Source organism: Streptomyces sp. S6 (genome assembly GCF_054880855.1).
Map to the genome: position 1 here is coordinate 1 of NZ_JBTYMC010000003.1, position 57,671 is coordinate 57,671.

Genomic DNA, 57,671 nt, shown 5'->3' on the forward strand with positions numbered 1-57,671 from the left:
CTGTGGCCCGCGCTCCCGAAACGGCGCCGCAGACCGGCCCCGCGCCTCGGCGGACGACGCCGTGCCTCGCGGCGTCTCGTGCTCGCCCTGGCCACCGGGGCCGTCGGCCTGTCGGTCTTCATGTGGGCGGCGAACGCGGACAACTCCGTTTCCTCCGACGGCGAGTTCAGCGAGTCCTCTCCTCAAGCGGCCCTGCCCGACGGCTGGTTGCCCTGGCGTGCGGATCTCACCCGGGCCGTGACCGCCGCCGAGGAGACGAGGATGTTCACGCTCGACCGGCCCGGCTGCGTCGCCGACAAGGCGGCCGTCTACTGCACTGGCACCGGTTTCACGGTCGCCCGGCTGGACGCCGCGACCGGGCGGGTGATGTGGCGCTCCGGCGTGACCCCGCAGGCCGCGCGGCCGATCGGGGTGCGGGACGGGCTCGTGTACGTCTACGAGAGCCCGAACACCGGAAAGGTCGCGACCGGGACGGACACCCCTCAGTGGCAGCTGATCGCGCTGGACGCCGCGACCGGTGAGCGACGCTGGTCGCGGTCCGCCGAGGCGACCGAACCGGCGGTCCTGTTCGACGGCGGCGGACTCCTCGCGCTGTCCGCCGGCCACCGGGAGCTGATCGGGATCGACTCCAGGACGGGCAAGGACCTGTGGCGGGCGTCCACGAAGTCGACGGCGGGGTCGCGGTGTACCCCGCTGGTGCTAGGGGGTGCCCCCTACGGGCTCTGCCAGGACGAGGACGACCCGGCCAAGCGCCGGTGGAGTCTGCTGCACGTCGGCGAGAAGGGCTCGCGCGAACTGACGACGCTGCCCCCAGGGGCCGTCCCCCTGGGGGTGCTCGGCGGACAGGCGCTGTTCGCCGAGCCGAAGGAAGCGGGGTCACCGACGCCGGGCGGGCTCGACGAGGCGTACACCGCGCTCCTGCGGGTCGACCCGGTGAACGGGACGACCCTCGGGCGCACGGCCTTCGACCAGACCGTGCGCGGTACGGCGACGCTCGTCGGCTCCACGGTGTACTTCGTCCGCCCGGACGGCACCGCGACGGCGGTCGCCGAGGCCGACGGGACGACTCAGTGGCAGGCGGACACGCAGGTCGAGAACCTGTCGAAGCCGGTGTGGTCCCGGACGTACGACGCCCTGCTCCTCGTCAACCGGTACGGGCGGCTGGTCTCGCTCGACCTCTCGTCGGGGACGGTGGGGTGGACGACGGACAAGCTCCAGGACCCGGCGGGGGCGCCGGAGAACATCGTGCCGAGCCTGGTGCTGGTGGGGGACGCGATCGTCGCGGTGGCCGGGGACACGGCGTTCTCGGTCAGCCCGGACAGCCCGGACCTGACGGCCGAAGTCACCGGCGAACCCTCCCCCACCGAGCCGTCCCTCACCGACCCCTCCCCCACCGAGCCCTCGCTCACCGACGCCTCCTCCACCGACCCCTACCCCTCCAGCGCTAGCTCCTGAGAGTGACGCGGCTCGGCCCGTTGAAGGGGGCCAGGCACAGGACCGTGTCCGGGGTGCGCAGCAGGTCGTCCTCGGTGAAGAGGGCGCGGGCCTCGGTGTAGGGGACCTCGTCGGGGGAGATGACGGCCGCCGCACGGTCGTACACCGCGCGGGCCTCGTCGTCGAGGGTCTGGTCCTGGCGGGTGACGTCCGAATAGCCGACGTCCCCGTGGCCCGTGTCCGTGTGGCCCGTGTCCGTGTGGCCCGTGTCCGTGTGGTCCGCGCCCCAGACGTCCCACAGCAGGGTCTCGACCTTGTTCAGGGCGGCGAGGTCGAGGCGGACGTTGCCGGCGACGAAGCGTTCGCCCCAGAGGGGGCCCTCGGCCGGGCGGTGGAGGCCGAACGTGCGGTGGTCGGCGCCCTGTTCGCGGATCATGCGCCAGGCCTGTCCCGCTGTGCGGAAGCGGGTGCGGGGGACGTCCATGGGGTCGAAGTCGGCGTTCCAGTGGCGGGTGACGGCGGGGTCGGTGAGCTGCGCGTCGGCCAGCCGCCAGGCCCTCCGGGAGCCGTCCCAGTACTCGGTGACGACGTGGTCGCCGTGGAAGCCGTCGGTGGAGAAGTAGTCGGCGAAGCCGGAGCGGATGCGGGCGGGGGTGCCGGTGTGGCGCAGGAGTGAGCAGTGCAGGAGGGCGAAGTCCCGGCAGACGCCGACGAATCGGGCGGCCGGGGGGCGGGGTTCGGCGAGCGGGGATTCCGAGCGGGCGGCGAGGATTTCCAGGATGCCGTCCACGTAACGGGTTTCGGCGTCGTCGTGGAGGCGGGGTTCGGGAATTCCGTAGGAGAACAAGGGGCCTTCACCGCGGTGGATGAGCAAGTCCCGGACGATACGGGCGAGTCGGGCCGGGTCTCGGGGGAGCTTCTCGTAGAGGTGGGCCCGGTCGCCCGGGGTGCTGTACGGGCTCTGGGCGGTGTAGGCGAGGGGCATGCGGGCTCCAACTCTCGGTCGGCGTGCGGGAATTGCGCGACGGGATGAAATCCACCGTGTCAAAATTCGCCGGAAATTGTCCAGAGCGGGAAGCATTCTTCCGTCCGGCGCGCAAAATTCGAACTCTCCGCCGTCCAGGGGAAATTCAGGCGTACGGTCCGAGGTGACGGGTGGGACGGGTGAGATCCGCAGGAGGGCGGCCATGGGGCTGGACCTGAGCAGCGTTTGGGACGACGAGGACTGGAGCGCCGAGGACGAGGCGGACTCCGTGCGGCTCATGGAGATCCTCCCCGAGGTCTCGCGGGTCACCCTCGAACTGCTCCGGCACACGGTGGGGACCTTCCCCGAGGAGAAGGTCGCCTCCCGGGCCACCCGCGTCACCGAGCTGGTCCTCAAGAAGTACGGGACCGACGGACTGCGCCTCCTCTCCGTCCACCTCGCGACCCTCGCGACGGTCCACATCGAGCACAACGCGGTCCTGACACACCGCCCCCTCCAGTCCCTCCTGGACGAGCTGGACCCGATCGGCTGAGGAAACCCCGGACACCCCGGCCCCCCTCCCCTTACCGGACGCCCCGCCCCCCTTAGGTGAACCCCCGTAGCCCCCAGGTGCAACACGCACCCCACCCTCTTAACAAAGCCGTACGTATCCTTTTCTTGAATCGTTCGCCTTTATAGGGTTACCTTGGGGGCATGACCGCATCCGGAACCCCCACCCCCGCCGAGGAGCTGCGCGGCGTCGGCCTGCGCGTCACGGCCGCCAGGGTGGCGCTGCTGGACACCGTCCGGGCCGGGGACCATCTCGGTGCGGACGCCATCGCGTCGGGTGTACGTGAGCGCGTGGGTCATGTCTCCGTCCAGGCGGTGTACGAGGCGCTGCACGCGCTGACCGCCGCCGGGCTCATCAGACGTATCGAGCCGGCCGGCAGCCCCGCCCGGTTCGAGGGCCGCGTCGGCGACAACCACCACCACCTGATATGCAGGACGTGCGGGAAAGTCGTCGACGTGGACTGCGCAGTGGGCCACGCCCCCTGCCTGACCGCCTCGGACGACCACGGCTTCACGATCGACGAGGCCGAGGTCGTCTACTGGGGCCTGTGCCCCGCCTGTTCCACCCCCTCCGCTCCCCCCTCCACCCTTCCTCCTTCCTCCACCGCTGCCTGAGCGCGGACCGTTCGCTCAGCCTCGAAAGGAACCCCCATGTCCGAGAACGCCGAAGAAGCAAAGTGCCCGGTCGCGCACGGCGGTCGCGCCCTGCACCCGACTCAGGGCGGCGGCAACCGCCAGTGGTGGCCGGAGCGGCTCAACCTGAAGATCCTGGCCAAGAACCCGGCCGTGGCGAACCCGCTCGGTGAGGAGTTCGACTACGCCGAGGCGTTCAGCGCGCTGGACCTGCCCGCCGTGAAGGCGGACATCGAGGCGGTCCTCACCACCTCGCAGGACTGGTGGCCCGCCGACTTCGGCCACTACGGCCCGTTCATGATCCGGATGGCCTGGCACTCCGCCGGCACCTACCGCATCAGCGACGGCCGCGGCGGCGCCGGCGCCGGCCAGCAGCGCTTCGCCCCCCTCAACTCCTGGCCGGACAACGGCAACCTGGACAAGGCCCGCCGTCTGCTGTGGCCGGTGAAGAAGAAGTACGGCCAGAGCCTGTCCTGGGCCGACCTGATGATCCTCGCCGGCAACGTCGCCCTGGAGTCCATGGGCTTCACGACGTTCGGCTTCTCCGGTGGCCGCGAGGACGTCTGGGAGTCGGAGGAGGACGTCTACTGGGGTCCCGAGACGACGTGGCTCGACGACCAGCGCTACACCGGTGACCGCGAGCTCGAAGAGCCCCTGGGCGCCGTCCAGATGGGCCTCATCTACGTCAACCCCGAGGGCCCGAACGGCAACCCGGACCCGATCGCGGCGGCCCGCGACATCCGTGAGACGTTCCGCCGCATGGCGATGAACGACGAGGAGACAGTCGCCCTCATCGCCGGTGGCCACACCTTCGGCAAGACCCACGGCGCGGGCCCGGCCGACCACGTCGGCGCCGACCCCGAGGGCGCGTCGATGGAGGAGCAGGGCCTCGGCTGGCGCAACAGCTTCGGCACCGGCAAGGGCGCGGACACCATCACGTCGGGCCTGGAGGTCACTTGGACCTCGACGCCGACCAAGTGGTCGAACAATTTCTTCTGGAACCTCTTCAGCTTCGAGTGGGAGCTGACGGAGTCCCCGGCCGGCGCCAAGCAGTGGAAGCCGAAGGGCGGCGCGGGCGAGGGCACGGTTCCCTCGGCGCACGACCCGAACAAGAAGATCGCGCCGGCCATGCTCACCACCGACCTGTCGCTGCGCTTCGACCCGGTCTACGAGCAGATCTCCCGTCGCTTCCTGGAGAACCCGGACCAGTTCGCGGACGCGTTCGCCCGCGCCTGGTACAAGCTGACGCACCGTGACATGGGCCCGAAGTCCCTGCACTTGGGCTCCGAGGTCCCGGCGGAGACGCTGATCTGGCAGGACCCGCTGCCGTCCGCCGAGGGCGAGGCGATCGACGCCGCCGACGTCACCGCGCTCAAGGCGAAGATCCTCGCCTCGGACCTGACGGTCTCTCAGCTCGCCTCCGTGGCCTGGGCGTCCGCGTCCACGTTCCGCGGCAGCGACAAGCGCGGCGGTGCCAACGGCGCCCGGATCCGCCTGGAGCCGCAGCGCAGCTGGGAGGCCAACGAGCCCGACCAGCTCGCCCAGGTGCTGCGTGTCCTGGAGGGCGTGAAGGCCGACTTCGACGCCCAGGGCGCCAAGAAGGTCTCCCTCGCCGACCTGATCGTCCTCGGTGGCGTCGCCGCGGTGGAGAAGGCCGCGAAGGACGGAGGCTACGACGTCGAGGTGCCGTTCACCCCGGGCCGCGTGGACGCGGGCGAGGAGCACACGGACGCCGAGTCGTTCGCGGCCCTTGAGCCGGTCGCCGACGGTTTCCGCAACTACTACGGCAAGAGCAACCGCCTCCCCGCCGAGTACCTGCTGCTGGACCGCGCGAACCTGCTCACCGTGAGCGCCCCCGAACTGACCGTCCTGGTCGGCGGGTTGCGCGCGCTGGGCGTCTCGCACGGCGAGACCAAGGCGGGCGTCCTCACGGACCGGCCGGGTGTCCTGTCGAACGACTTCTTCGTGAACCTGCTCGACCTGGGCACGGAGTGGAAGGGCACCGACGCCTCCCAGACCGCGTTCGAGGGCCGCGTCGACGGCGCGGTCAAGTGGACCGGCACCCGTGCCGACCTGGTCTTCGGCTCCAACTCCGAGCTGCGCGCCCTCGCCGAGGTGTACGCGGGTGACGACGCGAAGGAGAAGTTCGTCAAGGACTTCGTCGCCGCGTGGGTGAAGGTCGCCGAGCTGGACCGCTTCGACCTGGCGTAAGTCTCAAGGCCGACTGAGCCCGGGGTCCGTCTGTTTGGACGGGCCCCGGGTTTCTTGTGGGCGACGTTTCCATGCGCGACGTTTCTTTTGTGCGACGTTGTCGCCGAAGTCTGTTCCGCACCTCCCTCCCGTCCTTACCCTTGCGTCCAGGACCACCGCTCTGGGGGGAGGCGTGGTGCACGGACAACTGCATGGACGGGGCGCCCTGTTCGACGGGGAGCCACCCGGGCTGCTGCCCCGGCTGATCGGACTGCGGCCGCACGAACACCTCGCCGCCAAGTCCGAACACCCGGGCAGTCAGCCCGTGTTGGTGCTGAGCGGCGGCCGGGGCCTCGGCAAGACGGCAGTGCTGGACGAGATCGAGACGGCGTACACCGAGCGCACCCGCAAGGGCGAGCCCCGGGGACGCACCCCGCTCGCCCGGATCGACTGCGAGGAGCCCCAGTTCACGGTGCCACCGCACGCGGAGAGCACCGAGTCCTGGTCCCCGCTCTGGCAGGCCCTGCTGGTCCTGGCCGAGCAGCTCACCGAACCGGTGCGCGCGGCGGGCCAGTTGACGTTCCCGAGGCTCACGGCGGGGCTGGTCGCGGTGCGGGCCGGCGAGTGGAGCGGCGGCTTTGACTCGGAGCGCATCCGGCGTGAACTGACCCGCATCCTGCTCCTGAACGAACACCGCTCACGTTTCTCGATGGCCGGCCGCTGGGCCGCCCGGGTCGCCGCGAAGGTGATCGCCGCCGCGACCGGCCAGGGCCCCTATCTGGCGGCGGCCGTCGAGGCGACGCTGGAAGCCCTGTCGGAGGGGGTGAGTTCGCGCAAGGAGCAGCGCCCGTCGACGTGGTACCGGGCCTATCCGAACGCGGGCGGCAACGCCAAGCGGGGCCTGCTCCTGCTGTCGGGGAACTTCCGGGCGGGCGGCACCTCCCGCGAACACGCCGAACGCTGGCTGGTGCGCGCCCTGTTGGCCGACCTCGCCGAGGGCTACACCGGCATCGGCTCCCATCTGACGCGGCTCGGCCGCCCGGTCGTCCTCCTCGACAACGCGGGCGACGGCCCCGGACCGGGGCTGCTGGACGCGGTGCTGCGGGACCGGGCGGAGGGTTCCGCCGACCCGGCGGTGGTGGTCGCGGCCGTGCGCGGGACGGGGGTCCCGCAGGGGGCGGTACGGCGTGAACTGGCCGAGGTCGCCCGCCCTTTACCACCGCCGCAGGGGCCGTCGCAGGGCGCGCTGCTGGTCCCGCTGCCCCCGCTCTCACCGGACGACACGCTCCACATCGTCGGCGCGGTGTGCGACGACTTCGCCTACCCGCCCCAACTACCGCACGCCGTGCACCGCTTGACCGGCGGAAACCCGCTCGGGATCGTCCTGACGGCCACGGCCGCCCGCCAACACCCCGCGGAGTCCGAGGCGTTGGAGCGGCTGCTCGCCGAACGCGTCCAACTCGACGACCAGGAGGACCAGTACCCCGTGTACGGCGAACTCCTGCGCAGGCTGGTCCCGGCCGACCGGCTCGACGAGCTGACGGTCCTCGCGGCGGCCCACGACCACGACTCCGCCGCCGCCCTGGCCGCAGCTCAACTCCCTGACGACTTCGGCTCGTCCGGCGTCCGGACGCTGCGCATCCGGCTCACGGCGGAGGGGCTCGCGCAGGAGCCGGGGCACTTCGTGGGCGACCGGTTCGTCCGTACCCTCCTGCTGCTGCGGCTGCATCACCGCGCCAAGTGGCGTGACGTGCACGAGGAGTTGATCCGCCACTACACCGGCACGCACACCGGCACACACTCCGATACGCACGCCGCCTACCGCCTCCACCACGAACTCGCCCTCGGCGACACGGCCGGCGCGGTCGCCGAACTCCGGGACACCTTCCGCACGTCGCCGGTCCGAAAGTGGCTGGACACCCTGCGGTTCGTCGCCTCGGCGCCCTGTTTCGGCGCCGAGGACCGGGACCGGCGGGCGGCGGTCGCGCTGGGCCACCGGGACACGGCGGACCAACTCCCTTCGGGGAACACCGCGTTGCACCTTCGGGTGCGGCGGCTGCTGCACGCCGTCTGGCAGGTGAGCGATCCGCTGGCGCTGCCCGACCCACGGGTCTGCGACCGGCTCAGATTCGAACTGGAACAACTCTCCGACCTGCGCCCCGACGGGGGCGCGCTGCTCTTCGCGGTGTCCCGGGCCTGGCCCGCGGACGCGCTGGCCGGGCGGCCGCTGAGCCTCCCGAACGACGACGAGGGGGACGTCTGATGCCGAGATGGCTGCGTGAGGTGTGGGAGATACGGCTCTACCGGTACGTCACGATCCTGGTGTCGGCCGCGCTGGTGGCCGGGGTGGTGATCGGCACCCGGGTGCTGCTGAAGGAGGACCGCTCCTGCGCGCCGGGGATCGCCCGGCCCGCGGACAGCGACGAGTGCGTGGGGGTGACGGCGACGGCGTACGACTTCGGGAATCACGAACTCCGGGACGCCGTAGGGGCGATCGCACGGGAGAACGCACGGCTGAAGGAGGGGTCGTACGTCACCGTCGCGCTGATGCTGCCGTTCTCCGCGACGGCGCCGTCCACCCTGCGGGACGTCCAACACGAGTTGCAGGGTGCCTACTTGGCGCAGTGGCAGGCCAACCACGCGGCCAACGGGCAGACCCCGGCGATCCGGCTCGCGCTGGCCAACCCCGGTGCCACCAGCGGGCATTGGGAGCCGCTGGTGGACCGGCTCGCGGCGATGGCGGAGTCCGAGGACCGGCTGCGGGCCGTCACCGGGGTGGGGACGAGCACCGAGGCCAACAAGAAGGCCGTCGCCGAGCTGACCCGGCGGGGCATCCCCGTCATCGGCACGTCCATCACCGCCGACGACCTCGCCAACGGGCAGGGCGGGCGGGACCCGTTCCCCGGACTGGCCCGGGTCTCCCCGACCAACACCGACGAGGCCCGCGCACTCACCTCGTTCGCGAAGGTCGGGGCGGGCAAGGCGCTCCTCGTCTACGACAAGCCCGGTGACCCGTACACCAGGACCCTCCAGGCCTCGTTCGCCGCGCTGCTCAAGGGTTCGCCCTACGGAGCCCAGCCGTTCACGCCGCCCGCCGACCACAGTCTGGAGGGGACCACCGCGAACACCTTCCGGCAGATCACCGACATCGTCTGCGACACCCCGCCGGGCACCGACACGATCCTGTTCGCCGGGCGGCACATCCAACTCCGGCAGTTCATCAACGCGTTGGGAGGACGGGGGTGCCAGGAGCGCCGCTTCACGGTCCTCACCGGCGACGAAGGGTCCTACCTGGAGGGCGACAAGGGCCTCGACCGCACGGCCCTGTCCCGCAACCTCTCCGTCCGCTACTCGGCGCTGGCCCACCCCGACACGTGGACGTCGACTCCCCCGGGAACGCCGGGTGGTTCGGCCGCCGACATGAAGACCCTCACCGGCCTGATCGCCCGCGCGTCCCACGCACCCGACGGACCGATCGGCGAAGTCGCCCTCGACGACGGCCAGTTGATCATCGGGTACGACGCGATGACGCTGGCGGTCAAGGGCATCCGCGAGGCCACGCCCGAGGGCGGCACCCTCCCGCCCCTCTCCGACGTCGGCCTCCAATGGCCCCAGGTGAAAGGGTCGTTGCGGGTCAGCGGCGCCAGCGGCTGGATCTGCCTCGACGCCCACGGCAACCCGTACGACAAGGCCGTCCCGATCGTGGAACTCACCCCGACCGGCGGCAACCGCTTCGTGCGGGTCGCCTGGCCGGAGGGAAAGCCTCCGGCCAGGGAGTGTCTGCCGCCGTCGTGAGGGTCGGGAGCGAAGAAGCCCTCACACCCCGGCGTACGAGTGCTTCCCGCTCACGAAGATGTTGACGCCGTAGTAGTTGAACAGCCAGCACCCGAACGCCAGCAGCGCGAGGTACGCCGCCTTGCGCCCCTTCCACCCGGCGGTGGCACGCGCGTGCAGGTAACAGGCGTAGCCGACCCACGTGATGAAGGACCAGGTCTCCTTCGGGTCCCACCCCCAGTACCGGCCCCACGCGTCGCCCGCCCAGATCGCGCCCGCGATGATCGTGAACGTCCACAGCGGGAAGACGGCCGCGTTCACGCGGTAGGCGAACTTGTCGAGGGACGCGGACGCGGGCAGCCGGTCCAGCACCGAGTTCGCGAACCTGCCGGGCGTACCGCCGCCGGCCAGCTTGGTCTCGTACGCGTCCTTGAAGAGGTACAGGATCGTGGCGACCGCGCCCACGTAGAAGACGGCACCGCAGAAGATCGCCGTCGAGACGTGGATGTAGAGCCAGTACGAGTGCAGCGCCGGGACGAGCTGGTCGCTGGCCGTGTAGAGAACGGTCACCGCGAGACCGAGGTCCAGCAGCACCGTCGTGATCAGGAACAGCCCGAGCCAGCGGACGTTCTTCTTCAGCGCCAGCAGCGCCAGGTACACGCCGACCGCGACGGTCGAGAACGTGATGTTGAACTCGTACATGTTGCCCCACGGCGCCCGCTCCACCGAGGCCGCGCGGGTGGCGACGCCGCCCAGCTCGACGAGGAACGCGAGGATCGTGAGGGAGATCGCGACCCGGCCGTAGAGGTCACCCTGCTCGTCCCCGCCGTGCGCACCGGGCCCGTCCGGCACATCGCGCGCGCCGGAGGCGGACCGGACGACGACCTGCGGCCGTTCGAGGACGGCGGTCCCGCCGGCCTTGTTGACGGTCACGGCGGGCGCCTTCTTGGCGGCTGCGGCCGGGGTGAGCGCGGCGGCGGTGCGGCCGACCTTGCTGCGGCTGCCGAAGAGCCATTCGGCGATGTACGCGAAGAACGCCAGGGTGTAGACGGCCATCGCGGAGTAGATCAGCGTGTTGCTGATGCCGGCGAGGTGTTCGTTGGTGGCGGCGGCGAGAGTCACTTCTCAGACCCTTCGGATGGGACAGCTTGGGGGGTGTCGGCGTCGGGGGGTGTGAGGGAGCCGGAGTCAGGGGTGGAGTCGGGGGTGGAGTCGGGGTCGGTCTCGGGGGCGGAGCCTGCCTCGGAGGTAGTCCCTGGGAGGGACCCTGAGACGGACTCGGGGTCAGCCTCAGGGTCGTCCCCGTCGGCGTCGTCGGCGTCCGCCAACCCCGGCGCCCGCTCGTACAACCCGTCCGCGAGCACCCCCAGCTCCTCCGGCACCTTCGCGGACTCGCTGCGGCCGAGTCCGGCCATCTCGACGACCGTCACCCCGTCCGGACCGGTCACCGCGCGGATCCAGACGCGGCGGCGCTGGACGAAGAGGGACGCGGCGAGCCCGAAGATCGCGGCGACGGCCCCGGCCAGCGCCCAGCCACCGCCCGGATCCTGGACGACCTGGAAGTTCGCCCACTCCTTGGTGCCCTCGTAGGTGAGCGTCCCGGCGCCGTTCGGGAGCGTCATCGACTCGCCCGGCGTCAGGTTCTTGCGGAGCTGGGCGCCCTTGGCGTCCTTGAACTCCTTCAGGTGGGTCTTGTCGAGCTGGTACACGCTCCGCGGGATCCCGGCGTTGACGCCGAGGTCGCCGTGGTAGCCGACGACGTTCATGATCGGGTTGATCAACGCCGGGAACGTGGAGGCGAGTTCGTTGCCCTTGGTGTACGTCGGCAGGAAGAACAGCTGGAAACCGAGCTGCTCGTAGGCGCCCTTGGCGTTCGTGTAGCCGTCCATGACCTTGACGACACCGGAGGAGGTGACGTTGTTGTCCAGCGGCAGCAGCGGGACCGCGTCGCGGTAGACGACCTTGCCCCGGCCGTCGCGGACGCTGACGACCGGAGCGTATCCGTGAGCCGTCAGGTAGACCTTCGCGTCGCCGATCTCCAGCGGGTGGTTGACCTTGACGACGGTCGGCTTGTCCTTGCCGTACGCGCCCTCGCTGTACGTGACGGCGGCCTCGTACGTGCGCGGGGTGCCCCGGTTGGGGCCGGTCAGCTCGTAGGTCCCCGTGAACTTCTTGAGCCGGAAGCTGAACGGGACCAGGTCCTCGCCGGTGTCGAAGAGGTTGCCGGACTTGAAGTCGTCGTACTGCGGAAGGACGTTGGAGAAGCCGTCGCCCTCGACGATCAGCTTGTTGCCCTCGGACTTGAAGAGCTGGCCCCAGGCGAACGCGACGAGCAGGACGATCAGCGCGATGTGGAAGGCGAGGTTGCCGACCTCCCGGAAGTAGCCCTTCTCGGCGGAGACGGCGTCCCCGACGACGTGCGCCCGGAACCGGCGCTTCTTCAGCAGGGCGAGCGCGGTCTCCCGTACCTCTTCGGGGGTGCTCCCCGTACGCCACGAGGTGTACGCCGGAAGTCTGGTCAGCCTCTTGGGGGCACCCGGCGGACGGGAGCGGAGCTGGCCGACGAACTGCCAGGTGCGCGGGACGATGCAGCCGATCAGGGAGACGAACAGCAGGATGTAGATCGCCGAGAACCACACCGAGCTGTAGACGTGGAAGAGGCCGACCTTGTCGTAGACCGGCGCGAGCGTGGGGTGCGCCTTGCTGAAGTCGGCGACCTTCGTGGCGTCGCTGCCGGTCTGCGGGATCAGCGAGCCGGGGATCGCGGCGAGCGCCAGCAGCAGCAGGAGGAGCAGCGCGACCCGCATCGAGGTGAGCTGCCGCCAGAACCAGCGGGCCCAGCCGACGACGCCGAGCGCGGGGAGGCTGAGGGAGTCCTCGGGGGCGGTGGAGAGCTTGGTGCTCCGCCCGGCGCCGGGTTCCTCGGTGTCGTCCGGGACGACAGTGGCGTCCGCGTCCGGGGGGGTGCCGGCGTCCGCGTCGGTACTACGGGTCGTAGGGGTCGTCGGGGTGGTCTTGCTCATGGATCAGATCCCCACAGTGAAGCCGTTGGACCAGGACTGCATGTCCTGCACCATGCCGTCCCAGACGCCGGTCAGCAGCAGCAGGCCGGTCACGATCATCATCGTGCCGCCGGCCCGCATCACCCAGACGTAGTGCCGCTTGACCCAGGAGAAGGCCCCCAGCGCCTTGCGGAAGGCGACCGCCGCGAGCACGAACGGTACGCCCAGCCCGAGGCAGTAGGCGACGGTCAGGATCGCACCGCGCCCGGCGCTGGACTGCTGCGAGGAGAGGGCCAGCACGGAGGCGAGGGTCGGACCGATGCAGGGGGTCCAGCCGATGCCGAACAGGGCGCCCAGCAGGGGGGCACCGACCAGACCGGTGACCGGCCGCTTGTGCAGGCGGAACTCGCGCTGCGTCATCCACGGCATGAGGCCCATGAAGAACACGCCCATGAGGATCATGAGCGTGCCGAGGACCTTCGACAGGACCTCTTTGTTGGCCTGGAGGGTGTCGCCGAAGTACCCGAACAGGGCACCGCTGGAGACGAAGACGACCGTGAAGCCGAGGACGAACAGGGAGGCGCCGGCGACCATCCGACCCCTACGGGCCTCCGCGAGGTCGGTGCCGCTGATACCGGTGACGTACGAGAGGTACCCGGGTACCAGGGGTAGCACGCAGGGCGAGAAGAAGGAGATGAGTCCGCCGAGCAGTGCGATCGGGAGGGCCAGTATCAGGGCGCCGTTGAGGACGGTGCCGTTCAGCTCGCCCAACGCGATCGTGTTCACGCCTTCTCCGCGAGCACCGGGTCGATCATCTCCCGCAGCCGGTCCTCGCTCAGCGGTGACAGCGAGCGGGCGGCGATCTTGCCGTCACGGTCGACGACGATCGTCGAGGGGACCGTCTGGAGGTTCAGCGTCCCCTTCTTGAACCGCAGGAGGAGTTTCCCGGTGGGGTCGGAGAAGCTCGGGTAGGTGACGCCCATCTGCTTCTCGAAGGCGAGGGCGTTGTCGTTGTTGGTGTCCCGGGTGTTGATCCCGATGAACTGGACGCCCTTGCTCTTCAGGCTCTCGGACACCTTCTGGAACCCCGGCGCCTCGGCCCGGCAGGGCGAACACCAGGAGCCCCACACGTTCAGGACGACGATCTTGCCCTTGAACGACGTGATGTCGAGGTCCGGCCCTTCGACCGCCTTCCCCGACAAGTCCGGCGCCGGGTCCCGCTGCCCCGCCTTCACCCGGGCGATCCCGTCGGTCCCCATCACGAAGTGCGTGTCCCCGCCCCCGCCGGAGGTCCCGCCCGACGAGCAGGCGGACAGCACCAGCGCACCCGCCGCCGCACCGCCCGCCATCATCAGGACAGCCCGGCGCGACCGGGGCCGGTTCGCGGAGACGCTGGCCTCGGACACGCTGTTCGAACGCCGGGATGCACGGCTGTCGGCACTCATGTGAAAAGTTTCGCATGCCCGTTCTGAGGATCTTGCGCACCCCCCTCCCCACCGAAAAACCCCACTTCAGCCCGCGAATAGGCGTCCCGCGCAGAATTTCGCGATCCGGAGCAACCTTTCCGCGAGCGGTGACCACTAGGGGTCGTCCGGACAGGCGGTCCGGGCAGAGCAATGGCTGAAAGAGAGCACGACATGTCCCCTCGCCCCTCCACGTCGCCGGAGGAGTCGCCCGGCGGTGGCACCCACCGCGGTGGCTCCCGCCGTGGTCGCGCGTCGCTCCGCTCGGCCACCGCGGGACGGCCGCAGTCGCACCGTGGCCGCCGGCTGCACCAGCGCCGGAGTTTCTGGGCGGCCGTCACCCTGGCGGTCGTGGGCGGCTCCGCGGTCGTGGTCAGCACGGCCTCGGCGGACACCGTGGACACGGACACCTGGTACGTGCTGGTCAACCGGGGCAGCGGCAAGGTGCTGGACGCTCCCGCGTACGCCGCGAACGACGGTGCCGCGCTGACGCAGTGGAGCCGTAACGGCGGGGCCAACCAGCAGTGGAAGTTCATCGCCTCGGGTGACGGCAACTTCCGTATACAGAACCGGAGTTCCGGCAAGGTGCTGGACGACCAGAACTGGTCGAAGACCGAGGGTTCCGCGCTGGTGCAGTGGCGCGACCTGAACGGCGCCAACCAGCAGTTCCACATGGAGAAGTCGGCGGACGGCTACGTACGCCTGATCAACCGCTTCAGCGGCCTGGCCGTCGATGTCGCCGGCCTCTCCAAGGCCGACGGCGGTCGCATCGCCCAGTACCACGACTGGAACGGCGCCAACCAGCAGTGGAAGCTCGTCCCGGCCGGCAGCGCCGACGGCGCCACCCCCACGCAGGGCGGCACCGGCCCGGCGTCGCCCTCCCCGGCCCCCGCCGGCGGCAGCTCGGCGAAGCGCTTCATGGGCAGCGACAAGGTCCTCATCGGCGGCATGATGAACGACACCTCGGCCAACGCCGCCCCGTTCGACGTGCGTTACGCCTACGTGCACAGCCGGCCCGCGGCCTCCTCGGACTACTACACGGCGTCGCGCTGCAAGAAGGAGTGGTCGAGCTGGTGGGGCTGCTGGAGCGGCGAGACCACCGCGCCCGGCTTCTACGTGACCTGGAACGACGACCACGTGTCCAAGGCGACGTACCAGGGCAAGTCGCGTCCGCAGAAGATGTTCTGGACCTGGTACTCGCTGCGCGACCTCGGTGACGCGGCGGGCGAGGCGGACGGCCCCGGCGAGGTCAAGGCCATCAACAGGACCGACCTGCTCACCCGTTACATGAACGACTACCGCTTCTTCCTCCAGAAGATCGGCAGTTCGCAGGACATGCTCGACATCGAGCCCGACTTCTGGGGTTACGTCCGCTCGCTCGGCAACCCCCACCAGGTCGCCGCGCAGGTCAAGGCCTCGAACCCGACGGACTGCGGCTCGCAGGAGAACAGCGCCGCCGGCCTGGCCCAGTGCCTGATCACGATGGCCCACAAGTACGCGCCGAACGCGGGCGCCGGCTTCCACCTCACCTGCTGGGACTGGCAGAGCAACACGCAGAAGTGCGTCAAGGACTACGCGGACCTCGGCGCCAAGAACGCCGACTTCCTGGTCGCCGACGTCGTGGACCGCGACGCGGGCTGGTACGCGCAGCCGGCCAACGGCGGCCGTGACACCTTCTGGACCGACCAGAAGGCCGCCGACATGCTGGGCTGGTACAAGACGATGGCCGAGTCGGTCGGCAAGCCGGTCGTCCTGTGGCAGATCCCCCTCGGCAACAAGTCCCAGAACAACACCTTCGCCCACTACAAGGACGACAAGGTCGACTGGCTCCTCTCCCACATGAACCAGGTGGCCGACGCCCACATCTCCGCCCTCCTCTTCGGCCCCGGCCAGCAGGAACAGACCACGGTCGAGTCCGACGGCGGAAACCTGATCAACAAGACGATCACGTACCGCAATTCGGGCGGCACACCGCTCAAGTAGCGGTACACGTCCGATACTTCAAAGGGGCGGGGTCCCAAGACCCCGCCCCTTCACGTGCGCAACCCTGAGTCAGGGCCACACCAGGCAGTACGGCTGATGCCCCGCCTCATGCAACCGATGACTGAAGTCCTGCCACTCATGCAGCAGTTGATACACATTGAACGCATCCCGAGGCCCCCCACGATCCGGCACCGTCGACCAGATGAAGGCCGCGGCCCCGACCGCCTCCTCGCCTATGTCGCGGAGGGGGTCGACGACGGTCATGGGGAGTTTGACGACGGCGTAGTCGGGGTGGAGGACGACGAGTTCGAGGGGCGGGACCTTGTGGAGGGGGACGCCCTCGATGCCCGTGAGGACCATCGCGGCCATCGTCTCCGGCTTGATCTTCGTGAACATGCCGTTCATGCCGAGCTCGTCGCCGCCGAGTTCCTCGGGGCGCATCGAGATGGGGACGCGGGCCGCCGTCGCGCCGTCGGGGGCACCGAAATACTTGTACGTCACGCCCACCCGACCACCGTTCCCGCTCCCCGCCCGAAGGCGGTCGGTCCGGGGGCCGATCAGCCGGCCGACCGCCTCGGACTCGCCCTGTGCCTGAAATGTCTGCTGCGCTTCGTCTGTTTCCTCCGCGTCGCGCCGGTGCCTTCCCCGCCGGGCACGACGAGGACCCAGGTCATCGGTCCCCTCGCCCAGTCCGCCACCGCGATGCATATCTCCACCCGACTGCTTTTCTAGGACGCGCGGTACCGCCCGCGCAACCCGATCATCGTGTCAGTGACCTCCCCCACGGCCGCCCGCCGAAACGTGCGGTGAAACATCCTGTCCGCGGGATCTTCCCGGTCCCCGTTCAGTACGGCCCGTGTGAGCTGTATGTATCAGATCCCAGTTTCTCAGATCCCGACAGCTGCCCCACCTGGCTCCCGGCGCGCGCCTCACGCCCCCTCCACAAGCCCCGCACCCCGATACCCGTAGTACCCCTGACCTACCCTGAGAAGGCCCTACCCGTCACCAGCAAGCCGGAGAAGCCGCAGGCCATGAGCGAACAGCCTTACTCGTACGACGCCCCCGCCTCCCAGGCCCTGTTCGACCGCGCCGCGGCCGTCACCCCCGGCGGCGTGAACTCCCCGGTCCGCGCGTTCCGGGCGGTCGGCGGAACCCCCCGCTTCATGGTCTCCGGGACCGGCCCCTACCTCACGGACGCGGACGGCCGCGAGTACGTCGACCTGGTCTGCTCCTGGGGCCCGATGATCCTCGGCCACTCCCACCCGGAGGTCATCGCCGCCGTCCAGGACGCTGTTTCACGTGGAACATCCTTCGGCACCCCCGGCGAGGGAGAGGTCGCCCTCGCCGAGGAGATGGTCGCCCGGATCGCCCCGCTGGAGCAGGTCCGCCTGGTCTCCAGCGGCACCGAGGCGACGATGTCCGCGATCCGCCTCGCCCGCGGCTTCACCCGGCGCTCCAAGATCGTGAAGTTCGCCGGGTGTTACCACGGCCACGTCGACGCGCTGCTCGCCGCCGCCGGCTCCGGCCTCGCCACCTTCGCACTGCCCGACACCCCGGGTGTCACGGGCGCGCAGGCCGGCGACACGATCGTCCTCCCCTACAACGACCTCGACGCCGTCCGCGAGGCGTTCCGGCTGCACAACGGTGAGATCGCGTGTGTGATCACCGAGGCGTCGCCGGGCAACATGGGCGTCGTCCCGCCACTGCCGGGTTTCAACCAGGGCCTGAAGGACCTGTGCGCGGCCGGCGGCGCGCTGTACATCTCGGACGAGGTGATGACGGGGTTCCGGACGAGCCGCGCGGGCTGGTTCGGGATCGACGGCGTCGTCCCGGATCTCATGACGTTCGGGAAGGTGATGGGCGGTGGCTTCCCGGCCGCCGCGTTCGGCGGGCGGGCCGATGTGATGGCGCACCTCGCGCCGGCCGGGCCGGTCTACCAGGCGGGCACCCTCTCCGGGAACCCGGTCGCGACGGCCGCGGGCCTCGCCCAGCTGAAGCTGCTGGACGACGCCGCGTACGCGAAGCTCGGCGCCGTCTCCGAGCAGATCCAGGCGCTGGTCTCGCAGGCGCTGACCAAGGAAAGCGTCGCGCACACCGTGCAGAGCGCCTCCAACATGTTCTCCGTCTTCTTCACCGACCGTCCGGTGCGGACGTACGACGACGCGAAGGCGCAGGAGTCGTACCGTTTCACCGCGTTCTTCCACTCCCTTCTGGCGAACGGCGTCTACCTGCCGCCGTCGTCGTTCGAGTCGTGGTTCGTGTCCACGGCGCATGACGAGCGTGCCGTCCAGAAAATCGCCGACGCCCTCCCGGCGGCGGCCAGAGCAGCCGCGGAGGCCACGGCAGCATGAGCAGCAGCAATGAACTCACCGTCGTCCACCTGATGCGGCACGGCGAGGTGCACAACCCGGAGGGCATCCTGTACGGACGGCTGCCCGGGTACCACCTCTCCGAGCTGGGCCGGCAGATGGCCGACCGGGTCGCCGAGCACCTCTCCGTCAGGGATGTCACCTACGTGGTCGCCTCCCCGCTGGAGCGGGCGCAGGAGACGGCGACGCCGATCGCGAAGGCCCACGGGCTGGATCTCGCGACCGACTCGCGGCTGATCGAGGCGGGGAACTTCTTCCAGGGCAAGACGTTCGGGGTCGGCGACGGGGCACTGAAGAAGCCGGGGAACTGGCGGCACCTCGTCAACCCGTTCAAGCCGTCCTGGGGTGAGCCGTACGTCGATCAGGTCGTCCGGATGAAGGGGGCGCTGGACGCGGCCCGCGACCGGGCGCGGGGGCGGGAGGCCGTGCTGGTCAGCCACCAGCTGCCGATCTGGATCGTCCGCTCCTACGTCGAGCGGCGCCGGCTGTGGCACGACCCGCGCCGGCGGCAGTGCACGCTGGCCTCGCTGACGACCTTCACGTACCAGGGCGACCGGATCGTCTCCGTCGGGTACTCCGAACCCGCGATCGACCTCGTGCCGGCGCATCTGCGGGCCGGGGCGAAGCCGGTGAAGGGTAAGGACAAGGCGTTCGGGGCGTAAAGATCCCCCTGCGGCTCTTGTGATGTCGGCCGGAATCAGTTGCTTCTGTTACCAAAACCGGAACTCCTGAGGGAACCTCTTCGTTCCATACCTCCTCTGAATGGGTGAACCATCCAGAGAAACGTGACGAACGGAAGGTCCATGCGCACTGTCACCCGAAGGGGAGCAATCGGACTCGGGGCGGGCGCCGCAGCAGCGGCGGGGCTCTCCGCCTGCGGCACGTCCTCCGGAGGTTCCGGCTCCGGCGACGACAGCAGCCCGTCCGCGAGCGGCACCCCCAAGGGTGACAAGCCCAGCGCTCCGGCGAAGCCCATCGGGGACGGATCGACGGCGTTCACCGGCAAACAGCCGCACCAGCCGGACAAGCCGGTGCCGCTGGAGGCCGGCGAGGAGCCGCCGCAGTTCGTGATCTTCTCCTGGGACGGCGCGGGCGAGGTCGGCAACGGCCTCTTCCCGCGCTTCCTGGACCTCGCCAAGGAACACGGCGCGTCCATGACGTTCTTCCTCTCCGGGCTCTACCTGCTGCCCGAGAGCAAGAAGCGGCTGTACGAACCGCCGAACAACAAGCGCGGCGCCTCCGACATCGGCTACCTCACCGACGACCACGTCAAGGCGACCCTCACGAACGTCCGCCGCGCCTGGCTCGAAGGGCACGAGATCGGGACGCACTTCAACGGGCACTTCTGCGGCGAGACGCACGGCTCGGTGAAGTTCTGGACGCCCAAGCAGTGGCGCGACGAGATCGAGCAGGCGAAGAAGTTCGTCAAGGAGTGGCGGACGAACACGGGGTGGACGGACCTGCCGCCGCTCCCCTTCGACTACGACAAGGAACTCGTCGGCGCGCGTACGCCGTGCCTCCTCGGCCAGGACAACCTGCTGCCCACGGCCCGTGAGCTGGGCTGGCGCTACGACGCCTCCTCGCCGGGCGGGCGCCAGATGTGGCCGACGAAGCGGAAGGGGATATGGGACCTGCCGCTCCAGGCGATACCTTTCCCCGGCCGTAAGTTCGAGGTCCTCTCGATGGACTACAACATGATGGCCAACCAGTCCCTGAACTCCACGAAGGCCCCCGCGCACAACTACCCGGGCTGGCGCAAGCAGTCCGCCGGCGCCTACATCGCGGGCTTCGAGCGCGCCTACACCACCAACCGCGCGCCCTTTTTCATCGGCAACCACTTCGAGCACTGGAACGGCGGGATCTACATGGATTCCGTCGAAGAGGCGTTCAAGCACATCGCCGCGGAGAAGGAGAAGGGCGCGGACGTACGCATGGTCTCCTTCCGGCAGTTCGTTGACTGGCTCGACGTCCAGAAGCCCGAGGTCCTGGAGAAGCTCCGCAAGCTGGAGGTCGGGCAGAAGCCGGCGGGCGGGTGGAAGGCCTACATGACGGCGACGGGCGGCACTGCGGGTACTACGGGCACTACGGGCACGCCGTCGAGCGAGGCCAAGATCGGCACCTCGGCAGCCGGCTGACCCCCTGGGGCCGACCCTGAGTCCGACCGGGGTCGGCCCTGACGTCAAAGCTGCTCGGACCGAGCTGCTCGCCCTAGGGGATCACGGCGGCCACCCCGAACGCGTATCCGCTCATCCCCACCCGCTCGTACGCCGCCACCGCCGCCGGATTGTCCGCGTCGACCATCAGCGCCGCGCACCCGTACCGCCGTACGAGGAAGTCGACGACGTACGCCGAGACGGCCGCCCCCTGCCCCCGCCCCCGGGCGTCGGGGCGGGTGACGACCCCGGCGAGGAACCCGCACCCCTCGGCGGACCAGGCGTCGGCGGCGACGGCCGACACCCGGTCCCCGTCCCGCACTCCGGCCCACCGCCCCACTCCGGCCCGTCCGGGCTGGGCGTGCGAGGAGGGGAACCACTCCCGGAACAGGTCTCCTGCGGCCCGCTCCCCCGCCGCGTCGAGCCACTCGACCCCGTCGGGAGCCCCGGGTGCCACGGAGGTCTCCATCCACAGGAACTCCGGCCCGCCCGGGGAGAGTTGCGGCACCCCCCGCACCAGCCGCCGCACCAACTCCGCCTCCCCGAACGGCCGATACGTCGGCCCGAACTCCGCGAGCAGCCGCCCGACGAGCACGACGGCGTCGTCCGCGTCCCCCTCCACGGCGATCCGGTCCCGCCCGGACAGCCCGGCGGCGACCACGGCGGAGGCGCCTTCGAAGCGGTGGACGGTGCCCAACTCCCCGGCGGCCCACCGCAGATGCTCAGCCACCCCCGACAGTGAACCCGATCACGGACCCACCCCCGGCCCGCCGGTGCGCGTACGGCGTCCCCCCGTGCGACAGCGCGACCTCGCGGACGATCGACAGCCCGAGCCCGGACCCGGGCAGTGAACGGGCGTCCGCGGCGCGGTAGAAGCGGTCGAAGACGCGGGTGAGGTCGCCCTCGGAGATACCGGGCCCCCGGTCGAGCACCTCGACCCGGACGGTCCCCGGCCGCGCGGGCCCGGTGACGCTGATCTCGATCGGCCCCTTCCCGTCCCGGTCGAACTTGGCGGCGTTCTCAACGAGGTTGGAGACGGCCCGCTGCAACGACCCGGGCCGCCCGTCGGTCGTCGTGTCCCCACTGACGCGGACGACGATGTCGCGCCCGCTGCGCCGCCGGACGACCCCGGCGACCTCCTCCGCGATGTCCGCGAGGTCGACCCGCTGCGGCGGCTCGGCGTCGGACTGCCCGGCGGCGAGGTCGACGAGTTCGTTGACGAGGTCGGTCAGCTCACGCGCCTCCTGCCCGAGGTCGGCGACCAGCTCTTCCCTTGTGGAGAGCGGGAGTTCGTCTATCCGGCGCAGCAGGGAGATGTTGGTGCGCAGCGAGGTGAGCGGCGTCCGCAGCTCGTGCCCGGCGTCCTGGACGAGCCGCCGCTGATCCTCCTCGGACTGCGCGAGCCGCCCCAGCATCCGGTCGAAGGCCCGCCCGAGCCGCCCGACCTCGTCGTACCCGGTGACGGGAACCTGGATGCCCAGACGGCGAGTTCGGGCGACGTCCTCGGCGGCCATGGTCAGTACGACGAGCCGCCGGGTGATCCGCCGGGCCAGCCACCAGCCGAAGAGCCCGGCGGCGGTGACGACAAGTGCCATGAGCGCGAAGGTGCGTTGCTGGAGGTTGCGCAGCAAGTCCTCGGTGCCGCTGAACTCCTGGGCGACCTGGACGGCGCCCCAGCCCCGCCCGAGGGAGACGGTGGCGACGCGGTAGACGTCGTCGCCGACGTCGACGTCCTTGTGTTCGACGAGCGACCCGGAGGCGGTCTCGGCGGCGATCTTCCGGTCCGCCTCGGCGACGGGCAGCTTCGGCTGGCCGGGGTCGAGGATCTCCCCGCCGGGGCCGAGGACCTGCACGTTGGTGCGGGCGGGCCGCACGAGGTCGTGCCCCGGCGCGGACGACGAGAAGTCCTCGGGCCGCATCTTCTGCTGCCGCACCTCGTCCCGCAGGGCCTGCACGACCTCGCTGAAGACGGTCTGCTGGTCGACGCGCACCAGGCGGGCGGCGGCGTTGTACGACAGGATGCCGACGAGCATGGTGACGGCGGCGGTGACGGCCGCGAAGGACAGCGCGAACGTCGTCCCGAGCGCGGCGAGTCCCGGGCGGCGGCGCGCGAGCAGCCGCCGCAGCCGGCTCACTCAGTCCTCCCTGAGGACGTATCCCACACCTCTGACGGTGTGAATCAGCTGAGGTGCGCCGGGCTCGTCGAGTTTCCGCCGCAGATATCCCACATAGACGGCGAGATTCTTCGAACCGGGGCCGAAGTCGTATCCCCAGATGCGGTCGTAAATGGTGGAGTGGTCGAGAACGATCCCCGAATTGCGGACGAGGAGTTCGAGCAGCTCGAATTCGGTGCGGGTCAGCTCCAGTTCACGCGCGCCGCGCCAGGCCCGCCGCGCCTGGGGGTCCATGCGCAGGCCGGCGGCCTCGATGTGCCGGTCGGACACGGGCGGCTCCTTGGGAGCGGGCGCGCTGGCCGGGGCGGCGGGGGTGCCGGTGCCGCTGCGCCGCATCAGCGCCCGCAGCCGCGCGAACACCTCCTCAACGTCGAAGGGCTTGACGACGTAGTCGTCCGCACCGGCGTCCAGGCCGGCGATCCGGTCGGCGGTCTCGACGAGCGCGGTCAGCATGAGGATCGGGGTGCGGTCACCCTCGGCCCGTAGTACCCGGCATACCTGGAGCCCGTCGATGCCGGGCATCATCACGTCGAGGACGAGCACGTCCGGCGGTGACTTGTGCGCGTGCGCCAGCGCTTCCACACCGTCCGCCACCGCCGTGACCTGGTACCCCTCCAGCGTCAGCGCCCGCTCCAGGGCATGGCGGATGGCTCGGTCGTCTTCGGCAAGCAATACGGTCTGAGGCACTGCTCCAGTCTGCCAAGCCGAATGGCTCCAGGGCCGTGACGACCACCATTACGATCACCCTTTTTACCTGCCTCTCACCGTGATGGAGGCAACCGGGAAGCAAGCGGGAGACGGGCAGGAGAAAGCCCCCGGTACCCAGGTATCAAGTCCTCAGGTACCAGGGGCTTCCCCCGTCAGGGTCACTCCCCAGGGGATTTCCCCCAGGGGTCACTCCCCCGCGCCCCCGCCCAGCGCGGCCAGCCGCTGTTCGAACGGCACGGTGATCTCGAACTCGTCCCGGGCCTGCGGCACCCGCGCCACGGACAGGCCGCGCATCAGCGTCCCCAGCTCCCCGGCCGCCCGCTCGATCCGCTCCGGCAGCCCCTGCGCACCCCAGTCCTCGGAGGCGGCGTAGACCCCGGTGGGGACGACGACGGCGCGGAGGTAGGTGAAGAGGGGCCGCAGCGCGTGGTCGAGGACGAGGGAGTGCCGGGCCGTCCCGCCGGTCGCGGCGACCAGCACCGGCTTCCCGGCCAGCGAGTCCTTGTCGAGCAGGTCGAAGAACGACTTGAAGAGCCCGCTGTAGGACGCGGAGAAGACGGGGGTGACGACGATCAGCCCGTCGGCGCCGACGACCGCGTCGAAAGCGGCCCGCAGTCCGGCACCGGGAAATCCGCTCACGAAATTCTGCGCGATCTCGACGGCGAGTTCCCGCAGCTCGACGAATTCCACCTCGAGGCCGGAGACCTGCTGCCCGACGGCGGCGGAGAGCCGCTCCCCGAGCAGCCGCGTGGACGACGGGACACTCAGCCCGGCGGAAACGACGACGAGCTTCACGACGTGACCTCCTCGGAATTGCCCTCGGTGTTCTTCTTGGCCAGCAGGGAGTCGTGCGTGGGCGCCTCCGGCACATTCGTCCCGCGTCCCACGGCGAATTCCTTCCGCAGCACCGGAACGACCTCTTCGCCCAGCATGTCGAGCTGTTCGAGGACGGTCTTCAGCGGCAGCCCGGCGTGGTCGACGAGGAACAGCTGACGCTGGTAATCCCCGGCGTACTCACGGAACTTGAGCGTCTTCTCGATGACCTGCTCCGGCGTCCCCACGGTCAGCGGGGTCTGCGCGGAGAAGTCCTCCAGCGAGGGCCCGTGCCCGTAGACCGGCGCGACGTCGAAATACGGCCGGAATTCCCGGACCGCGTCCTGCGAGTTCTTCCGCATGAAGATGTGCCCGCCGAGTCCGACGATCGCCTGCTCCGCCGTCCCGTGCCCGTAGTGGGCGTACCGCGCGCGGTACAGGTCGATCATGCGCTTGGTGTGGTCGGACGGCCAGAAGATGTTGTTGTGGAAGAACCCGTCCCCGTAATACGCGGCCTGCTCCGCGATTTCCGGCGACCGGATGGAACCGTGCCAGACGAACGGCGGGACGTCGTCCAGCGGCCGGGGGGTCGAGGTGAATCCCTGGAGCGCCGTCCGGAATTTCCCTTCCCAGTTCACGACGTCCTCGCGCCACAGGCGGCGCAGCAGGGCGTAGTTCTCGATCGCCAGGTTGATGCCTTCGCGGATGTCCTGCCCGAACCACGGGTAGACCGGCCCGGTGTTCCCGCGGCCCATCATGAGGTCGACGCGGCCGTCGGCCAGGTGCTGGAGCATCGCGAAGTCCTCGGCGATCTTCACCGGGTCGTTCGTCGTGATCAGCGTGGTGGAGGTGGAGAGGATCAGCTTCTCGGTCTGCGCGGCGACGTAGCCGAGCATCGTGGTGGGCGACGACGGCACGAACGGCGGGTTGTGGTGCTCGCCGGTCGCGAAGACGTCGAGCCCGACCTCCTCGGCCTTGAGCGCGATGGCGACCATCGCCTTGATCCGCTCACGCTCGGTCGGCGTCCGACCGGTCGTGGGGTCCGGCGTGACGTCGCCGACGGTGAAGATCCCGAACTGCATGCCCGCTCACCCTCCAAGTTGTTGACCGTTAAACTATACCGCCGGAACGCATCCCTCTCCAGCGGTATTCCCCGGCCATCCGATCACCCCGCGGGGGCAGGTCCCGTCCGGCGCCACGCGCCTCCGGGCCGAGGCCTCGGGGGACGGCGTCAGAAGTAGTACGCGTCCCCCGTCTCCAGCACCAGCACCCGCTGCCGGTCGTTCCCCCGGTTCCGGTCGACCGTCCCCCCGCTCCACGCCGTCTCCACCTCCAGTACGGCCTCCTCCGGCCGCCCCCTGAGCCGTACCCCCACCTCGATCCGCTCCCCCGACGAGTCCGCCGCGAGCGCACCCGTCCGGCACACCACCTCCGCGGTCCCCACCCGCACGCACCCCTCGGGCAGCCGCTGCACCCCGGTCGCGAGCGGTACGGACCACCGCAGCCGCACGGCCGAGTCCGGGACCCCCGAGGGCCCGTGGTTGCGCGGCACGACCCGCACCTCCATCCGCCCGCCCTCCATCACGGCGACCCCGTGATACGAGAGGTCGGCCTCAGGTACTACCCCCTGAGAGCCGGCCACGGCACCCCCGCCCCCGAACACCAAACCCGCCACCGCGACCACCCCAACCACCAGAAACCTGCCCATACCATCACTCCTCGGCGCACGAAAGGTCATACGCCATACATCCCCCACCCACTCCACCCCAGGCACCGCCCAACAGGTGAAGCCCACCCCCGTCCGCACCCGCCCCCGGCCTACCCTGGAACCCCCCGTAGCCGTACCTCAGGAGCACAAATGCCCTCCCCCGCGTCCCGCATCGCAGTCGTCACCGGCGCGAGCAGCGGCATCGGCGCCGCCACGGCCCGCAAGCTGGCTCAGGCGGGCTACCGAGTAGTCCTCACGGCCCGCAGGGAGGACCGCATAGAGGCCCTGGCGAAGGAGATCACCGAGGCGGGCGGCTCGGCCACGGCGTACGCCCTGGACGTCACGGACCGCGCGGCGGTGGACGAGTTCGCCACGGCGTTCGAGACGATCGGCGTCCTCGTCAACAACGCGGGCGGCGCCCTCGGTGGCGACCCGGTCGCCACCGGCAAGCCGTCCGACTGGCGCACGATGTACGAGACGAACGTCATCGGCACCCTCAACCTGACCCAGGCGCTCCTGCCCAAGCTGGAGGCGAGCGGCGACGGCACGGTCGTGGTCGTCTCCTCGACGGCCGGCCACGGCACCTACGAGGGCGGCGCCGGATACGTGGCCGCCAAGCACGGCGCCCACGTCCTCGCGGAGACCCTCCGCCTGGAGATCGTCGGCAAGCCGGTCCGTGTCATCGAGATCGCCCCCGGCATGGTCAAGACCGACGAGTTCGCCCTGACCCGCTTCGGCGGCGACGAGGCGCGGGCGGCGAAGGTGTACGAGGGCGTGGCCGAACCCCTCACCGCGGACGACGTCGCCGACACGATCACCTGGACGGTCACCCGCCCCAGCCACGTCAACGTCGACCTCCTGGTCCTGCGCCCCCGCGCCCAGGCGTCCAACACGAAGGTCCACCGGGAGCTGTGATGGCGGACCAGCCGACGGACGCGACACCCCCGGAACCGGTCCAGGACCCCGCTCCGGAACCCGCGTCCGAACCCGACATCACCCCCGAGCGCGCCGCCGAACTCCGCCGCATGGCCCGGGAGACCAAGAACGAACGCCAGGTCTGGATCTACCTCGCCTACTTCTTCTTCGTCATCCACATCATCGCGTTCATCGGGATCTACGCGGTACGCCACGCGAAGTAACGCGGAAGGGGTACGACGCACCGGGCGCCGCACCCCTTCACACCGCCCCCCCTAGGGGCGCCCCCGTAATACCTTCACCCCTTCACGCACACCACCTGCTTGAGCTTCGCCACGACCTCCACCAGATCCCGCTGCTGGTCGATGACCTGCTCGATCGGCTTGTAGGCGCCCGGGATCTCGTCCACGACCCCGGAGTCCTTACGGCACTCCACCCCCCGCGTCTGCTCCTCCAGATCGCTGACGGAGAACCTCCGCTTGGCGGCGTTGCGGCTCATCCGCCGCCCGGCGCCGTGGGACGCGGAGTTGAAGGCGAGCGGGTTCCCGAGGCCCTTCACGATGTAGGACCCGGTCCCCATGGACCCGGGGATGATCCCGTAGTCCCCGGACCCCGCCCGGATCGCACCCTTACGGGTCACCAGGAGGTCCATCCCGTCGTACCGCTCCTCCGCCACGTAGTTGTGGTGGCAGGAGATCTCCGGCTCGAAGACCGGCCGCGCCTTCTTGAACTCCTTGCGGACGACGTCCTTGAGCAGCGCCATCATCAGGGTGCGGTTGTACTTCGCGTACTCCTGCGCCCAGAACAGGTCGCCTCGGTAGGCCGCCATCTGCGGGGTGTCGGAGACGAAGACCGCGAGGTCGCGGTCGACGAGCCCCTGGTTGTGCGGGAGCTTCTGCGCGATCCCGATGTGGTGCTCGGCGAGCTCCTTGCCGATGTTGCGCGATCCGGAGTGCAGCATGAGCCACACCGCGCCGGTCGTGTCCACGCAGATCTCGACGAAGTGGTTCCCGCCCCCCAGCGTCCCCATCTGCTTGACGGCGCGCTCCTGGCGGAACTTCACCGCGTCCGCGACCCCGTCGAACCGCCCCCAGAAGTCGTCCCACCCGGAGGTGGCCAGCCCGTGGAAGCCGCCGGGGTCGACGGGGTCGTCGTGCATCCCCCGCCCGACCGGGATCGCCGCCTCCACCTCGGACCGCAGCCGGGACAGGTCCCCCGGCAGGTCGTTCTCGGTGAGCGACGTCTTCACGGCCGACATCCCGCACCCGATGTCCACCCCGACGGCGGCGGGGCACACGGCCCCCTGCATCGCGATGACGGACCCGACGGTCGCACCCTTCCCGTAGTGGACGTCGGGCATGACGGCCAGGCCCTTGATCCACGGCAGGGTCGCGACGTTGCGCAGCTGCTGGAGCGCGACCTCCTCCACCCCCGCGGGGTCGGTCCACATCCGGATGGGCACCTTCGCGCCCGGCATCTCCACGTACGACATGACTTCCCTCATTCCCCCATGAACATAAAAACCGTGAACGCGACAAACAGCGCAAAGGACCGGATACGCAATACCGGCATCAGGCCGACGAAACGGATGCCGGACCGGCATCGGCGGTGTCGCGTGCGATACACATTGTCGTCAGGTGTCACCCTCGCCCGGCAAGCGAAATTCCCGGCGAGGGACACTGGTACCCCCCACACCGGAACCCTCACAGGGATCACCCCTAGCCCTTAAGGAGCCCTCGTGCAGCGCAAGGCGTACGTCCCCGGCGCGGCAGCCCTCCTCGCGGTGCTGCTGGCCGGCTGCACGACCGGCTCGGACGGCGGCGGTTCGACGGACAACTCGAACCCGGGCGACGGCGGCACGACGAGCACGACGGCGCAGCCGGGCCGGTACGCGACGCTCCCCGAGGCGTGCGGCGCGGTGAGCCGAGGCACGCTGGACGCGCTCCTGCCGGGCATCAAGCAGCTCATGGACCCGACGCAGCAGCAGAAGGCGTACGCGGGCACCCCCGCCCTGACGTACGACACGGACCGCCGCGTCGGCTGCCGCTGGAAGGTCGAGTCGACCGCCGCGACGGACCACCTCTCCGTCGACTTCGAGCGCGTCGTCTCCTACACCAACACGGTCAGCGACGACTCCCAGGCGCAGACCCTGTTCGCGCGGAAGCAGGACGCGGCCGACCTCCCGGTCCGCACGTCCCCGACCCCGAGCACCCCTACCCCTAGTACCCCGAGCGCCTCCCCCGCCCTCAGCGGCCCTCCGGCCACCCCCTCCGCCGGTGCGACCCCTAGTACCTCGGTATCCCCCTCCCTCTCCCCCACCACCCCCACCGAGGAGATCCAGCCCCGCACCCTCGACGACCTCGGCGACGAGGCGTTCATCGACGACGCCCTCACCAGCTCCGGTTCGACGGCCAAGCAGCGCACGGTGACTGTGGCGTTCCGCACGTCCAACGTGATCGTGACCGTCCAGTACGAGGAGCAGCCGGCCACCCTCGGCACGGTCCCGGACAGCAAGGAAATGCAGGACAAGGCCCGGAAACTCGCGGCTCAACTGGCCGACAGGCTCGGCTGACCGCCCGCTCCGGCGCCCTTCGTCGGCCCGCTCGCGAAGCAGGCGAAGCAGAGCCGCACAGCTTCTTCACCGCGTACGGTGGCCCCTCGGACCCGATCCGACCCGCAGGAACCACGAGCGTCATGAGTGAAGGAACCATGCAGCGACGAGCCCAGCGAGACGACCAGAGCCGGACGAAGCGTGCCCGGAGCCTGAACCGCGCCCTGGTGGCGGCGGCACTCCCCGTGATGCTGTTCGCGGCGGCCTGTTCCTCGGACTCGGGCGACGGCGGTGGCGACAAGGCGGCGAACCAGGGCACCCAGCAGTCCACGGGCGGTACGGCGACGTCCCCCACCGGCGACGCCTCGCCCTCCCCCACCCTCCGGGCGGCCGTCTACAGCGCCCTCCCTGACGCCTGCAAGGTCCTGTCGGACGACACCCTCGACGACACCGTCCCGAAGGCCAAGTCCGGCAAGAAGTCGGCGTCGGGCGAGGCGGACATCCGCTCGGCCTGCACCTGGGACAGCCTCAGCGACAACGGCGTGAAGGGCTCGCAGTACCGCTGGCTCAGCGTCTCCCTGCTGCGCTTCGACTCCAACTCCGTGGCCGGGGACGCCGACAAGCAGGCGCAGGAGTACTACACCCGCCAACTGAACGACGCGAAGTCGGTGCAGGGCGCGACGAACGTCAAGTCGACGGCCGCCGCCGGGATCGGTGACGCCGCGACGGCGATCAGCTACGACCAGAAGAAGAAGGAAGGCGCTTTCAAGCAGCAGACGGTGGTGGCCCGCGCGGAGAACATCGTCATCACCGTCGACTACAACGGCGCCGGTTTCGCCGGGGACGACGCCCCGGACGCCGCGGATCTCATGAAGCTCGCGCAACAGGCCGCGAAGGAGACGGTCGCGTCCGTGAAGAAGGCCAACAGCGGTCCCACACAGCCGAGTTCACCGGCGGCGACCCCTTCGGCGACCGGCTCGACAGCGCCGTCCGCCACCCCTTCCTCGGCCAAGAGCTGACGGTCCGACACCACGTTCGCCGCACACATGTGCCACCCTGTTGCGCGCAACGACAGGAAAGCGAAGGGGAGTACGGGTGGCCGCGCCAATCCAGTCGACCCGGGCACACCGCGCTCTCATCGGCGTGGTGAGCCGGCGATACGCGGGCCGGCTCACCGCCCCTCCCCGCATGACGGTCACGGTGTGTAACCGCCTTCCGCACTGGCTCACACCCTCCCGCACGTGTGTGCCAGGGTGTCGCTCGCAACAGACCGAACAGGGAGGGGTCCCCGAGTGGCCGCGCCTCTGAAGCTCACTCGCATGCACCGCGTTCTCATCGGCGTGGTCGTGGCCGGCGCGGTGGTCATCGCCGGCATCGGCTTCGCCGGTTCTTACGCGGCCGTCCGAGAGTTGGCCGTCAAAAAGGGATTCGGGAACTTCTCCTACTTCCTCCCGATCGGCATCGACGCGGGTATCTGTGTCCTGCTGGCACTGGACCTGCTCCTGACGTGGATCCGGATGCCCTTCCCCCTGCTCCGGCAGACGGCCTGGGTCCTGACGGCCGCCACGATCGCCTTCAACGCCGCAGCGGCGGAAGACCTGTTGGGCATGGGGATGCACGCCGTCATCCCCATCCTGTTCGTCGTCACCATCGAGGCGGCACGGCACGCGGTCGGCCGGATCGCCGACATCACGGCGGACCGGCACATGGAGGGCGTGCGCATCACGCGCTGGCTGCTCTCGCCGATACCGACGTTCCTGCTGTGGCGCCGGATGAAACTGTGGGAGCTGCGCTCCTACGACCAGGTCATCAAGCTGGAGCAGGACCGCCTCGTCTACCAGGCCCGCCTCCAGTCCCGCTACGGCCGCGCCTGGCGCCGCAAGGCCCCCGTCGAGTCGGTCATGCCGCTGCGCCTGGCCCGCTACGGCATCCCCCTCTCGGAGACGGCCCCGGCGGGCCTCGCGGCGGCCGGCATCGACCCGGTGCTGATCCCACCGCCGCCGGTGCTCCCCCAGCCCCAGCAACAGGAACTGCCTCCGGCCCCGGCCCCGGTGGAGCAGAAGCAGCCCGAACTCCCCGCGCAGCGACAGCCGTTGCTCCAGAAGCAGGAGCAACTCCCGCAGCCCCAGCAGGAACCCGAGCCGGAGCCCGAGCCGGGCCCCGAGGAAAGCCCCTGGTTCCACCAGAAGGCGCCCGCCGAGACCCAGTACCAGGGCGGCTACGACCCCAACTACAACCCCGAAGCGGCGTACGCCGATTGGTACGCCCAGGAGGTCCAGGCCGAGCAGTACGCGGCCCAGTTCCAGCAGGAACCCCCCGTCGAGGAACCCTCCCCGGAGGAGACCGGCACCTTCCCCATCCCCTCAGGCCCCGGCCGCACAAGGGAGTTGGGCGAGGGCGGCGGCACCGAGCCCGACGAGGAGGCGTACTACACCGTCTTCAAGAAGTCGATAAACGGCAGCTACCCCACCCCCCGCGAGTTCAGCGAGAACGCCGAGGCCGAGTTCACGCTCCCCCTCTCCGTCGAGGACGCCAAGCGCATGGTGAACCGCTTCACCAACCGCTACAACGCGGAACTCGAAGAGGACCACATCGCGTAAGCCGCGCACACGCAGCCGCACACGCAGAAGGGGCCCCACGAGAGGGCCCCTTTCGCACAGCGCAACCGCTTACCCGGCGTTACTCCCCGAGCAGGCTCCGCACCCGCTCCTGCCCCACCGCCAGCAGCAGCGTGGGCAGCCGCGGACCCGTGTCCCGCCCGACCAGCAGCTCGTACAGCAGCGCGAAGAACGTCCGCTGGGCCGTCTTGATCTCGGCCGGCAGCTCCTTCGGCGTCGCGTCGGCGGGGAACCCGGCCTGGACCTTGGGCACGCCGTAGACGAGGTCGGAGAGCCCGTCGAGGGACCAGTGGGAGGCGAGGCCCTCAAGCAGCAGCCGCACGCTGTCCCGGGACGCGTCGTCCAGGGACTTCAGCAGGTCGACATCGGGCTCGGAGCGCACGATCGTCCGCTGGTCGGCGGAGACGTGCGTGTTGATCCACGCCTCCGCCTTGTCGTACCGGGGACGTACGTCGTCGAGTGCTACCAGCGGATGGGCCGGGTCCAGTTCGGAGAGGATCCGCAGCGCCTGGTCCTGGTGCCCGGCGGTGATGTCCGCGACGGACGCGAGCGTCCGGTACGGCAACGGCCGTGCGGTGGACGGCAGTTCACCGGCAGCGGTACCGACGGCACGCGTGTACGCGGCGACGTCCCCCGGCAGCGCGGAACCGTCGGCGACCTTCGCCGCCAGCTTGTCCCACTCGTCGTACAGCCGCTGGATCTCCTGGTCGAACGCGATCTTGAACGACTGGTTCGGCCGCCGCCGCGCGTACAGCCAGCGCAGCAGCTGCGGCTCCATGATCCGGAGCGCGTCGCCGGGCGTCGGCACCCCGCCCTTGGACGACGACATCTTCGCCATCCCTGAGATCCCGACGAACGCGTACATCGGCCCGATCGGCTGCTGCCCGCCGAAGATCCCGACGATCTGCCCGCCGACCTGGAACGACGACCCCGGCGACGAGTGGTCCACGCCCGACGGCTCGAACACGACGCCCTCGTACGCCCACCGCATCGGCCAGTCGACCTTCCAGACCAGCTTGCCCCGGTTGAACTCGTTCAGCCGGACGGTCTCGGAGAACCCGCACGCCGTGCAGGTGTACGTCAGCTCGGTGCTGTCGTCGTCGTAAGCGGTTACCGTCGTCAGGTCCTTCTCGCAGTTGCCGCAGTACGGCTTGTACGGGAAGTACCCGACGCCTCCGGCACCGGCGGACCCGTCGTCCTCACCGGCCGCGCCCGACCCCTCGGCGGCCTCCAACTCGGCCTCGTCCAGGGGCTTCTGGGAGACCTTCGCGGGGGCCTTCTTGGTCCGGTACTGGTCGAGGACCGCGTCGATGTCGGCGCGGTGCCGGACGGCGTGCAGCACCTGCTCGCGGTAGACGCCGGAGGTGTACTGCGCCGTCTGGCTGATCCCGTCGAACTCCACACCCAGCTCGCCGAGCGCGGTGACCATCGCGGCCTTGAAGTGCTCCGACCAGTTCGGGTACGACGACCCCGCCGGCGCCGGGACCGAGGTCAGCGGCTTGCCGATGTGCTCGGCCCACGTCTCGTCGACGCCGGCGATGCCCGCGGGGACCTTGCGGTAGCGGTCGTAGTCGTCCCAGGAGATGAGGTGGCGGACCTCGTGGCCCCGGCGGCGGATCTCGTCCGCGACCAGGTGCGGGGTCATGACCTCGCGGAGGTTGCCCAGGTGGATCGGCCCGGAGGGGGAGAGCCCGGACGCGACCACTACGGGTTTACCCGGGGCGCGGCGCTCGGACTCCTCGATGACCTCGTCCGCGAAACGGGAGACCCAGTCGGTGGTCTCGGTGCTCTGAGCCACGATCGGCACGTCCTCTGTGTTCTGGGATTCCTCTGGGAATCGACTACCAGCCGGTACGGTCGCACGGCTGACCGCCCCATTCTCCCAGGAGGCGCCCCCACCACGAAAACGGGTATCGGCGCCCCCGTAGTACTTCTGGGGGACGCCGATGTAGATGCGGATACGTCAGCCGGAGTTCACCGGCTACTGGTCAAAGCTCGCGTCAAAGCTCACCGGGATGTACTGGTCGTACGACCGGTCGGCGGTGGCGGTGAAGTCGGCCCGCGTCACGATCGCGCACCGCACCCCGCCGACCCCGCAGGTGACCCCGTCGGCGATCTGCGGCTTGATCTTCAGGTCCGTGCGGAAGGACCCGCCCTCCTGGTAGGGGATCGTCACCCCCGTAGTACCCGTACCCGTGTCGGTGATCCGCCGAGCCGACCCGTCGGTCGCCCCACGCCCGCCGAGACAGGACGAGGGCAGCACGGTGTACGTCTCAGGGTGCCCGACCACCACACCCTCGGGTACGACGCAGAAGGCCAGGAAGATGCCCTGCGCCCGGTTGTACCCGGACCCGACGACGTCGACGGTCCCGCCCGCAGCGGGCAGCACGGTGCCGAACGCGCCGAGCCTCAGGTCGTACGTCCGACCGTCGGCGCCGGTGGTGACGCGGTGCGCGGCGCCGAAAGAGGGCGTGTAGGAGGGGGTGTAGGAGGTGTACGGACTCGCCGTGGAGGGGGACGCGGTGACGAGCGCGAGCGTGGCCGCGGCCACCGCCACCAGCGCGGCCCTGATCCTCTTCGTGGGGGGCTTCATGGTCAACATGACAGTCCGCGACTGATCAGTAGGCAATGGCGCCTGAATCCGTACACCAGACCCACACATCAGCCTGGTGAGCAGTCCGGTCAGCGGTCCGGTCAGCTGAAGTTGACCTTGATGTACTGGTCGTAGCTGCGGTCCGAGGCGACCGTCGACTTCGTCACGATCGCGCACCGCACGCCGCTCCCGCAGACCGCGCCGCTCTGGATCGCGGGCTTGACGACGAGGTCCCCGGCGAAGGCGCCGTCGCCGTCCGACTCGGTGAGGGAACCGGCGCCGCCGAGACAGGGCGCCGGCGGCTTCGTGTAGGTCGAGGTGTCGCCCACGGTCACCCCTTCCGGGATGGCGCACAGCGAGACGGTGATGGCCTGGTTCCCGTTGTAGCCGCTGCCGGAGACGTGGACCGTGCCACCCCGGGACGGCAGGTCGAGCCCGGAGGCGACCATGCGCAGCCGGAAGGTCTTGCCGTCGACGGTCACCACCCGGGCGGCGGCACCGACGGGCGCGGCGACGGCCGTCCCCGCCAGGGTGAGGGCGAGCCCGGCGGAGGCGAGGAGGGTGACGACGGCCCGCAGCCGGCGTCGGGGCGTGGAGGGTGTGGAGGGAAGCGTCATACCTCATGCCTAGGGGGCGTCCCGTAGTACCTCAATGGAAGACCTCCACCCCCCGGTCATACCCCCAGCTCACCCCCGATCCCCGGAAACCGCTTTACCGCCCATGGGATACTGGAGAGGTATATCCATCCCACGAGGAGAACGGCACCCACTCCCATGGCCCCGGTCACGTCCCTGAGCGACTCCGTCCAGCAGCACCTCGCGTCCGCCCTCTCGGCCACCCTGCCGGAGGCAGCCGGCGCGGACCCGCTCCTGCGACGCAGCGACCGAGCGGACTACCAGGCCAACGGTGTCCTCGCGCTGGCGAAGAAGGCGAAGGCCAACCCGCGCGAGCTGGCCACGCAGGTCGTCGCGAACCTCACCGCGCCCGAGATCATCCAGGACATCGAGGTCTCAGGACCCGGCTTCCTGAACATCACCATCGCGGACAAGGCGATCACCGAGAACCTCGCCGCGCGCTACGCGGACGACACCGCCCGCCTCGGCGTCCCGTACGCCGCGCACCCGGGCACGACGGTCGTCGACTACGCCCAGCCGAACGTGGCGAAGGAGATGCACGTCGGCCACCTCCGCTCGGCGGTGATCGGCGACGCGGTGGTCCAACTCCTGGAGTTCACCGGCGAGAAGGTCGTCCGCAGGCACCACATCGGCGACTGGGGAACCCAGTTCGGCATGCTGATCCAGTACCTGGACGAGCACCCGCACGAACTGGACCACGAGGACGGCGAGGTGACCGGCGAGCAGGCGATGTCGAACCTCGACCGCCTGTACAAGACCGCGCGCAAACTCTTCGACTCCGACGAGGAGTTCAAGACGCGCGCCCGCCGCAGGGTCGTCGACCTCCAGGCGGGCGAGCCGAAGACCCTCGCCTCCTGGCAGAAGTTCGTCGACGAGTCGAAGATCTACTTCTTCTCCGTCTTCGAGAAGCTGGACATGGAGGTCCGCGACCCCGACATCGTCGGTGAGAGCGGTTACAACGACATGCTCCACGAGACCTGCCGGCTCCTGGAGGAGTCCGGTGTGGCCGTCCGCTCCGAGGGCGCGCTCTGCGTGTTCTTCGACGACATCAAGGGCCCGGACGGCAACCCAGTCCCCCTGATCGTCCAGAAGTCCGACGGCGGTTTCGGCTACGCGGCGACCGACCTCTCCGCGATCCGCGACCGCGTGTTCAACCTGAAGGCGGACACCCTCCTCTACGTCGTCGACGCCCGGCAGTCCCTGCACTTCAAGATGGTCTTCGAGACGGCCCGCCGCGCCGGCTGGCTGAACGACGACACCACGGCCTTCCAGCTCGCCTTCGGCACGATCCTCGGCAAGGACGGCAAGCCGTTCAAGACGCGTGCGGGTGAGACGGTCAAGCTGGAGGACCTCCTCGACGAGGCGGTCGACCGCGCCACGGCCGTCGTCCGCGACAAGGCCGAGAAGGTCGGCCTGACCGAGCAGGAGATCACCGAGAACGGCCGGTATGTCGGCATCGGCGCGGTGAAGTACGCCGACCTGTCGACGTCCGCCGTCCGCGACTACAAGTTCGACCTCGACCAGATGGTCTCCCTCAACGGCGACACCTCGGTCTACCTCCAGTACGCGTACGCCCGGATCCAGTCGATCCTGCGCAAGTCGGAGAACGCCACCCCCCAGCCCCACCCGGAGCTGGAACTGGCCCCGGCGGAGCGGGCGTTGGGCCTGCACCTCGACCAGTTCGCGGAGACGGTCCTGGAGGTCGCCGCCTCCTACGAGCCCCACAAACTGGCCGCCTACCTCTACCAGTTGGCCAGCCACCTCACCACGTTCTACGACCAGTGCCCCGTCCTGAAGGCCGACACCCCCGCCCAGCAGGAGAACCGCCTCTTCCTGATCGACCTGACGGCCCGCACCCTCCACCAGGGCATGACCCTCCTGGGCATCAGGACGCCCGACAAGCTCTGACATCCCGCGGTCAGGGGTTGCCATCCCTCATCGGGTGACAACCCCTGACAACTCCCCCGAGGCGTCAGTACAGTTGACGCATCGACAGCTGGCTTCGGGGGGAACATGGCCGTCGCAGGCGAGTTACAGAGCACCGAAACGGTCGTGCCGGAGCGCGAGACGGCCGTCCCGCACGACGACCCGACGGTCCCCGACCGGGAGGTCGGCGGTGGTCGCCCGGACGGCAATCCGCACGCCGAGCGCCCGGCGACCGTCTTGCCCCCCAAGGTCAAGGCCGCGGCTCACCAGCTCGCCCTGCCCGTCCCGCTGAACAACCTGCCCTCCCTGCCGGAGCAGCCTTTCGTGGGCCGTGAGCAGGACCTGGAGTGGCTGGACGCGCATCTGATATCCGGAAGTTCCGGCAGCGGAGTCGTCACGCAGACCGCCGCGGTGAGCGGTCTCGGCGGCATCGGGAAGACCGCTCTCGCCCTGCGCTACGCGCACGACCGCCTCGACCGCTACCAGCTCGTGTGGTGGATCGTCGCCGAGACCGAGGAACAGACCGCGTCCGGCTTCTCCGATCTCGCCCTGCTCCTGCACTCATCGTGGGCGCACGACGCCACTCCCAGAGAACGCACCGAGTGGGCGCTGACCTGGCTGGGAGCCCACTCCGACTGGCTCGTGGTGTACGACAACGTCGAGTACCCCGAGCAACTGACCTCGTTCCTGGGGCGGTTACCGGATCACGGCCACCAACTGGTGACCAGCCGCTGCCGTGACGGATGGGCGAAGGGCACCGCCGTGCTGGGCCTGGACGTCCTCGCCCACGACGACGCCGTCAGCCTGCTGCACCGCACGACCTCCCGCACGACCCACGAGCAGGTGGCCCAACTCGCCACCGACCTGGGCCACTTACCGCTGGCACTGGCGCAGGCGGGCGCCTATATCAGAGAGACCGGCGTCGAATTCGCCGCCTACCGTGACCTGTTGGACCTAAGCCCCGCCCTGGTGCTCACCGACGACACGGGGTCGACGATCGACAGGATCTGCCGCACCAGCCTGAGTTCGATAGGCGCCGAGCACCCCTCGGCCGAGCCCCTCCTGCACACCCTGGCCTGGTACGCCCCCGAGGCCGTCCCGCCCGAGATCCTGGCCCGGCTCGGCGAGTTGATCACCGGCTCGGGGCCCGCGCTCACCGCTCTGGCGGCCTACCACCTGCTCACGCCCGGCCCCGAGGGCCCGACCCTGCACCGCTTGGTCCGCCGCGCCCTCCAGGACTCCGCCCCGCCCGAGGCCCACGACCTGGCCGAGGCCGCGCTGGCCGACGTGGTCGCCGCGGCACCCGACGGATCGGAGGCGGTACGGCGGCTGCTCCCTCACATCCGGGCGCTCGCCGAATCCGAAACGTCCGAGCACGTGAGCGCGGCAGCCGTCGCGATGTACCGGTCGGGCGTGGACGAGCTGATCGCCCGCGAACAGCCCGTCCTGGCCATCCGGTTGGCGGAGCAGGCGGTCGACGGCAGCATCCGACTGCACGGCGCGACGGCCCCCGCGACCCTCACGGGCCGGCACCGGCTGGCCGGGCTGCATGCCAAGGCGGGCGACCAGGCGAAGGCCGTGCGGCTGTGCCGGGAGGTCCTCCAGGACCGCCTCGCCACCTGCGGCAAGGACGCGGCGGAAACCATCGCCGCCCGGGAGCAGTTGGCGTACGCGCGGCGCAAGGCGGGAGAAGTCGTCGAGGCCGTCCGGGAGTTGAGGAGAGCGGTGGCCGACCGCCGCCGGGTCCAGGGCGAGTTGCACGAGGACACCCTCAGAAGTCGTGACCGGCTCGCCTACGCGCTCCAGACCGCCGGCCGTCACCAGGCCGCCGTCGCGGAGTTCAAGGCGGTCCTCGCCGCCCGCGAGCGGGTGCTGGGCGACTTGCACCCGGACACCCTGGCCGGCCGGAGCGGCCTCGCGTACGCCTTGCTGGAGGCCGGGGAGCACCGTACCGCTCTGACGTTGTACGAGCAGGCTGTCGCGGACCGGCGGCAGGCTCATGGCCCTCGCCATCCCGACGCACTCACCAGCGTCGAATGGCTGGCCTCGGCCCATCGGACCGCTGACGATCCGCGGCGGGCGGTCGAGCTGTACCGGGAGGTGGTGGCCGCTCGGACCGAGGTGCAGGGGGCCGACCACCCGGACACGCTGGAAAGCCGTCACCGGCTGGGCTGGGCGCTCGCCGACGCGACCGAGACGGACGTCGCGCTACGGGAGTTCGAGGCGCTGGCGGCGGACAGTGCGCGGGCGCAGGGTCCGGATCACCCGGCGACTCTGGAGTACCGCGACGACATCGCCGAGATCCACCGGGGCCGCGAGGAGTACCCCGAGGCGATCGCTGCGTACACCGCCGTCATCGCCGACTACGTCCGGGTCCGGGGCGAGAACCACCAGGACACCTTGCGGGCGCGCGGCGCGCTGGCCTTCACCTACCAGCTCGCCGGTGACCACCGGCGCTCGATCGACGAGCGGGAGGCCCTGGTCGCACACCGGACGCGGATTCAGGGCCCCCGGCATCCGGCGACCCTCACCGAGCGGTCCAACCTGGCCTTCGCCCACCGCGCGGCCTCCGACCATCGGACCGCGATCGACCTCTTCGAAGGGGTGCTGGCGGACCGCGCCAAGACCCTCGGCCGGGATCACCCCCGGGTCTTCGACATACGCGAGGCCCTGGCCCGCACCCTTCAGTGGGCCGGCCTGCACACCCGCGCCGTCACCGAACTGACCTCACTGCGCGCGGACTTGGAGCGCTCCCTCGGGGCGGACCACCTGCGGGTGCTCGGTGTCCGGCTGGCTCTCGCCCGGGTGTTCGCCGAGGAGTACCGCCACGCCGAGGCGCTGGAGATCTACGGGCCGCTGACCGAGGACTGGACCCGGCTGCACGGCCCCGACCACCCGAAGACCCTCACCGTCCGGCTGTGGACCGGTGCCGCGCACGGCGCGGCCGGACACCACGACCGCGCCGGTGAGGTCTTCGACGCGCTGATCGCCGCCCACACCCTCGTCCACGGCCCGGACCACCCGGACACCCTCAACGCGCGGAACTGGCGGGCCTGGGTGCTGCGGTCCGCCGGGAAGTACGAGGAGGCGATCGCGGCGTACGAAGAGCTGGTCGCCGACCGCGAACAGCTCATGGGCCCGGACGACTCGGACACCCTGGACGACCGCTGCTCCCTGGCGCTGGCCCGCAGGAGCAGCGGTGACCACGAGGGCGCGGTCGCCGACTTCACCACGCTGCTCGACGACCGCCGCGAGCTGTCGGGGGACGAGGCCCCGGAAACCCTGATCACTCTGGAACACCTGGCGGACACCCACTCGGAGGCTCAGCGGTACGACGAGGCCATGGCCCTGTACGAGCGGGCCGTGGCCGCGTGGACCCGCGTCCGGGGGGACACGCACCCCAGCACGCTGAGGTCGCGGCGAGACTTCGCGCTGGTCCAGCGGGCTGCTGACCTGCACCGGCTCTCGCTGACGACGCTGGAGTCCGTGCTCGACGACCGGCGGCGACGGGACGGCGCCGATCATCCGGCCGTGCTGTCCCTGCGCTACGACGTGGCCGCCGGGTACCTCTCGGCGGGCGACCACCTCCGTGCGGCGGAACTCTCCGAGCAACTGGTCACCGACACCGCCCGGGTGCGGGGCCGGGACCACATCGCCACCCTCAACACCCGTCTCCAGCTGGCGAACGCGTGGCGGCTGTCCAGCCAGTATCAACGGGCCGTCGTCGGGTACGAGGCGCTGGTGGAGGACTGCGCGCGCTTCCACGGCCCGGAGCACAGCGAGACGCTCTCCACCCGCCGGCTGTTGGCCTTCACCGTCTCGGAACGGATGGACTACGAGCAGGCCATCGCCCTCGGGCAGGACCTCGTGGCCGACCGCGTCCGCATCCAGGGGCCCGACCACCCGCAGACCTTCCGCGAGCGGCGCAACGTGGCCCGCTGGCGGAACTGGGCCTGGGACCGCGCCGCAGCGCTGCGGGAATTCCACACTCTGCTGGACGACCAGGAGCGGGCCCTGGGCGCCGAGCACCCCGACACCCTCGACCTGCGCTCCGAGATCGTCGGGACCCTGCTGGGCGCCGCCACGGCCGGACGAGCCGTCGAGGCCGCCGACCGGCTGCTGGCGGACGTCACACGGCTGTTCGGCCCGGACAGCGCCCGCGCCCTCGACGCCCGTCAGCAACTCGTCCACGCGCACGACCACGCGGGACACCACGCGCTGTGCCTGACGCTCCAGACGGAGCTCGTGGACGACCTCACCCGGGTCCACGGTCCCGAGCACGACACGGTCCTCAGCGCCCGCCACGACCTGAACTGGTACCTGCGGCTGACCGGTGAACGGGCACGCGCCGTACGCGAGTCGACCACTCTGATCGAGAGTACCGACCGGGAGCAGGGCCCGGACCACCTCAGTTCCTTCGCCCGTCGCAGCACCCTGGCCCTCGCCCACCGGGACCTGGGCGACCCCCAGCAGGCCGCCCTGATCTGGGAGGCCCTCGCCGAGCGCGCCAAAGCCGTGCTCCCCGAGGAACACCCACGGCTCTTCTGGACGCACGGCCATCTGGCCTGGCTCGCGGCGGACACCGGCTCGACGGAGCGCTCCGTCGACCTGGCCCGCGAACTGATCGACGACTGCACCCGCCTGTATGGCGCCGACCACCGTAGGACACTGGACGAACTGCCCGTCCTGGCCCACACCCTGTCCCAGGCGGGACGCCCCGCCGAGGCCCTCGAAGTCCTGGACCGACTCCTGCGTGCCCAGGCCGAGTTAACAGCCGGGCCGCTTCCCCTGCCGACGACGGTCGAGGGCATCGTCCAGGTCCATCTCGACGCTGCAGCAACGGACTTGACAGCGGGCATGGCCGAAGGCGACGCCTTGCGCCCGGCGATGGTCGTCGAACTCTTCGCGCAGGCGTACGACAAGCTCTACCCCTCCTACGCCGTCCAGATCGCCGACACGCTGGCCCATTCCGGCGACCACGAGAGGGCGATCCGCCTTCTGAGAGCCGTCCAGACGGCCCGCTCCCACGTCTTCGGCCCCGACCACCCCCGCACCCTGGAAAGCCTCGCCACCCTCGCCCTGGCCTGCTTGGAGGCGAACGCCCCCGACGCCCCGCCGCACGAGGACGTGATCGCCCGCTGGGAGCGGGTGATCGGCCCGGACCACCCGGAGACGGTGGAACTGCGCCGCCGCCTGCGCGCCGCACACCCCTCCTGGCGGGTGGCCCTGTCACTGCCGTCGGACGACGAACCGGTCACCGGCCGCCCCCTGCCGGTCGAGATCGGTCTCGTCCAGGAGCGCGACGGCGCTCCCCCCGCCCGCATCATGATCGCCCCCTCCTGCCGCACCGCGGCGTCGGTCGACCCGCCCCAGGCGGTGTACGACGTCGGCGACGCCCCGGCGTGCTTCGAGCTGACCGCGGCCGAACCCGGCGACCACGAACTGCGGTTCACGCTGTACGACTACGCGACCGGGCTGGCGTTGCAGGAACTGCGAACGATGATCCGCGTGGGGAACGACTTGGGGGACTCATGACAGGGCAACTCACCTTCGACATGCTGGGAAACCCGTCCGACGGAGGGAACGAGACGCCCGTACGGCACGCCGGACCCCCCTCACTGCGGGTGCAGCTCGATCAGAACGGCCGGAACGGCCTGCGCATCCGCGCCCACTTCCTCGACCCTGCCGCGCCCGACACCGACCCCTGGCACTGCGCCGACCTGGAGATTCCCCCCGAGAGACTGCTGGATCTTGGAAAACGGCTGCGCACCATCTGGTACGACAAAGTGGTCTGCCACGAGAGCACCGACCCCGACCCCGGACAGCGCGTCGGCGGTCACCCCCTCGCCGACTCCGCGGACCTGACCGGACTGGACGACATTACGGACGCCGTGGTCAAAAGACTGGCCGAGGAGGGCTACTACGTCCTCGACGTGATGCTCGAAGGCGAGAACTACGACCTGGTCCGGTTCCGCGAGTTCCTGCTCAGCACCCTGGCCGAGAACCGGACCCTGCGGATCAGTTTCGAGTCCGAGTGGCAGTTGCCCTGGCAGATGCTCGCCGTCGATCCGGCGCCGTGCGCGAGCCCGTGGGAGGCGTTCCTCGGCCATCGGCACCAGGTCGAGCAGACCAGTCGCGGCTACCGCTGGGGCCACGCGGCGCTGGGAGTGCGCGAGAAGGCCACCACCAGCCTCAACAAGGACGACACCCTCGACAAGGTGGGCCGGGCCGAGGAGGTCCACGAACTCCTGAAAGAGCGCTCCTTGCTGGTCGTCAGAACCGAGGGCAGGCAACTGCTGGACGCGCTCTCACAGCGCATCCTGCACGAGGACGTCATGTACTTCTGGTGCCACGGCCATTTCGCGAACGCGGGCGCGGCCAGCCAACTGCTCGCCATCCGCCTCTCGGACACGGACGACATCGACGGCCCGCTCGTCTCCCGCATGCGCCGCTCCTACGTCCGCAGCCCCACCGCCCGCTTCCGGCCCTTCGTCCTGCTGAACGCCTGCCACTCCGCCGAGGCGGCCGAACCCGGGCACTTGGAGCACCTCGGGCAGGAGCTGATCGGCCTCGGTGCGACCGGCATCCTGGCACCGCAGATCAAGATGCCCCAGGTCTTCGCGACCGAGTACGCGTACGCCTTCCTCGACAAGTACCTGATGGGCGATCAGTCCGCAGGCGAGATAGGCCAGTCACTCGTACGCCGCTTCGCCCGTGAGTTCCGCAACCCCCTCGCCCTCGCCTACTCTCTCAACTGCGGCATCAACAGCCGTCTGGACCTGGCCTCATGACCCCCGCCACGATCGACCTGGACGACCAGGGCCGCCTCCTCGCGCCAGGCGGCACCCCGGTCCCGGTCGGCCGCGTCGCCGACCACCTCGCCCATACGACCCCCCTCCCCCACTGGGCCACGGACATCCACGTCTACGTCCACGGCTGGCAGACCCCGCCCGCGCAGGCGACAAGGACGGCGGCCGAACTCCTGTACAGGGCGACGGAGTTGTACCGCAAGCACCCCGACCGCTACCCCGGCCTGAAGGAGGACGGCTACCGCCCGTGGTGCGTGGTCGTGCGCTGGCCGTCGTCAAGTCTGTCGCGTCTGAAGGGGGGTTACACCCGGATCCGGGACCGCGCTCACGCGATGAGCGCGGAGGGCAAGGGCCACGCGCCGTACGTGATAGGCCACTTGCTCGGCTACCTGGACAAGAAGCGCGACGACCCGAAGGCCCCGCCCGTCCTCGCGAACCGGCGCGGCCAGTACCTACACCTGATGGGCCACAGCTTCGGCGGACGTTTCCTCTGCGAGGCGGTGCAGCGGGCGGCCGAGCCGCCGAGGACGCTGGGCTGGAGCATGCCGTACGACCCGCGCCGCCCGTTCACGGTCGACAGCATGCTGATCTTCCAGATGGCGGCCCCGCGCGACGCATTCACGACCCACTTCGACACCCTGTTCCCCACCCCGGCCCACCCGGGCGCCCCCTTGCGCGGCCCCCTCGTCCTCACCCACTCCCGCTGGGACCGCGCAACGGGCTTCTGGCACCTGCGCGCCGAGAAATCCCCCGGCATCGGCCACTCCGGCGCGGGCGCGGCCCCGGTCCCCCAATTCACCACGAAACTCCACCGGACGACCGACCCCTACCCCCAACACGCCCTGGACCACCGCCTGGTGAACGTGAACGCCGACTGGCTCTACCGGGGCAGCCCCCGCACCCGCCTCCACCCCTCCGGCGCCCACTCCGACTTCCTCCGCCCCGAATCCGCCCACCTCCTTCTCACCTTGGCGGAACGGTCCCGCTAATCTGCGGGATCATGATGAACCGCGTCTGGATACTCCCCGCCCTCCTCGCCCTCGGCGGCGCCGTCTCCGCGTCCGGCCTGCTGACCAGGGAGAACCCGGTTGCGGCGGTGGCCCTCACGCTCCTCTTCGCGGCCCTCGCGTTCATCAACTCCCCTTTGATCTTCCCCAAGTCGATCACCGAAGCGGAAGCCCAGGCGGCCGACGACGGCCGCCCGGTCATCTATTGGCGCCCCACCTGCAAGTACTGCATCCGCCTCCGCATCCGCCTCGGCGGCAAGGCCCGCGAACTCCACTGGGTCAACATCTGGGCGGACCCCGCCGCGGCGGCACGCGTCCGCGCGGCCAACGACGGCAACGAGACCGTGCCGACGGTCTTCATCGACGGCCGCCCCCACGTCAACCCCGAAGCCTCCTGGCTGAAAGCCCAGTTGACGTCCCCGACCGCAAAGTGAACTCGCACCACACGATCTTCCCGACGCCCCTCTCCCGCACCCCCCACTTCGCACTCAGCGCGGCAACGAGCACGAGCCCCCGCCCACCCTCGTCCTCATCCCCCTCCCGCGCCTGAGCGATACGCGGCATCCCGTCCCCGCTGTCGTGCACCTCGACGAGCACCACGTCCCCATCGAGCCGCATCGACAGCATGAACTGCCGCCCCACCGGCACCCCGTGCAACAACGCGTTGGTGGCCAACTCACTGACACACAGCAGCACATCGGACGCCCGCGCACACTCCACGAGCCCCCACTCGGTCAGATTCTTCAGGGCGAACCGCCGGGCAGTGGGCACGGACCGCCGATCACGACGGAAGAACCTCTCGCGCAGGGACGGCCGTTGAGTTGTTCCGTTCACGGGACGAGAGTTGCGTGGGATCTCTACGGTGGAACACCGCGCAAACCCGTACGACGGTTTCGTACGGGTCGGCACGGGTGGACCGCGCCCAACTCCGGGGGATACACGCGAGCATGAGCCCAAGGAAGCCGTCGAGGCCGAAGAACAAAACGTCGATGAAGATGCTGGGCAGGCAAATCGCGGCCGCCCGCCGCGAGTCCGGCCTGACTCAGGTCGAACTCGCCCTGCTCATCAACATCGACAACGAGACCATGGCCTCGATCGAGCAGGGCCGACGGCCTCTGAAGCCGGACATCGCACGGAAGATCGACAAGGCCCTTGGCACCAAAGGGGTGTTCGAGGAGGGCGTGGACAACCTCCCGGAGATCGACCAGTACCCGCTTTTCGCCGAGCTCTACATCGACCACGAGCGCACGGCGAAGAAGCTGAACTGGTACGACAACACGGTCATGCCCGGCCTCCTCCAGACGTCGGAGTACGCGGAAGCGGTGCTGCGGGAACGGGTCCCGGCGTACTCCGAGGAGGAGATCCAGACGAAGCTGGAGGGCCGCGTCGAGCGGACGGAGATACTGCGCCGGAAGAACCCCCCGACGATGAGCTTCGTCCTCTGGGAGCCGATCCTGCACCTGATGGTCGGCGGACCGGAAGTCCAGCAGCGGCAGCTCCGCCACCTGCGGGAAGTCGCCGACCTGCCCAACGTGACGATCCAGATCCTCCCGCTGAACAGTCGTCACAATGCCGGACTCAACGGCCCGTTCATCCTTCTCGAAACCGAGGACCACCAACGTCTCGCATACACCGAGAGTCAGCGTGGCAGCCACTGGGTTTCGGACCCGGAAGAAATGTCCATCCTGGAGAGCAAGTATGCGATGCTGCGGACACAATCCTTGGACGTTGAGGAGTCCAAGAACCTGCTTGACCGCTTGCTAGGAGAGCAATGAGCACCGAGGCACTTCAGTGGTTCAAGTCGACATACAGCGGCGATGAGGGCGGCGCGTGCCTCGAAGTCGCCGTCGCCTGGCAGAAGTCGAGCTACAGCGGCGACGAAGGCGGCCAGTGCCTCGAAGTCGCCCAGTGCCCCACCACCATCCACATCCGCGACTCCAAGCAGCCGGAAGCCACCGCCCCCAACCTCCGCCTCTCCCCCGCCACTTGGACCGCCTTCGCAACCAGCCTTTAACCAACAAGATCGTTACCTAGGGCCTGTTCCTGTCGATATACCAGGCATGTTGATCACTGAGACAGGCCCCACCCTGGGAGAACAATGAGCGCCGAGGCACTCCAGTGGTTCAAGTCGACATACAGCGGCAGCGAAGGCGGCGCGTGCCTCGAAGTCGCCATCGCCTGGCGGAAGTCGAGCTACAGCGGCAGCGAAGGCGGCCAGTGCCTCGAAGTCGCCCAGTGCCCCACCACCATCCACATCCGCGACTCCAAGCAGCCGGAAGCCACCGCCCCCAACCTCCGCCTCTCCCCCGCCACTTGGACCGCCTTCGCAACCAGCCTTTAACCAACAAGATCGTTACCTAGGGCCTGTTCCTGTCGATATACCAGGCATGTTGATCACTGAGACAGGCCCCACCCTGCGTGACGTCCTCTTCGAGGACGGCGGCGTCCACCCCCACCACCGCCGCGCGATCACCTCCCCCCTCTTCCGCCACCGCCCCGAAGCCACCACCGAGGAGCGGTGGCGACTGGCGTACGACAGACTCCGCCACCTGCACGAGGAACTCCCCTTCACGGCGGAACAGTTGGCGCACAGCCCCCGTGAACTCGCCGCCCTCCACGAGTGGACGTCGGTGGTGGACGGCGCGACGTCGACCGTCGCTGGCATCCACTACAACCTCTTCCTCGGCAGCCTCCTGGACGACGAGGACTCCCCGCCCCGGGACCTCACCCCCTTCACCACCCTGTCCCGCACAGGAACGTTCCTCTGCACGGAAGAGGCCCACGGCAACGACGCCTCGGCCCTGGAGACGACGGCGACATACGACATCGACGCCGACGAATTCGTCCTCCACACCCCGCACGAGGGCGCGGCCAAGTTCATGCCGAACACGAGCCCGGCGGGCGGCCCGAAAACCGCGGTGGTCGCGGCCCGCCTGCTGACGAACGGCAAGGACGAGGGCGTCTTCCTGTTCCTGACCCCCCTGACGGACGAAACGGGCCCCCTCCCCGGCATCACGATCACTCCCTTGCCGGAACGTATCGGCAGCCCGGTCGACCACTGCGTCACCACATTCACCGACGTCCGCCTCCCCCGCACGGCCCTGCTCCAGGGCCCCCACGGACGCCTCCAGCCGGACGGCACGGTGAAGAGCCTCCTCGGCAGCCCGAGGAAGCGCTTCCTCACGGCGATCGACAGGGTCACCACGGGCAAGCTCTGCATGAGCGCAAGCGCGGTCGGCGGCGCCCGAGCGGCCCTCGCGATCGCCGTCCGCTACAGCGAACACCGCAAGGTCTCCGCCCCGACCGGCGGCACCCGCATCCCGATCTCGGCGTACAGCACCCACCACAGCCGCCTCCTCTCCCGCGTGGCGACGGCCTACGCGATGACGTTCCTGCACCGGGCGGTCATGGCCGAGTGGCTCAGCCACTCACCCACCGAACCAAAGGTCATCCGCCCCCGAGAGGCCGAGTGGCTGAACCACTCGACCACCGGCCCATCGGCCACCCGCCCACCGGCCACCCGCCCCGCAGAGGCCCACTGGCTGAGCCACTCACCCACTGGACCATCGGCCACCGGCCCGGGAGAGGCCCAGTGGCTCAGCCACTCACCCACCGAGCCAACACCCACCCACCCCACAGAGGCCCACTGGCCCAGCCACTCACCCACCCGCCCAGGAGAGGCTCACTGGCCCAGCCACTCACCCACCAACCCACCGGCCACCCGCCCAGGAGAGGCCCACTGGCTCAGCCACCCCACCACCGACCCCGCAGAAGCAGAACGCCTCGTAGCCATCGCCAAGGGCTGGATCACCTACCAGGCCCGCGACATCATCACGGAGTCCCGCGAACGCTGCGGCGCCCGCGCCCTCTTCCCCGTCAACGGCCTCGCGGACTTCATGGCCAACGCCGAGGGCGCGATCACGGCCGAGGGCGACAACCTCGCCATCTGGTCCAAGGCCGGCGCGGAGATGCTCTTCGCCCACCCCCTCGCAGAGGAACAGCCCCGAGCGACCGGAGCCGAATCCGTAACGGACGTAACGTTCCTGCACAGCGCCCTCACCACAGCCGAACGCCACTGGCACCAGACGGCCCGCACAGCCCTCCGCGCACCCACCCCCGACTCCAGCCCCCACTCCGGCGCCTTCACCCGCTGGAACAACGCCTCCCTCCCGGCCCTGACCCTGGTCGAAACCCACGCCCTGCGCCAGGCCTCGGACGCCTTCGCAACAGCCTGCACCCGCACGGACTCCCCCCACCTCCCCCTCCTCCACGCCCTCTTCCTCCTCCGCCACCTCCAGCCCTACGAGGGCCTCCTCGCGGCGGAAGGCGCCCTGACCCCCGCCCAACTCCACGCCCTCCCCACAGCCCGCGCCACCCTCACCGCCACCCTGGCCCCCCACCTCCCCACCCTCACCGAAGCCTTCGACATCCCGGAGGAACACCTGGGCTCCCTCCCGATGCTGGCCTCGTAGCCCCCCACGCCCGACCGGGCCGTCGCTCCAGAACGACGGCCCACACCCCCTCCGCCCCTCTCCGCCCCCCTCCGTGCGAGACCACCTCTTCCGGATGAAGGTCTCCGAATCCCGCGTCCACGCCCAGCGGTTGTGCATACGGTGGACCGCCATGGAGCAACGGACAGACACCCTGCGCCTGGAGATCAGAGCCGCATCGGACGACGCGGATCACACGACGCTCGACCTGTACCGGTGGCTGGAACAGGACCCGGACGTCCGCGACCACGCCGTCCTCAGCCGCCGCTCTCTCGACCTCGACACCGAGTTGGACGGCGACTTCGACGGCGAATGCGACGGCGACTTCGACCTCGGGACAATGGGGTCGGTCGAGATCATCAACCTGGTGCTCAGCCAGGGCGTGGCCCTAGCGAACCTCGCACTCTCCTACGCCACTTGGCGCACGGCACGTCCCACGGCCACGGGAATCACGATCACCGCCAACGGCCGGACGGTCACCCTGAGCGGAGAGTGTGACGCCGAAACGGTGCGCCGGATCCTGGAGAGTCTGGACGCGGACGGACCACGGTGAACGGCCTGCCGGACCCCGCCACTTCACGCGCGGTCCTCATCGGCGTCAGCACCTACCACCACCTGCCCGGACTCCCCTCGGTCGCCAACAACGTAACCGCGCTCGCGGAGTTGCTGACCGACCCCGACCTGTGGGGCCTGCCCAAGAAGCACTGCGTCGTCCTGTCCGATCCCGGCAACCCCGTCCGTGTCCTGGACAGGGTGCAAGCAGCCACCGCCCAAGCCGGCGACGCCTTCCTCCTGTACTTCGCAGGACACGGACTGCTGTCACCCGGCAGCGACGCCGCCCTCCACCTCGCCCTGCCGGCCTCGCACGCCGAACGGCTGCACTCCGCAGTGGAGTTCAGCCGGCTCCGGCACATGCTCACGGCGTGCAAGGCGCGCAGCAAGGTCGTCGTCCTCGACTGCTGCTACAGCGCCCGCGCCATGGAAGGGCATCTGGCCGCGCCTGTCGAGTTCGCCGATCAGACCGGGGTCGACGGGACGTACGTGATGACGGCATGCGGGGAGACCAAGACGGCCCTGGCCCCGCCGGGCGAGGAACACACCGCGTTCACCGGCGAGTTGATCAGGACGCTGCGCGAGGGGATCCCCGCCGGTCCCGATCCGCTGGACATGGAGGCGGTCTTCTCGCAGGTACGCCGGGAGCTGATCGCGAAAGGCCGGCCGGAACCGCAGCAGCGAGCCCGCAACGCCGGACACCGTATCGCCCTCGTGCGCAACCGCTGGACGGGAGCGAGAACCCCCGAGGCCCTCGCGTACGGGACGGCACTGCGGGACCTGTTCCAGCGCGCCGGCGCTCGGAGGAACGGCAGGGCCGATGCGCCCGACCCCATGCTCAACCGCTACCTCCAGGGCGAGAGTGTCGCACCGGCAGCCTTCCTCACGGACCTCGCCCGTTCCCTGGCCGAGCGCGGACACCCGTTGCCGCAGCCGGACTTGGACCGTCTCCACGACCTCCGCCGCAAGGCCCAGGCAGTGGACCCGGACCCGGCGGTCCAACTGCTGCACTCACAGGAGGAGTTCCGGCGGCTCAGGTCCGACTGGGAGCAGGCCGAACGCGAGCACACCGCGCGGACCGCCCGCCGGCTCGCCGAACTGGAGGAGCAACTGACCGGCCTCGGGCAGCAGTTGGCCGACGCCGTGACCCGCACGGAGACCGTGGAACGCGAGCGCGACGAGATCCGCGCGACGGCGAACCTGCAACGCGTCCGACTGGAACACGCCCGCGACTACACCCGCCAGGTCGAGACCGACCTGACCGCGTACAAGGAGGAAGCCCGGCTGCTGCACGGCGAAGTCGCGGTCCTGAGGAAACAGGTGCGGCAACTGCTGGACGAGCCGTCCCCGCGACCGGCCGACAGAGCGACCGTACGGATCGCCGCGAAGAACGCCGTCGATGCCCACGGTGCGGCGCGGTCCCGGGCGGCCGAGGAGACCGCCGCCTCCGGCCCCCGCGCGGTCTGGATTCCAGCGGAACATCGCCCGACGATCTCGCCCGCGGGGCGCGTACGGTGCGGCAGTGTGCTGGTCATCTCCTCGGTCCCGCCCGTGTCGGCGCTGGCCGCCGCCACCGGCTTCGTCGAAGGCATGCAGGCGCATCCGGGCCCGGCCGTCTGGAAACTCGTGCTGTACGCCGTCGTCACGCTCATCGGGGTGGCCGTCGTCTCCGTCATGGCTCTGGTCGTCTGCGTCGGCGTCCTGGAAGAGTGCGACCCCTGCGTGTGGGATCCGGACTGCCAGTCCTGCCGTGCCACCGCCAACGACCTGAAGGGCTCCCACAGCGCCAGAGGCGCGGCATCCCTGTTGACCGGTATGGCGATCACCTTCGGCGGAACCGTCCTCGCCCTGATCCTGGGCCCGCTCGGCGCGGCGCTGGAGGAAAGCGGGTACGACCTCCTCGGCCACCGGTTCGCCGACTGGGTCGGACTCCTGTGACCAGCACCGGAACCGACGCCGCCCCTCGTTGTCAGTCCCGCCCCCTACAGTCACCCCCATGGCGACACTCCCGAACCCCCTGCCCCGACTGGCCTCCGACCCGAGCGGACGCTCGCTGGGGCTGCGGCTCCCCCCGGGGAGGGTGATCGGCGCGGGGGTGATGTGGTGTGCGGAGAAGGAGGCCGCGCCGGGCACGTGGGCGGCGTTGGGGATGCCGGCCGGCCGGGCGGGACTGGTGCCGGTACTGGTGGCCGCGGGGGACCCGCAAGGGGGGCCGGAGAGCTGGGAGTTGGCGCCGCAGGAGGCGTCGTATCCCGGGGATCACGACGGTGAGGAGGTCCTGGAGGAGTACTGGGCGGAGGAGGCCGGGGACGACGAGGAGTGGCCGGGCCTCGCCCCGTCGCCCACGCTCGTCGCCGACCCCGACGTGCGCGCCGCCGAGATCGCCGACTCCCTCACGCAGGACGGGAGTTACGCGGGCCTGCGGCTCGCCCTGACCCCGGCCAGGCGCAGCGCGGACGTCCCGGCGGCGCTGGGCTGGAGCGGCGCCGTCAACTACGAGGAGGACGTGGCGCGGCTGTGCGCGGTCCTGCGGTCCTGGGAGGAGCGGTTCGGCATACGCGTCGTAGCCCTCTCCTACGACCGCCTCTCCGTCTCGGTCGCCGCCCCGCCGGCCACCCCCGAGGACGCCGAGGCCCTCGCCCTCGAACACCTCGGCCTCTGCCCGTACACGGTCCTGCGGACGGACGAGGACACGCTGGAGACATACGCGAAGGGGTTGATCGGCGCCCCGGTCTGGCACTTCTGGTGGGACTGACCCCACCGACCCCCACAGACCCCGCCCCCGCCCCGGCATCCCGAACTGGCGGACAACGCCCGCCAGTTCACCCTCACCCCTTCGTCCCCGTAGCCCCATACACATTGATGTCCGCGTCGGTCACATCATTGATGTCCCGATACCGGATCTTCTCGATGTCGTCCAGCGCCTCGAACTCCTCCGCCTCAATGGCGGGCGGCAGCGGCGCGGGCCCGGGGTGCCAGCGGTGCACCGGCACCACGCCGGGCGGGGAGTCGAGGACGAGCCCGGGGGTGTCGTCGAAGAACCGCGAGACCTCCTCCCGCGACCGGAAGACGAAGGTGAACCCCCGCTCGGTGTACGTGCGTTGGACGGCGCGGGTCGGAATCGGATGCATCTCGTCCGTCAGGTGCGTCAGCATCAACCGGCTCCCAGGCGGCAACGCCTCGACCAGCTCCCGCACGATGGGATACGCCTGCTCGTCCTCCACGAAGTGCAGGACGGCGACGAGACACAGGGCGATCGGCTGCCCGAAGTCCAGTGTCTGCGCGGCGAGTTCGAGAATCCGCCCCGGCTCGCCGAAGTCCGCGTCGACGTAGTCGGTACGCCCCTCCGGCCCCGACGTCAGCAGCGCGCGGGCGTGCGCGAGGACGATCGGGTCGTTGTCGACGTACACGACCCGCGAGTCCGGAGCCGTCCGCTGCGCGATCTGGTGGACGTTCTCGGCGGTGGGCAGCCCGGTCCCGATGTCCAGGAACTGCCGCACCCCGTCCTCCGCGAGCCGCGTCACGGCTCTGCGCATGAAGTCCCGGTTGTGCCGGACGTCGAGATACCCGCGCGGATTCGCCGCGAGCCCCGCGGCGGCGGCCTCCCGGTCGACGGGGTAGTTGTCCTTCCCGCCCAGGAAGACGTCGTACACCCGCGCCGAGTGCGCCCTGGTCGAATCGATCCGCTTGCGCAGCTCAGCGGGGTCCACATCGAGCGCGTCACCGGACATGGGGCTCTCCCTCCGTCACAACCGTCAAAGATCCGTCAACAACCTAACGCTTAAAGGCAGTTGACGTACTCAACGCACCACCTCGACGCATCACGGACCAGCCACCCCGCCCTCACCCCCTCACTGCCACCCCTCCAACTTCCGAGCCGCCTCCACCGCCCAGTACGTCAAAATGTTCCGCGCCCCCGCCCGCCGAATCCCCGTCAGCGTCTCGAAGATCGCCCGATCCCGGTCCACCCACCCCTTCTCCGCCGCAGCCTCCACCATCGAGTACTCCCCGGAGATCTGATACGCGACGACAGGCAGCTCCACCGCATCAGCCACCCGCGCCAGAATGTCGAGGTACGGCCCGGCCGGCTTGACCATCACCATGTCCGCCCCCTCCTCCACATCCAGCGCCAACTCCCGCAGAGACTCACGCCAGTTGGCCGGGTCCTGCTGATACGTCTTACGGTCCCCCCGCAAGGACGACCCGACAGCCTCCCGGAACGGCCCGTAGAACGCGGAGGAATACTTCGCGGTGTAGGCGAGGATCGCGACGTCCTCCCGCCCGATCTGATCGAGCGCGTCCCGGACGACGCCGATCTGGCCGTCCATCATCCCGCTGGGCCCGACGACGTGCGCGCCCGCGTCCGCCTGCACCTGGGCCATCTCGGCGTACCGCTCCAGCGTGGCGTCGTTGTCCACGCGCCCCTGCTCGTCGAGGACCCCGCAGTGCCCGTGATCCGTCGTCTCGTCGAGGCACAGGTCGGACATGACGAGCAGCTCGTCCCCGACTTCGGCCCGCACATCCCGGATGGCGACCTGCAAAATCCCGTCCGGATCGGTCCCCGGAGTACCGTTCGCGTCCTTCTTGGACTCCTCCGGCACCCCGAACAGCATGATCCCGGAGACCCCCGCCTCCACGGCCTCCACGGCAGCCTTCTTCAGACTGTCCCGCGTATGCTGCACAACCCCCGGCATCGCCCGAATCGGCACCGGCTCAGCCACCCCCTCCCGCACAAACGCGGGCAGGATGAAGTCCGCCGGATGCAACCGAGTCTCCGCAACCATCCGCCGCATCACAGGAGAGGTACGAAGCCGCCGAGGCCGGGCCCCGGGAAAAGAACCATAGGTAGCCATATCCCTAAGCTACGCCCGCCCCACCCCCACCTTTGCCGACGCCAAGTCGGCGCCCCACCCCCACCCTGACCACCACCCCCTCCACCACCCCAGGCACCCACTCCACAAACGCAGGGCAAGTGCCCACCAACTCAGCCACCGTCTCCGGCCACCGGCCGCGAAGGAGCCGAAGGGGCGCGTCGGTGTCGAGGACACGATCGCGCGCAGGCCCGAAGGGCTGAGCACGTTCGTGTCCTCGACACCGACTTAGGCGCCCCGCAGGCGAGAGAGCAAATGTCACAGCCCCGCGCGCCAGCCCAACAACCAACGCCCACAAAAAAACAAAACCCCTCAACGCAGGCCCCCATACCCGCCCCCACCCCTCCCCCCTTAAACACCAACGGCGAAGCGCCCTCCCCGCCCCCCGCGAGAAACACGCTCCGCCGTCCCCTCCCAAACCCCTCAGGTAGCCCGGCGCCGCCGCCCACCCGGCCGCCGCTCACTCGGCCGCGTCACAGGATCCCCGGCGTCCAGAGCAGCAGCCCGCCGCCGAAGCCCGAACTCCGCCAACGCCTCCGCCAACGCCTGCGCGGACGGCTCCGGAGCCATGACATCCACCCGAAGCCCATGCTCCTCAGCAGTCTTCGCGGTGGCCGGCCCAATGCACGCGATCACCGTCACGTTGTGCGGCTTCCCGGCGATCCCCACCAGGTTCCGCACAGTGGACGACGACGTGAACAGCACGGCATCGAACCCACCCCCCTTGATCGCCTCCCGAGTATCAGCAGGCGGCGGCGAGGCCCGCACAGTCCGATACGCGGTCACGTCATCCACCTCCCACCCGAGGTCGATCAACCCGGCGACCAGCGTCTCGGTGGCGATGTCGGCGCGAGGCAGGAAAACCCGGTCGATCGGATCGAAAACAGGGTCATAGGGAGGCCAGTCCTCCAGCAACCCGGCGGCGGACTGCTCCCCGCTGGGCACCAGATCCGGCTTCACACCAAACGCGATCAACGCCTTGGCGGTCTGCTCCCCCACAGCCGCGACCTTGATCCCGGCGAAGGCACGCGCATCGAGCCCGTACTCCTCGAACTTCTCCCGCACAGCCTTGACCGCGTTCACCGAGGTGAAGGCGATCCACTCGTACCGCCCGGTGACGAGCCCCTTGACGGCCCGCTCCATCTGCTGAGGCGTCCGAGGCGGCTCGACGGCGATGGTGGGAACCTCATGCGGCACGGCCCCGTAGGACCGAAGCTGCTCGGACAGCGAAGCAGCCTGTTCCTTGGTCCGCGGAACCAGCACCTTCCACCCGAACAACGGCTTCGACTCGAACCAGGCGAGCTGATCCCGCTGCGCCGGCGCCGAGCGTTCCCCGACGACGGCTATAACGGGCCGCCCGCCATCGGGCGAGGGCAGCACCTTCGCCTGCTTGAGCGTCTGCGCGATGGTCCCGAGGGTCGCGCACCACGTCCGCTGCCGGGTCGTCGTCCCGGCGACGGTGACGGTCAGCGGGGTGTCGGGCTTGCGCCCGGCGGAGACCAGCTCACCGGCGGCAGCGGCGACGGCGTCCAGCGAAGTGGAGACGACGACGGTCCCGTCGGACGCCCCCACCTCCGTCCAGCACCGGTCGGACGCCGTACGGGCGTCCACGAACCGGACGTCCGCCCCGTGCGCGTCCCGCAGCGGCACCCCGGCGTAGGCCGGGACCCCGACGGCGGCGGCGACACCGGGAACCACCTCGAAAGGGACCCCGGCGGAGGCGCAGGCGAGCATTTCGGCTGCGGCGTACGTATCGAGTCCGGGGTCACCGGACACCGCACGGACGACCCGCCTGCCGCCCCGCGCGGCCTCCATGACAAGATGTGCCGCATCCCGCACCACGGGAAGCGCAACGGTCGCTGACGCACTGTCAACTACCGTGGGCTGTGGTGCGATCGTGCCCGGGGCGGGGTCCGTGGGCACGACGGAGACGCCGGTACGGGCGTGCGTCCGGACGACGTCGAGCACCTCGTGCTCGGCGACGAGGACGTCCGCGCTCGCCAGCGCCTCCACGGCGCGCAGAGTCAGCAGTCCCGGATCCCCGGGTCCGGCACCCAGAAAGGTGACGTGCCCGTGGTCCAGGCCGGAGGGAAGGGTGGTGGGGCTCAATGTGCTCGCTCCCCCATCAGACCGGCCGCGCCCTGGGCAAGCATCTCGGCGGCGAGCTCGCGACCGAGCGTCATTGCCTGGTCATGCGTCTCGGGCACGGGACCGGTGGTGGACAGCTGCACCGTACGGGAGCCGTCGGTCGTACCGACAACCCCTCGCAGGCGCATTTCCTTGACAATCTGCCCGTCGGCCAGAAGGTCGGCCAGCGCCCCCACAGGTGCGCTGCAACCGGCCTCCAGGGCGGCGAGCAGTGACCGTTCGGCCGTTACGGCGGCCCGCGTGAACGGGTCGTCGAGTTCGCCGAGCGCGGCGACGAGGTCGGCATCGGATGCCGCGCACTCGATCGCCAGTGCCCCCTGGCCGGGGGCGGGCAGAACCGTGTCTATCGACAGGAAGTCGGTGACCTCGTCGCCGCGCCCGAGCCGGTTGAGCCCGGCGGCGGCCAGGACGACCGCGTCCAGTTCGCCGTCGTGCACGTACCGGATGCGGGTGTCGACGTTCCCCCGGATCGGCACCGTCTCGATGCCGAGGCCGTGGGTGCGGGCGTACGCGTTCAGCTGGGCCGCCCTGCGCGGCGAACCGGTCCCGACGCGGGCCCCGTCCGGCAGGTCGGTGAACTTCAGCGCGTCCCTGGCGACGAGTACGTCCCTGGGGTCC

The 57,671-nt window shown here is 70.1% G+C and carries 48 protein-coding genes (1 of these 48 running past the window's edge); 27 read left to right on the forward strand and 21 right to left on the reverse strand.

Features of this window, described 5'->3' with window-relative positions; all coding sequences use genetic code 11:
* The coding region (locus ACVNF4_RS00620; RefSeq protein ID WP_461800616.1) for an outer membrane protein assembly factor BamB family protein at positions 1-1,455 on the forward strand (1,455 nt) is incomplete at its 5' end.
* Here the strand turns inward: ACVNF4_RS00620 and ACVNF4_RS00625 are convergent.
* Complete coding sequence (locus ACVNF4_RS00625; RefSeq protein ID WP_461800617.1) at positions 1,445-2,419, reverse strand: transglutaminase-like domain-containing protein; 975 nt, start codon at positions 2,417-2,419, stop codon at positions 1,445-1,447. The genes ACVNF4_RS00620 and ACVNF4_RS00625 overlap by 11 nt on opposite strands.
* A 202-nt stretch (positions 2,420-2,621) precedes the next feature.
* Here ACVNF4_RS00625 and ACVNF4_RS00630 point away from each other — a divergent pair, with 202 nt between their 5' ends.
* The 5 genes from ACVNF4_RS00630 to ACVNF4_RS00650 all read left to right on the forward strand — a co-directional run bounded on the left by ACVNF4_RS00630 (position 2,622) and on the right by ACVNF4_RS00650 (position 9,586).
* Positions 2,622-2,951: a hypothetical protein gene (locus ACVNF4_RS00630; protein WP_461800618.1), complete on the forward strand. Its 330-nt coding sequence runs from the start codon at positions 2,622-2,624 to the stop codon at positions 2,949-2,951.
* 161 nt (positions 2,952-3,112) lie between these two features.
* Entirely contained in the window at positions 3,113-3,583 is a 471-nt protein-coding gene (locus ACVNF4_RS00635; protein ID WP_461800619.1) for a Fur family transcriptional regulator, read from the forward strand.
* A gap of 36 nt (positions 3,584-3,619) precedes the next feature.
* Positions 3,620-5,812, forward strand: a complete 2,193-nt coding sequence (gene katG / locus ACVNF4_RS00640; RefSeq protein ID WP_461800620.1) for a catalase/peroxidase HPI — start codon at positions 3,620-3,622, stop codon at positions 5,810-5,812.
* Positions 5,813-5,984: 172 nt separating this feature from the next.
* Positions 5,985-8,054 carry a hypothetical protein gene (locus ACVNF4_RS00645; RefSeq protein WP_461800621.1) on the forward strand — a complete coding sequence of 690 codons (2,070 nt, stop codon included), beginning with the start codon at positions 5,985-5,987 and terminating at the stop codon, positions 8,052-8,054.
* Positions 8,054-9,586, forward strand: coding sequence for a type 1 periplasmic-binding domain-containing protein (locus ACVNF4_RS00650; RefSeq protein WP_461800622.1), 1,533 nt, complete (start codon positions 8,054-8,056; stop codon positions 9,584-9,586). The genes ACVNF4_RS00645 and ACVNF4_RS00650 overlap by 1 nt, the downstream gene beginning before the upstream one ends.
* Before the next feature lie 21 nt (positions 9,587-9,607).
* On the opposite strand, the gene ccsB is transcribed toward ACVNF4_RS00650, so the two are convergent.
* Genes ccsB through ACVNF4_RS00670 form a run of 4 tightly spaced genes read right to left on the reverse strand, consistent with a single transcriptional unit; the run spans position 9,608 to position 14,012 of the window.
* A complete protein-coding gene (gene ccsB / locus ACVNF4_RS00655; protein ID WP_461800623.1) occupies positions 9,608-10,687 on the reverse strand; it encodes a c-type cytochrome biogenesis protein CcsB in 1,080 nt (359 codons plus the stop codon).
* Positions 10,684-12,588 carry a cytochrome c biogenesis protein ResB gene (resB, locus tag ACVNF4_RS00660; RefSeq protein WP_461800624.1) on the reverse strand — a complete coding sequence of 635 codons (1,905 nt, stop codon included), beginning with the start codon at positions 12,586-12,588 and terminating at the stop codon, positions 10,684-10,686. Before resB ends, ccsB begins: the two co-directional genes overlap by 4 nt.
* Before the next feature lie 3 nt (positions 12,589-12,591).
* Complete coding sequence (locus ACVNF4_RS00665) at positions 12,592-13,353, reverse strand: cytochrome c biogenesis CcdA family protein (RefSeq protein WP_461800625.1); 762 nt, start codon at positions 13,351-13,353, stop codon at positions 12,592-12,594.
* On the reverse strand, positions 13,350-14,012 hold the full coding sequence (locus ACVNF4_RS00670) for a TlpA family protein disulfide reductase (RefSeq protein WP_461800626.1): 663 nt from the start codon (positions 14,010-14,012) through the stop codon (positions 13,350-13,352). The genes ACVNF4_RS00665 and ACVNF4_RS00670 overlap by 4 nt, the downstream gene beginning before the upstream one ends.
* A 192-nt stretch (positions 14,013-14,204) precedes the next feature.
* Between ACVNF4_RS00670 and ACVNF4_RS00675 the strand changes: the two genes are divergently transcribed.
* Positions 14,205-16,013, forward strand: coding sequence for an RICIN domain-containing protein (locus ACVNF4_RS00675; RefSeq protein ID WP_461800627.1), 1,809 nt, complete (start codon positions 14,205-14,207; stop codon positions 16,011-16,013).
* A gap of 69 nt (positions 16,014-16,082) precedes the next feature.
* On the opposite strand, the gene ACVNF4_RS00680 is transcribed toward ACVNF4_RS00675, so the two are convergent.
* Positions 16,083-16,721, reverse strand: coding sequence for a hypothetical protein (locus tag ACVNF4_RS00680; protein ID WP_461800628.1), 639 nt, complete (start codon positions 16,719-16,721; stop codon positions 16,083-16,085).
* A 323-nt stretch (positions 16,722-17,044) separates the two neighbouring features.
* Here ACVNF4_RS00680 and hemL point away from each other — a divergent pair, with 323 nt between their 5' ends.
* The 3 genes from hemL (at position 17,045) to ACVNF4_RS00695 (ending at position 20,517) form a co-directional block, all read left to right on the forward strand.
* Positions 17,045-18,364, forward strand: a complete 1,320-nt coding sequence (gene hemL / locus ACVNF4_RS00685) for a glutamate-1-semialdehyde 2,1-aminomutase (protein WP_461800629.1) — start codon at positions 17,045-17,047, stop codon at positions 18,362-18,364.
* The gene (locus ACVNF4_RS00690) at positions 18,361-19,044 is read left to right on the forward strand and encodes a histidine phosphatase family protein (RefSeq protein WP_461800630.1); all 684 of its coding nucleotides are present in this window, start codon (positions 18,361-18,363) and stop codon (positions 19,042-19,044) included. Before hemL ends, ACVNF4_RS00690 begins: the two co-directional genes overlap by 4 nt.
* 141 nt (positions 19,045-19,185) lie before the next feature.
* A complete protein-coding gene (locus tag ACVNF4_RS00695; protein ID WP_461800631.1) occupies positions 19,186-20,517 on the forward strand; it encodes a polysaccharide deacetylase family protein in 1,332 nt (443 codons plus the stop codon).
* A gap of 73 nt (positions 20,518-20,590) precedes the next feature.
* On the opposite strand, the gene ACVNF4_RS00700 is transcribed toward ACVNF4_RS00695, so the two are convergent.
* The 6 genes from ACVNF4_RS00700 to ACVNF4_RS00725 form a co-directional block, all read right to left on the reverse strand.
* Entirely contained in the window at positions 20,591-21,265 is a 675-nt protein-coding gene (locus ACVNF4_RS00700; protein ID WP_461800632.1) for a GNAT family N-acetyltransferase, read from the reverse strand.
* On the reverse strand, positions 21,258-22,670 hold the full coding sequence (locus ACVNF4_RS00705) for a sensor histidine kinase (protein ID WP_461800633.1): 1,413 nt from the start codon (positions 22,668-22,670) through the stop codon (positions 21,258-21,260). The genes ACVNF4_RS00700 and ACVNF4_RS00705 overlap by 8 nt, the downstream gene beginning before the upstream one ends.
* On the reverse strand, positions 22,671-23,396 hold the full coding sequence (locus tag ACVNF4_RS00710) for a response regulator transcription factor (RefSeq protein WP_461800634.1): 726 nt from the start codon (positions 23,394-23,396) through the stop codon (positions 22,671-22,673).
* Positions 23,397-23,603: 207 nt separating this feature from the next.
* Positions 23,604-24,212, reverse strand: coding sequence for an FMN reductase (locus tag ACVNF4_RS00715; protein WP_461800635.1), 609 nt, complete (start codon positions 24,210-24,212; stop codon positions 23,604-23,606).
* Complete coding sequence (locus ACVNF4_RS00720; protein ID WP_461800636.1) at positions 24,209-25,312, reverse strand: LLM class flavin-dependent oxidoreductase; 1,104 nt, start codon at positions 25,310-25,312, stop codon at positions 24,209-24,211. Before ACVNF4_RS00720 ends, ACVNF4_RS00715 begins: the two co-directional genes overlap by 4 nt.
* 149 nt (positions 25,313-25,461) lie before the next feature.
* The gene (locus tag ACVNF4_RS00725; RefSeq protein ID WP_461800637.1) at positions 25,462-25,938 is read right to left on the reverse strand and encodes a hypothetical protein; all 477 of its coding nucleotides are present in this window, start codon (positions 25,936-25,938) and stop codon (positions 25,462-25,464) included.
* A 150-nt stretch (positions 25,939-26,088) separates the two neighbouring features.
* On the opposite strand from ACVNF4_RS00725, the gene ACVNF4_RS00730 reads away from it, so the two are divergent.
* Both ACVNF4_RS00730 and ACVNF4_RS00735 read left to right on the forward strand, forming a co-directional pair.
* On the forward strand, positions 26,089-26,853 hold the full coding sequence (locus ACVNF4_RS00730) for an SDR family NAD(P)-dependent oxidoreductase (RefSeq protein ID WP_461800638.1): 765 nt from the start codon (positions 26,089-26,091) through the stop codon (positions 26,851-26,853).
* The gene (locus tag ACVNF4_RS00735) at positions 26,853-27,077 is read left to right on the forward strand and encodes a hypothetical protein (RefSeq protein WP_461800639.1); all 225 of its coding nucleotides are present in this window, start codon (positions 26,853-26,855) and stop codon (positions 27,075-27,077) included. Before ACVNF4_RS00730 ends, ACVNF4_RS00735 begins: the two co-directional genes overlap by 1 nt.
* Before the next feature lie 74 nt (positions 27,078-27,151).
* On the opposite strand, the gene ACVNF4_RS00740 is transcribed toward ACVNF4_RS00735, so the two are convergent.
* Positions 27,152-28,345 (reverse strand): RtcB family protein, encoded by a 1,194-nt coding sequence (locus tag ACVNF4_RS00740; RefSeq protein WP_461800640.1) that lies wholly within the window; start codon positions 28,343-28,345, stop codon positions 27,152-27,154.
* A 246-nt stretch (positions 28,346-28,591) separates the two neighbouring features.
* Between ACVNF4_RS00740 and ACVNF4_RS00745 the strand changes: the two genes are divergently transcribed.
* From ACVNF4_RS00745 to ACVNF4_RS00755, 3 genes are all read left to right on the forward strand, one after another.
* On the forward strand, positions 28,592-29,425 hold the full coding sequence (locus ACVNF4_RS00745; RefSeq protein ID WP_461800641.1) for a DUF3558 domain-containing protein: 834 nt from the start codon (positions 28,592-28,594) through the stop codon (positions 29,423-29,425).
* 122 nt (positions 29,426-29,547) lie between these two features.
* Positions 29,548-30,423 (forward strand): DUF3558 domain-containing protein, encoded by an 876-nt coding sequence (locus ACVNF4_RS00750; protein ID WP_461800642.1) that lies wholly within the window; start codon positions 29,548-29,550, stop codon positions 30,421-30,423.
* Between the two features lie 300 nt (positions 30,424-30,723).
* Positions 30,724-32,004: a DUF2637 domain-containing protein gene (locus ACVNF4_RS00755; protein WP_461800643.1), complete on the forward strand. Its 1,281-nt coding sequence runs from the start codon at positions 30,724-30,726 to the stop codon at positions 32,002-32,004.
* A 79-nt stretch (positions 32,005-32,083) separates the two neighbouring features.
* Here ACVNF4_RS00755 and lysS read toward each other — a convergent pair whose 3' ends face one another.
* From lysS to ACVNF4_RS00770, 3 genes are all read right to left on the reverse strand, one after another.
* Entirely contained in the window at positions 32,084-33,829 is a 1,746-nt protein-coding gene (lysS, locus tag ACVNF4_RS00760; protein ID WP_461800644.1) for a lysine--tRNA ligase, read from the reverse strand.
* Between the two features lie 174 nt (positions 33,830-34,003).
* Positions 34,004-34,615, reverse strand: coding sequence for a hypothetical protein (locus ACVNF4_RS00765; RefSeq protein WP_461800645.1), 612 nt, complete (start codon positions 34,613-34,615; stop codon positions 34,004-34,006).
* A gap of 101 nt (positions 34,616-34,716) precedes the next feature.
* Positions 34,717-35,232, reverse strand: coding sequence for a hypothetical protein (locus tag ACVNF4_RS00770; RefSeq protein WP_461800646.1), 516 nt, complete (start codon positions 35,230-35,232; stop codon positions 34,717-34,719).
* Positions 35,233-35,388: 156 nt separating this feature from the next.
* Here ACVNF4_RS00770 and argS point away from each other — a divergent pair, with 156 nt between their 5' ends.
* The 5 genes from argS to ACVNF4_RS00795 all read left to right on the forward strand — a co-directional run bounded on the left by argS (position 35,389) and on the right by ACVNF4_RS00795 (position 45,426).
* Entirely contained in the window at positions 35,389-37,158 is a 1,770-nt protein-coding gene (gene argS / locus ACVNF4_RS00775) for an arginine--tRNA ligase (protein ID WP_461800647.1), read from the forward strand.
* A gap of 144 nt (positions 37,159-37,302) precedes the next feature.
* A complete protein-coding gene (fxsT, locus tag ACVNF4_RS00780) occupies positions 37,303-42,711 on the forward strand; it encodes an FxSxx-COOH system tetratricopeptide repeat protein (RefSeq protein WP_461800648.1) in 5,409 nt (1,802 codons plus the stop codon).
* A complete protein-coding gene (locus ACVNF4_RS00785) occupies positions 42,708-43,967 on the forward strand; it encodes a CHAT domain-containing protein (RefSeq protein ID WP_461800649.1) in 1,260 nt (419 codons plus the stop codon). Before fxsT ends, ACVNF4_RS00785 begins: the two co-directional genes overlap by 4 nt.
* The gene (locus ACVNF4_RS00790) at positions 43,964-44,974 is read left to right on the forward strand and encodes a hypothetical protein (RefSeq protein ID WP_461800650.1); all 1,011 of its coding nucleotides are present in this window, start codon (positions 43,964-43,966) and stop codon (positions 44,972-44,974) included. The genes ACVNF4_RS00785 and ACVNF4_RS00790 overlap by 4 nt, the downstream gene beginning before the upstream one ends.
* Positions 44,975-44,988: 14 nt before the next feature.
* Positions 44,989-45,426, forward strand: coding sequence for a glutaredoxin domain-containing protein (locus tag ACVNF4_RS00795; protein WP_461800674.1), 438 nt, complete (start codon positions 44,989-44,991; stop codon positions 45,424-45,426).
* Here the strand turns inward: ACVNF4_RS00795 and ACVNF4_RS00800 are convergent.
* Positions 45,371-45,826 (reverse strand): ATP-binding protein, encoded by a 456-nt coding sequence (locus ACVNF4_RS00800; RefSeq protein WP_461800651.1) that lies wholly within the window; start codon positions 45,824-45,826, stop codon positions 45,371-45,373. The two genes, ACVNF4_RS00795 and ACVNF4_RS00800, sit on opposite strands and share 56 nt — an antisense overlap.
* A 113-nt stretch (positions 45,827-45,939) precedes the next feature.
* Here ACVNF4_RS00800 and ACVNF4_RS00805 point away from each other — a divergent pair, with 113 nt between their 5' ends.
* The 7 genes from ACVNF4_RS00805 to ACVNF4_RS00835 all read left to right on the forward strand — a co-directional run bounded on the left by ACVNF4_RS00805 (position 45,940) and on the right by ACVNF4_RS00835 (position 52,789).
* Positions 45,940-46,767: a helix-turn-helix domain-containing protein gene (locus ACVNF4_RS00805; RefSeq protein ID WP_461800652.1), complete on the forward strand. Its 828-nt coding sequence runs from the start codon at positions 45,940-45,942 to the stop codon at positions 46,765-46,767.
* The gene (locus ACVNF4_RS00810) at positions 46,764-47,006 is read left to right on the forward strand and encodes a DUF397 domain-containing protein (protein ID WP_461800653.1); all 243 of its coding nucleotides are present in this window, start codon (positions 46,764-46,766) and stop codon (positions 47,004-47,006) included. Before ACVNF4_RS00805 ends, ACVNF4_RS00810 begins: the two co-directional genes overlap by 4 nt.
* 84 nt (positions 47,007-47,090) lie before the next feature.
* Positions 47,091-47,333: a DUF397 domain-containing protein gene (locus ACVNF4_RS00815; RefSeq protein WP_461800654.1), complete on the forward strand. Its 243-nt coding sequence runs from the start codon at positions 47,091-47,093 to the stop codon at positions 47,331-47,333.
* Between the two features lie 46 nt (positions 47,334-47,379).
* Positions 47,380-49,464 carry an acyl-CoA dehydrogenase family protein gene (locus ACVNF4_RS00820; protein ID WP_461800655.1) on the forward strand — a complete coding sequence of 695 codons (2,085 nt, stop codon included), beginning with the start codon at positions 47,380-47,382 and terminating at the stop codon, positions 49,462-49,464.
* Between the two features lie 151 nt (positions 49,465-49,615).
* Positions 49,616-50,035 carry an effector-associated constant component EACC1 gene (locus tag ACVNF4_RS00825; RefSeq protein WP_461800656.1) on the forward strand — a complete coding sequence of 140 codons (420 nt, stop codon included), beginning with the start codon at positions 49,616-49,618 and terminating at the stop codon, positions 50,033-50,035.
* Positions 50,032-51,972: a caspase, EACC1-associated type gene (locus ACVNF4_RS00830; RefSeq protein WP_461800657.1), complete on the forward strand. Its 1,941-nt coding sequence runs from the start codon at positions 50,032-50,034 to the stop codon at positions 51,970-51,972. Before ACVNF4_RS00825 ends, ACVNF4_RS00830 begins: the two co-directional genes overlap by 4 nt.
* 58 nt (positions 51,973-52,030) lie before the next feature.
* Positions 52,031-52,789 carry a DUF4253 domain-containing protein gene (locus ACVNF4_RS00835; RefSeq protein ID WP_461800658.1) on the forward strand — a complete coding sequence of 253 codons (759 nt, stop codon included), beginning with the start codon at positions 52,031-52,033 and terminating at the stop codon, positions 52,787-52,789.
* A gap of 73 nt (positions 52,790-52,862) precedes the next feature.
* Here the strand turns inward: ACVNF4_RS00835 and ACVNF4_RS00840 are convergent, their stop codons facing one another.
* From ACVNF4_RS00840 to hemC, 4 genes are all read right to left on the reverse strand, one after another.
* Positions 52,863-53,765 carry an SAM-dependent methyltransferase gene (locus ACVNF4_RS00840; protein ID WP_461800659.1) on the reverse strand — a complete coding sequence of 301 codons (903 nt, stop codon included), beginning with the start codon at positions 53,763-53,765 and terminating at the stop codon, positions 52,863-52,865.
* Positions 53,766-53,885: 120 nt separating this feature from the next.
* On the reverse strand, positions 53,886-54,887 hold the full coding sequence (hemB, locus tag ACVNF4_RS00845) for a porphobilinogen synthase (RefSeq protein ID WP_461800660.1): 1,002 nt from the start codon (positions 54,885-54,887) through the stop codon (positions 53,886-53,888).
* A gap of 441 nt (positions 54,888-55,328) precedes the next feature.
* Entirely contained in the window at positions 55,329-57,014 is a 1,686-nt protein-coding gene (locus tag ACVNF4_RS00850) for a bifunctional uroporphyrinogen-III C-methyltransferase/uroporphyrinogen-III synthase (RefSeq protein ID WP_461800661.1), read from the reverse strand.
* Positions 57,011-57,671, reverse strand: the 3' portion of a protein-coding gene (gene hemC / locus ACVNF4_RS00855; RefSeq protein ID WP_461800662.1) for a hydroxymethylbilane synthase. It continues 299 nt past the right edge of the window; the window shows 661 of its 960 coding nt (coding positions 300-960); its start codon lies off the right edge, out of view — the gene reads right to left on this strand; its stop codon occupies positions 57,011-57,013. The genes ACVNF4_RS00850 and hemC overlap by 4 nt, the downstream gene beginning before the upstream one ends.

What these genes read in the sequence shown, in the direction of transcription:
- ACVNF4_RS00795 (WP_461800674.1), top strand. Translation starts at nt 44,989, where the DNA reads ATGAACCGCGTCTGGATACTCCCCGCCCTCCTCGCCCTCGGCGGCGCC.
- ACVNF4_RS00840 (WP_461800659.1), bottom strand. Translation starts at nt 53,765, where the DNA reads ATGTCCGGTGACGCGCTCGATGTGGACCCCGCTGAGCTGCGCAAGCGG.
- ACVNF4_RS00720 (WP_461800636.1), bottom strand. Translation starts at nt 25,312, where the DNA reads ATGCAGTTCGGGATCTTCACCGTCGGCGACGTCACGCCGGACCCCACG.
- ACVNF4_RS00785 (WP_461800649.1), top strand. Translation starts at nt 42,708, where the DNA reads ATGACAGGGCAACTCACCTTCGACATGCTGGGAAACCCGTCCGACGGA.
- ACVNF4_RS00825 (WP_461800656.1), top strand. Translation starts at nt 49,616, where the DNA reads ATGGAGCAACGGACAGACACCCTGCGCCTGGAGATCAGAGCCGCATCG.
- ACVNF4_RS00675 (WP_461800627.1), top strand. Translation starts at nt 14,205, where the DNA reads ATGTCCCCTCGCCCCTCCACGTCGCCGGAGGAGTCGCCCGGCGGTGGC.
- ACVNF4_RS00735 (WP_461800639.1), top strand. Translation starts at nt 26,853, where the DNA reads ATGGCGGACCAGCCGACGGACGCGACACCCCCGGAACCGGTCCAGGAC.
- ACVNF4_RS00805 (WP_461800652.1), top strand. Translation starts at nt 45,940, where the DNA reads ATGAGCCCAAGGAAGCCGTCGAGGCCGAAGAACAAAACGTCGATGAAG.
- ACVNF4_RS00770 (WP_461800646.1), bottom strand. Translation starts at nt 35,232, where the DNA reads ATGACGCTTCCCTCCACACCCTCCACGCCCCGACGCCGGCTGCGGGCC.
- ACVNF4_RS00815 (WP_461800654.1), top strand. Translation starts at nt 47,091, where the DNA reads ATGAGCGCCGAGGCACTCCAGTGGTTCAAGTCGACATACAGCGGCAGC.
- ACVNF4_RS00695 (WP_461800631.1), top strand. Translation starts at nt 19,186, where the DNA reads ATGCGCACTGTCACCCGAAGGGGAGCAATCGGACTCGGGGCGGGCGCC.
- ACVNF4_RS00725 (WP_461800637.1), bottom strand. Translation starts at nt 25,938, where the DNA reads ATGGGCAGGTTTCTGGTGGTTGGGGTGGTCGCGGTGGCGGGTTTGGTG.
- ACVNF4_RS00765 (WP_461800645.1), bottom strand. Translation starts at nt 34,615, where the DNA reads ATGAAGCCCCCCACGAAGAGGATCAGGGCCGCGCTGGTGGCGGTGGCC.
- ACVNF4_RS00650 (WP_461800622.1), top strand. Translation starts at nt 8,054, where the DNA reads ATGCCGAGATGGCTGCGTGAGGTGTGGGAGATACGGCTCTACCGGTAC.
- resB (WP_461800624.1), bottom strand. Translation starts at nt 12,588, where the DNA reads ATGAGCAAGACCACCCCGACGACCCCTACGACCCGTAGTACCGACGCG.
- ACVNF4_RS00810 (WP_461800653.1), top strand. Translation starts at nt 46,764, where the DNA reads ATGAGCACCGAGGCACTTCAGTGGTTCAAGTCGACATACAGCGGCGAT.
- ACVNF4_RS00820 (WP_461800655.1), top strand. Translation starts at nt 47,380, where the DNA reads ATGTTGATCACTGAGACAGGCCCCACCCTGCGTGACGTCCTCTTCGAG.
- katG (WP_461800620.1), top strand. Translation starts at nt 3,620, where the DNA reads ATGTCCGAGAACGCCGAAGAAGCAAAGTGCCCGGTCGCGCACGGCGGT.
- ACVNF4_RS00755 (WP_461800643.1), top strand. Translation starts at nt 30,724, where the DNA reads ATGCACCGCGTTCTCATCGGCGTGGTCGTGGCCGGCGCGGTGGTCATC.
- argS (WP_461800647.1), top strand. Translation starts at nt 35,389, where the DNA reads ATGGCCCCGGTCACGTCCCTGAGCGACTCCGTCCAGCAGCACCTCGCG.
- hemB (WP_461800660.1), bottom strand. Translation starts at nt 54,887, where the DNA reads ATGGCTACCTATGGTTCTTTTCCCGGGGCCCGGCCTCGGCGGCTTCGT.
- hemL (WP_461800629.1), top strand. Translation starts at nt 17,045, where the DNA reads ATGAGCGAACAGCCTTACTCGTACGACGCCCCCGCCTCCCAGGCCCTG.
- ACVNF4_RS00835 (WP_461800658.1), top strand. Translation starts at nt 52,031, where the DNA reads ATGGCGACACTCCCGAACCCCCTGCCCCGACTGGCCTCCGACCCGAGC.
- ACVNF4_RS00690 (WP_461800630.1), top strand. Translation starts at nt 18,361, where the DNA reads ATGAGCAGCAGCAATGAACTCACCGTCGTCCACCTGATGCGGCACGGC.
- ACVNF4_RS00630 (WP_461800618.1), top strand. Translation starts at nt 2,622, where the DNA reads ATGGGGCTGGACCTGAGCAGCGTTTGGGACGACGAGGACTGGAGCGCC.
- ACVNF4_RS00670 (WP_461800626.1), bottom strand. Translation starts at nt 14,012, where the DNA reads ATGAGTGCCGACAGCCGTGCATCCCGGCGTTCGAACAGCGTGTCCGAG.
- ACVNF4_RS00680 (WP_461800628.1), bottom strand. Translation starts at nt 16,721, where the DNA reads ATGCATCGCGGTGGCGGACTGGGCGAGGGGACCGATGACCTGGGTCCT.
- ACVNF4_RS00635 (WP_461800619.1), top strand. Translation starts at nt 3,113, where the DNA reads ATGACCGCATCCGGAACCCCCACCCCCGCCGAGGAGCTGCGCGGCGTC.
- ACVNF4_RS00740 (WP_461800640.1), bottom strand. Translation starts at nt 28,345, where the DNA reads ATGTCGTACGTGGAGATGCCGGGCGCGAAGGTGCCCATCCGGATGTGG.
- ACVNF4_RS00750 (WP_461800642.1), top strand. Translation starts at nt 29,548, where the DNA reads ATGAGTGAAGGAACCATGCAGCGACGAGCCCAGCGAGACGACCAGAGC.
- ACVNF4_RS00625 (WP_461800617.1), bottom strand. Translation starts at nt 2,419, where the DNA reads ATGCCCCTCGCCTACACCGCCCAGAGCCCGTACAGCACCCCGGGCGAC.
- ACVNF4_RS00730 (WP_461800638.1), top strand. Translation starts at nt 26,089, where the DNA reads ATGCCCTCCCCCGCGTCCCGCATCGCAGTCGTCACCGGCGCGAGCAGC.
- ACVNF4_RS00790 (WP_461800650.1), top strand. Translation starts at nt 43,964, where the DNA reads ATGACCCCCGCCACGATCGACCTGGACGACCAGGGCCGCCTCCTCGCG.